This window comes from Jannaschia faecimaris (genome assembly GCF_900107415.1).
Lineage (GTDB): Bacteria > Pseudomonadota > Alphaproteobacteria > Rhodobacterales > Rhodobacteraceae > Jannaschia > Jannaschia faecimaris.
Window position 1 is genome coordinate 1 of sequence record NZ_FNPX01000017.1, and the last position, 55491, is coordinate 55491.

At 63.0% G+C, this 55491-nt stretch carries 58 protein-coding genes, 1 tRNA gene and 2 pseudogenes (1 of these 61 only partly in view); 40 read left to right on the forward strand and 21 right to left on the reverse strand.

The window, feature by feature from the left end:
* Nucleotides 1-90: 90 nt before the first annotated feature.
* Nucleotides 91-666, reverse strand: a complete 576-nt coding sequence (locus BLV27_RS15155; protein WP_170831474.1) for a YceI family protein — start codon at nt 664-666, stop codon at nt 91-93.
* A 349-nt stretch (nt 667-1015) separates the two neighbouring features.
* Between BLV27_RS15155 and BLV27_RS19825 the strand changes: the two are divergent.
* The 6 genes and pseudogenes from BLV27_RS19825 to BLV27_RS15180 form a co-directional block, all read left to right on the forward strand.
* Nucleotides 1016-1222: pseudogene (locus BLV27_RS19825) on the forward strand (PRC-barrel domain-containing protein); the annotation flags it as partial.
* A gap of 297 nt (nt 1223-1519) precedes the next feature.
* On the forward strand, nt 1520-1873 hold the full coding sequence (gene rpsF, locus BLV27_RS19425) for a 30S ribosomal protein S6 (RefSeq protein ID WP_170831476.1): 354 nt from the start codon (nt 1520-1522) through the stop codon (nt 1871-1873).
* A gap of 12 nt (nt 1874-1885) precedes the next feature.
* On the forward strand, nt 1886-2113 hold the full coding sequence (gene rpsR / locus BLV27_RS15165; protein WP_092647353.1) for a 30S ribosomal protein S18: 228 nt from the start codon (nt 1886-1888) through the stop codon (nt 2111-2113).
* Between the two features lie 12 nt (nt 2114-2125).
* Nucleotides 2126-2761 carry a 50S ribosomal protein L9 gene (rplI, locus tag BLV27_RS15170; protein WP_092647354.1) on the forward strand — a complete coding sequence of 212 codons (636 nt, stop codon included), beginning with the start codon at nt 2126-2128 and terminating at the stop codon, nt 2759-2761.
* Nucleotides 2762-3119: 358 nt separating this feature from the next.
* Complete coding sequence (locus tag BLV27_RS15175) at nt 3120-5084, forward strand: bifunctional 2',3'-cyclic-nucleotide 2'-phosphodiesterase/3'-nucleotidase (protein ID WP_092647355.1); 1965 nt, start codon at nt 3120-3122, stop codon at nt 5082-5084.
* A gap of 184 nt (nt 5085-5268) precedes the next feature.
* The gene (locus tag BLV27_RS15180; protein ID WP_092647356.1) at nt 5269-6450 is read left to right on the forward strand and encodes a PQQ-dependent sugar dehydrogenase; all 1182 of its coding nucleotides are present in this window, start codon (nt 5269-5271) and stop codon (nt 6448-6450) included.
* A gap of 88 nt (nt 6451-6538) precedes the next feature.
* Here the strand turns inward: BLV27_RS15180 and tig are convergent, their stop codons facing one another.
* The 4 genes from tig to BLV27_RS15200 form a co-directional block, all read right to left on the reverse strand.
* A complete protein-coding gene (tig, locus tag BLV27_RS15185) occupies nt 6539-7867 on the reverse strand; it encodes a trigger factor (RefSeq protein WP_092647357.1) in 1329 nt (442 codons plus the stop codon).
* Between the two features lie 174 nt (nt 7868-8041).
* Nucleotides 8042-8539, reverse strand: a complete 498-nt coding sequence (locus tag BLV27_RS15190; RefSeq protein WP_092647358.1) for a MarR family winged helix-turn-helix transcriptional regulator — start codon at nt 8537-8539, stop codon at nt 8042-8044.
* A 91-nt stretch (nt 8540-8630) separates the two neighbouring features.
* Nucleotides 8631-8903 carry an FAD assembly factor SdhE gene (locus tag BLV27_RS15195; protein WP_092647359.1) on the reverse strand — a complete coding sequence of 91 codons (273 nt, stop codon included), beginning with the start codon at nt 8901-8903 and terminating at the stop codon, nt 8631-8633.
* On the reverse strand, nt 8900-9280 hold the full coding sequence (locus BLV27_RS15200) for a helix-turn-helix domain-containing protein (RefSeq protein WP_092647360.1): 381 nt from the start codon (nt 9278-9280) through the stop codon (nt 8900-8902). Before BLV27_RS15200 ends, BLV27_RS15195 begins: the two co-directional genes overlap by 4 nt.
* Nucleotides 9281-9356: 76 nt before the next feature.
* On the opposite strand from BLV27_RS15200, the gene BLV27_RS15205 reads away from it, so the two are divergent.
* The 8 genes from BLV27_RS15205 to BLV27_RS15240 all read left to right on the forward strand — a co-directional run bounded on the left by BLV27_RS15205 (nt 9357) and on the right by BLV27_RS15240 (nt 16038).
* Entirely contained in the window at nt 9357-10559 is a 1203-nt protein-coding gene (locus BLV27_RS15205; RefSeq protein WP_092647361.1) for a pyridoxal phosphate-dependent aminotransferase, read from the forward strand.
* Nucleotides 10556-10960 carry a hypothetical protein gene (locus BLV27_RS15210; protein ID WP_092647362.1) on the forward strand — a complete coding sequence of 135 codons (405 nt, stop codon included), beginning with the start codon at nt 10556-10558 and terminating at the stop codon, nt 10958-10960. The genes BLV27_RS15205 and BLV27_RS15210 overlap by 4 nt, the downstream gene beginning before the upstream one ends.
* 156 nt (nt 10961-11116) lie before the next feature.
* Nucleotides 11117-11905 (forward strand): hypothetical protein, encoded by a 789-nt coding sequence (locus BLV27_RS15215; RefSeq protein ID WP_092647363.1) that lies wholly within the window; start codon nt 11117-11119, stop codon nt 11903-11905.
* Between the two features lie 79 nt (nt 11906-11984).
* Nucleotides 11985-12767 (forward strand): outer membrane protein, encoded by a 783-nt coding sequence (locus BLV27_RS15220; RefSeq protein WP_092647364.1) that lies wholly within the window; start codon nt 11985-11987, stop codon nt 12765-12767.
* Nucleotides 12768-13113: 346 nt separating this feature from the next.
* Nucleotides 13114-13650 carry a hypothetical protein gene (locus BLV27_RS15225; protein ID WP_092647421.1) on the forward strand — a complete coding sequence of 179 codons (537 nt, stop codon included), beginning with the start codon at nt 13114-13116 and terminating at the stop codon, nt 13648-13650.
* A gap of 48 nt (nt 13651-13698) precedes the next feature.
* Nucleotides 13699-14034, forward strand: coding sequence for an antibiotic biosynthesis monooxygenase family protein (locus tag BLV27_RS15230; RefSeq protein ID WP_092647365.1), 336 nt, complete (start codon nt 13699-13701; stop codon nt 14032-14034).
* A 41-nt stretch (nt 14035-14075) separates the two neighbouring features.
* Nucleotides 14076-14858, forward strand: coding sequence for an exodeoxyribonuclease III (xth, locus tag BLV27_RS15235; RefSeq protein WP_092647366.1), 783 nt, complete (start codon nt 14076-14078; stop codon nt 14856-14858).
* 136 nt (nt 14859-14994) lie between these two features.
* Nucleotides 14995-16038, forward strand: a complete 1044-nt coding sequence (locus tag BLV27_RS15240) for an aldo/keto reductase (RefSeq protein ID WP_092647367.1) — start codon at nt 14995-14997, stop codon at nt 16036-16038.
* Between the two features lie 176 nt (nt 16039-16214).
* Here BLV27_RS15240 and BLV27_RS15245 read toward each other — a convergent pair whose 3' ends face one another.
* From BLV27_RS15245 to BLV27_RS15260, 4 genes are all read right to left on the reverse strand, one after another.
* Nucleotides 16215-16670 carry a DUF1499 domain-containing protein gene (locus BLV27_RS15245; RefSeq protein WP_092647368.1) on the reverse strand — a complete coding sequence of 152 codons (456 nt, stop codon included), beginning with the start codon at nt 16668-16670 and terminating at the stop codon, nt 16215-16217.
* Between the two features lie 45 nt (nt 16671-16715).
* Complete coding sequence (locus tag BLV27_RS15250) at nt 16716-17909, reverse strand: glycerate kinase type-2 family protein (protein WP_092647369.1); 1194 nt, start codon at nt 17907-17909, stop codon at nt 16716-16718.
* 646 nt (nt 17910-18555) lie between these two features.
* The gene (locus tag BLV27_RS15255; RefSeq protein ID WP_211605523.1) at nt 18556-19197 is read right to left on the reverse strand and encodes a hypothetical protein; all 642 of its coding nucleotides are present in this window, start codon (nt 19195-19197) and stop codon (nt 18556-18558) included.
* A gap of 128 nt (nt 19198-19325) precedes the next feature.
* Nucleotides 19326-20018: a winged helix-turn-helix transcriptional regulator gene (locus BLV27_RS15260; protein ID WP_092647370.1), complete on the reverse strand. Its 693-nt coding sequence runs from the start codon at nt 20016-20018 to the stop codon at nt 19326-19328.
* A gap of 160 nt (nt 20019-20178) precedes the next feature.
* Here BLV27_RS15260 and BLV27_RS15265 point away from each other — a divergent pair, with 160 nt between their 5' ends.
* Nucleotides 20179-21618 (forward strand): FAD-binding oxidoreductase, encoded by a 1440-nt coding sequence (locus BLV27_RS15265; RefSeq protein WP_244504696.1) that lies wholly within the window; start codon nt 20179-20181, stop codon nt 21616-21618.
* 191 nt (nt 21619-21809) lie between these two features.
* Here BLV27_RS15265 and BLV27_RS15270 read toward each other — a convergent pair whose 3' ends face one another.
* Nucleotides 21810-22055 carry a hypothetical protein gene (locus BLV27_RS15270; protein WP_092647371.1) on the reverse strand — a complete coding sequence of 82 codons (246 nt, stop codon included), beginning with the start codon at nt 22053-22055 and terminating at the stop codon, nt 21810-21812.
* A 45-nt stretch (nt 22056-22100) separates the two neighbouring features.
* On the reverse strand, nt 22101-22445 hold the full coding sequence (locus BLV27_RS15275; RefSeq protein WP_092647372.1) for a hypothetical protein: 345 nt from the start codon (nt 22443-22445) through the stop codon (nt 22101-22103).
* 412 nt (nt 22446-22857) lie between these two features.
* Between BLV27_RS15275 and BLV27_RS15280 the strand changes: the two genes are divergently transcribed.
* Nucleotides 22858-23136: a hypothetical protein gene (locus BLV27_RS15280; protein WP_092647373.1), complete on the forward strand. Its 279-nt coding sequence runs from the start codon at nt 22858-22860 to the stop codon at nt 23134-23136.
* A gap of 364 nt (nt 23137-23500) precedes the next feature.
* Here BLV27_RS15280 and BLV27_RS15290 read toward each other — a convergent pair.
* Nucleotides 23501-23585, reverse strand: a tRNA-Leu gene (locus BLV27_RS15290).
* A 132-nt stretch (nt 23586-23717) separates the two neighbouring features.
* Here BLV27_RS15290 and BLV27_RS15295 point away from each other — a divergent pair.
* Nucleotides 23718-24227 carry a Hint domain-containing protein gene (locus BLV27_RS15295; RefSeq protein WP_092647375.1) on the forward strand — a complete coding sequence of 170 codons (510 nt, stop codon included), beginning with the start codon at nt 23718-23720 and terminating at the stop codon, nt 24225-24227.
* Nucleotides 24228-24454: 227 nt separating this feature from the next.
* Nucleotides 24455-24952, forward strand: a complete 498-nt coding sequence (locus BLV27_RS15300; protein WP_092647376.1) for a Hint domain-containing protein — start codon at nt 24455-24457, stop codon at nt 24950-24952.
* Here the strand turns inward: BLV27_RS15300 and BLV27_RS15305 are convergent.
* A complete protein-coding gene (locus tag BLV27_RS15305) occupies nt 24949-26544 on the reverse strand; it encodes an NAD(P)H-hydrate dehydratase (protein ID WP_092647377.1) in 1596 nt (531 codons plus the stop codon). The genes BLV27_RS15300 and BLV27_RS15305 overlap by 4 nt on opposite strands.
* A gap of 156 nt (nt 26545-26700) precedes the next feature.
* Here BLV27_RS15305 and BLV27_RS15310 point away from each other — a divergent pair, with 156 nt between their 5' ends.
* From BLV27_RS15310 to pcaG, 5 genes are all read left to right on the forward strand, one after another.
* Nucleotides 26701-27039: a P-II family nitrogen regulator gene (locus BLV27_RS15310; protein WP_092647378.1), complete on the forward strand. Its 339-nt coding sequence runs from the start codon at nt 26701-26703 to the stop codon at nt 27037-27039.
* Between the two features lie 40 nt (nt 27040-27079).
* Nucleotides 27080-28483, forward strand: coding sequence for a type I glutamate--ammonia ligase (gene glnA / locus BLV27_RS15315; RefSeq protein ID WP_092647379.1), 1404 nt, complete (start codon nt 27080-27082; stop codon nt 28481-28483).
* A 188-nt stretch (nt 28484-28671) separates the two neighbouring features.
* A complete protein-coding gene (gene pcaC / locus BLV27_RS15320) occupies nt 28672-29049 on the forward strand; it encodes a 4-carboxymuconolactone decarboxylase (RefSeq protein WP_092647424.1) in 378 nt (125 codons plus the stop codon).
* On the forward strand, nt 29046-29765 hold the full coding sequence (gene pcaH, locus BLV27_RS15325) for a protocatechuate 3,4-dioxygenase subunit beta (RefSeq protein ID WP_092647380.1): 720 nt from the start codon (nt 29046-29048) through the stop codon (nt 29763-29765). Before pcaC ends, pcaH begins: the two co-directional genes overlap by 4 nt.
* Entirely contained in the window at nt 29762-30310 is a 549-nt protein-coding gene (gene pcaG, locus BLV27_RS15330) for a protocatechuate 3,4-dioxygenase subunit alpha (protein ID WP_092647381.1), read from the forward strand. Before pcaH ends, pcaG begins: the two co-directional genes overlap by 4 nt.
* Nucleotides 30311-30377: 67 nt before the next feature.
* On the opposite strand, the gene BLV27_RS15335 is transcribed toward pcaG, so the two are convergent.
* On the reverse strand, nt 30378-32831 hold the full coding sequence (locus BLV27_RS15335; protein WP_092647382.1) for a GcvT family protein: 2454 nt from the start codon (nt 32829-32831) through the stop codon (nt 30378-30380).
* Nucleotides 32828-35257 carry a GcvT family protein gene (locus BLV27_RS15340; protein WP_092647383.1) on the reverse strand — a complete coding sequence of 810 codons (2430 nt, stop codon included), beginning with the start codon at nt 35255-35257 and terminating at the stop codon, nt 32828-32830. Before BLV27_RS15340 ends, BLV27_RS15335 begins: the two co-directional genes overlap by 4 nt.
* A gap of 325 nt (nt 35258-35582) precedes the next feature.
* Between BLV27_RS15340 and aroQ the strand changes: the two genes are divergently transcribed.
* The 3 genes from aroQ (at nt 35583) to mnmH (ending at nt 37734) form a co-directional block, all read left to right on the forward strand.
* Complete coding sequence (gene aroQ, locus BLV27_RS15345) at nt 35583-36017, forward strand: type II 3-dehydroquinate dehydratase (RefSeq protein ID WP_092647384.1); 435 nt, start codon at nt 35583-35585, stop codon at nt 36015-36017.
* A complete protein-coding gene (locus BLV27_RS15350) occupies nt 36010-36627 on the forward strand; it encodes a nucleoside/nucleotide kinase family protein (protein ID WP_092647385.1) in 618 nt (205 codons plus the stop codon). Before aroQ ends, BLV27_RS15350 begins: the two co-directional genes overlap by 8 nt.
* Before the next feature lie 63 nt (nt 36628-36690).
* On the forward strand, nt 36691-37734 hold the full coding sequence (gene mnmH, locus BLV27_RS15355) for a tRNA 2-selenouridine(34) synthase MnmH (protein ID WP_092647425.1): 1044 nt from the start codon (nt 36691-36693) through the stop codon (nt 37732-37734).
* Here mnmH and selD read toward each other — a convergent pair.
* Together selD and BLV27_RS15365 are read right to left on the reverse strand one after the other, a co-directional pair.
* Nucleotides 37731-39893, reverse strand: coding sequence for a selenide, water dikinase SelD (gene selD / locus BLV27_RS15360; protein ID WP_092647386.1), 2163 nt, complete (start codon nt 39891-39893; stop codon nt 37731-37733). The genes mnmH and selD overlap by 4 nt on opposite strands.
* Nucleotides 39894-39988: 95 nt before the next feature.
* Nucleotides 39989-40996, reverse strand: a complete 1008-nt coding sequence (locus BLV27_RS15365; RefSeq protein WP_092647387.1) for a LacI family DNA-binding transcriptional regulator — start codon at nt 40994-40996, stop codon at nt 39989-39991.
* 163 nt (nt 40997-41159) lie between these two features.
* On the opposite strand from BLV27_RS15365, the gene BLV27_RS15370 reads away from it, so the two are divergent.
* From BLV27_RS15370 to BLV27_RS15395, 6 genes are all read left to right on the forward strand, one after another.
* Nucleotides 41160-42653: a sugar ABC transporter ATP-binding protein gene (locus BLV27_RS15370; protein WP_092647388.1), complete on the forward strand. Its 1494-nt coding sequence runs from the start codon at nt 41160-41162 to the stop codon at nt 42651-42653.
* Between the two features lie 15 nt (nt 42654-42668).
* The gene (locus BLV27_RS15375) at nt 42669-43691 is read left to right on the forward strand and encodes an ABC transporter permease (protein ID WP_092647389.1); all 1023 of its coding nucleotides are present in this window, start codon (nt 42669-42671) and stop codon (nt 43689-43691) included.
* A 25-nt stretch (nt 43692-43716) separates the two neighbouring features.
* Nucleotides 43717-44763, forward strand: coding sequence for a substrate-binding domain-containing protein (locus BLV27_RS15380; protein ID WP_092647390.1), 1047 nt, complete (start codon nt 43717-43719; stop codon nt 44761-44763).
* Between the two features lie 81 nt (nt 44764-44844).
* Nucleotides 44845-45633, forward strand: a complete 789-nt coding sequence (locus BLV27_RS15385; protein WP_244504697.1) for an ATP-binding cassette domain-containing protein — start codon at nt 44845-44847, stop codon at nt 45631-45633.
* Nucleotides 45630-46757 (forward strand): ABC transporter permease, encoded by a 1128-nt coding sequence (locus tag BLV27_RS15390; protein ID WP_244504698.1) that lies wholly within the window; start codon nt 45630-45632, stop codon nt 46755-46757. Before BLV27_RS15385 ends, BLV27_RS15390 begins: the two co-directional genes overlap by 4 nt.
* Before the next feature lie 47 nt (nt 46758-46804).
* Complete coding sequence (locus tag BLV27_RS15395) at nt 46805-47938, forward strand: substrate-binding domain-containing protein (RefSeq protein WP_092647392.1); 1134 nt, start codon at nt 46805-46807, stop codon at nt 47936-47938.
* 56 nt (nt 47939-47994) lie between these two features.
* On the opposite strand, the gene BLV27_RS15400 is transcribed toward BLV27_RS15395, so the two are convergent.
* From BLV27_RS15400 to BLV27_RS20240, 3 genes and pseudogenes are all read right to left on the reverse strand, one after another.
* Entirely contained in the window at nt 47995-48954 is a 960-nt protein-coding gene (locus tag BLV27_RS15400) for a LacI family DNA-binding transcriptional regulator (protein WP_244504699.1), read from the reverse strand.
* A gap of 93 nt (nt 48955-49047) precedes the next feature.
* The gene (locus BLV27_RS20235) at nt 49048-49476 is read right to left on the reverse strand and encodes a substrate-binding domain-containing protein (RefSeq protein WP_425283665.1); all 429 of its coding nucleotides are present in this window, start codon (nt 49474-49476) and stop codon (nt 49048-49050) included.
* Nucleotides 49477-49921: 445 nt separating this feature from the next.
* Nucleotides 49922-50077: pseudogene (locus BLV27_RS20240) on the reverse strand (LacI family DNA-binding transcriptional regulator); the annotation flags it as partial.
* A gap of 125 nt (nt 50078-50202) precedes the next feature.
* Here BLV27_RS20240 and BLV27_RS15410 point away from each other — a divergent pair.
* The 8 genes from BLV27_RS15410 to BLV27_RS15440 all read left to right on the forward strand — a co-directional run bounded on the left by BLV27_RS15410 (nt 50203) and on the right by BLV27_RS15440 (nt 55170).
* Complete coding sequence (locus BLV27_RS15410; protein WP_211605524.1) at nt 50203-51042, forward strand: ABC transporter ATP-binding protein; 840 nt, start codon at nt 50203-50205, stop codon at nt 51040-51042.
* Nucleotides 51039-51284, forward strand: coding sequence for a TOBE domain-containing protein (locus BLV27_RS19585; protein ID WP_092647395.1), 246 nt, complete (start codon nt 51039-51041; stop codon nt 51282-51284). Before BLV27_RS15410 ends, BLV27_RS19585 begins: the two co-directional genes overlap by 4 nt.
* A gap of 30 nt (nt 51285-51314) precedes the next feature.
* Nucleotides 51315-51689, forward strand: coding sequence for a hypothetical protein (locus BLV27_RS19830; protein WP_244504700.1), 375 nt, complete (start codon nt 51315-51317; stop codon nt 51687-51689).
* 3 nt (nt 51690-51692) lie between these two features.
* Complete coding sequence (locus BLV27_RS15420) at nt 51693-52556, forward strand: extracellular solute-binding protein (RefSeq protein WP_280140312.1); 864 nt, start codon at nt 51693-51695, stop codon at nt 52554-52556.
* Between the two features lie 129 nt (nt 52557-52685).
* Nucleotides 52686-53600 (forward strand): carbohydrate ABC transporter permease, encoded by a 915-nt coding sequence (locus tag BLV27_RS15425; protein ID WP_092647396.1) that lies wholly within the window; start codon nt 52686-52688, stop codon nt 53598-53600.
* A 486-nt stretch (nt 53601-54086) separates the two neighbouring features.
* Nucleotides 54087-54473: a carbohydrate ABC transporter permease gene (locus tag BLV27_RS19835; protein WP_244504701.1), complete on the forward strand. Its 387-nt coding sequence runs from the start codon at nt 54087-54089 to the stop codon at nt 54471-54473.
* 87 nt (nt 54474-54560) lie between these two features.
* Entirely contained in the window at nt 54561-54767 is a 207-nt protein-coding gene (locus BLV27_RS15435) for a cytochrome b family protein (protein WP_092647397.1), read from the forward strand.
* Between the two features lie 109 nt (nt 54768-54876).
* Nucleotides 54877-55170: a cytochrome b family protein gene (locus tag BLV27_RS15440; RefSeq protein ID WP_139176681.1), complete on the forward strand. Its 294-nt coding sequence runs from the start codon at nt 54877-54879 to the stop codon at nt 55168-55170.
* Between the two features lie 56 nt (nt 55171-55226).
* Here the strand turns inward: BLV27_RS15440 and BLV27_RS15445 are convergent, their stop codons facing one another.
* On the reverse strand, nt 55227-55491 hold the 3' portion of the coding sequence (locus BLV27_RS15445) for a hypothetical protein (protein WP_092647399.1). It continues 77 nt past the right edge of the window; only the last 265 of its 342 coding nucleotides appear in the window; its start codon lies off the right edge, out of view; the stop codon is at nt 55227-55229.

Genomic DNA, 55491 nt, shown 5'->3' on the forward strand with positions numbered 1-55491 from the left:
AAAGGGCACCCCGCCTAACCCGGGCTGCCCTTCCTCTTGCCAATAATATCCCACGGGGGCCCGGGGGTGTGAAACCACCGGTACCACGCGTCAGGCGTCGGCCTTGCCTGCCTCGATGGAGATCATCACTTCGACCTCGTCCGAGACGAAGGGCGCGAAGGCGCCGGCGTCGAAGTCGGAGCGAAGCAGCGTCGTCGTCGCGTCGAAGCCGATCCATGGCTTCTGAGCCTGCGGATGGTCGCCGGTCTGGTTCAGCTTGGCGTCCAGCACGACTTCCTTGGTCACGCCACCCAGCGTCAGATCGCCAGTGATCTCGGCGGTATCGTCGCCGGTGACCTCGATGCCGGTCGACACGAAGCGCACGATATCGTTCGAGGCGACATCCAAGAAATCGGCTGAGGAAAAGTGCTCGTCCCGCGCTTCCCACCCGGTGAACATCGACGTGGCGGGGATGGAGACCTCGACCGATGAATTTGCCGGGTTTTCGGCATCGAACTGGATCTCGCCTTCCCAGCCGGAGAACATCCCGTAGGTCGTCGAGAAGCCAAGGTGAGTGTAGGTGAAGACGGTTTGCGCGTGGCTGGAGTCGACGACGTAGACCTCGGGCTCGGCAAAGGCCGGAGCGGCGACAAGGAGGGCGGCGGTAGCAAGGGTCGTGCGGATCATGAAGAACTCCGTTTGAGGTATTACAGGGTTATAAGGCAGTAATCGCCAAAAGCCGGAGCGTGCGAAATTGGGTGCACTTCAACAAGTCCTGTGCGGGCACGCACTTGGCCCTTGGCAATCTCCCGCTACGCAAGCAGCTGGTCCTGCATCGATCACGGAACTTTAAGCGGTGCACGTCGCCGTTTGAATCAGAACCCGTAAGCGACTGAAAGTAAATTCAATGCTTCGGATCCTGAGCGCGGCGTCCTCTTCCATGGCGCTGGCAGGCACGGCCTCCGCCGAGTCCCACACCGCCGCGACCGGCACCGAGATGTCCGACACGACGCTGGGGATGGACGGCAACAACATGATGTATTCCGACGCAGCCATTGTCGACGGCACCGTAAGCATCGGCGAAGTCGAAGACGTGATCCTAGACAAAAGCGGCAAGATGATCGGCATCGTGGCCGAAGTCGGCGGCTTCCTCGACATCGGCGACAGGCACGTGTTGCCGCCTGTCAGCGACGGTCGCATCGTGCTCGTCGACGACAAGACCCACGCCTTCGTCACCCGCCTGACGGAAGAGCAGCTGGAAGAGCTGTCGTCGTCAACTTGGCCTGGCACAGTTAATATCGGTCGATCGGCAAAATATGATCCCTGCGGCCCCATTTTCGTGCCGGGTCAGACGCGATACGCGGGACTTCGGCGTGTTGGACCCGACTTGGGGTCTCGCCGTACGGCACCCCTTGCGCCCCTGCCCCACATCGCTATACCCCGCCCATCCCGCCACGCTTTTAAACCGCGTGGTCTCTCGTGTCCGGGGGGCGGGAACAGCCCGGGCTATGAAACGCGCGACGACAAAACAGGAGTTAGCATGCCGCTCTACGAGCATGTCATGATTTCGCGGCAGGATCTGTCCACCGCGCAGGCCGAAGGCCTTGTGGAACACTTCAGCACCGTCCTCGCGGACAACGGCGGCACCGTCGTCGAGAGCGAGTATTGGGGCGTGAAGACCATGGCCTACAAAATCAACAAGAACCGCAAGGGCCACTACGCCTTCCTGCGCACCGACGCCCCTTCGGACGCCGTGCAGGAAATGGAGCGTCTGTGCCGCCTGCATGACGACGTCATGCGCGTGCTGACCGTAAAGGTCGACGCCCACGAGGAAGGCCCCTCGGTTCAAATGCAGAAACGCGAAGAGCGGCCCGAACGCCGCGAGCGCCGGTAAGGAGAGAGACACATGGCTACCAAACCATTCTTCCGCCGCCGCAAGTCCGATCCTTTCGAGGGCCCCAACGCCCCAAAGATCGACTACAAGGACACTCGTCTGCTGCAGCGCTACGTATCTGAGCGTGGCAAAATCGTCCCGTCCCGTATCACGGCCGTTTCAGCCAAGAACCAGCGCCGCCTTGCCAAGGCGATCAAGCGTGCACGGTTCCTGGCTTTGCTGCCCTATGCCGTCAAATAAGGAGACTTCGACATGCAAGTGATCCTTCTGGAACGCGTGGCCAAGCTGGGCCAGATGGGCGACGTCGTCGACGTAAAGCCCGGCTTCGCACGCAACTTCCTGCTGCCGCAGGGCAAGGCGCTGTCCGCGTCCGAGCAGAACGTGAAGGCCTTCGAAGGCCGTAAGACGCAGCTTGAAGCGCAGAACCTCGAAACCCGCAAGGAAGCCGAGGCCGCTGGCGAAAAGCTGAACGGCGAGCAATTCGTCATCATCCGCTCCGCTTCCGATTCGGGCGCGCTCTACGGCTCCGTCACCACTCGTGACGCATCCGACGTGGCGACCGAGAATGGCTTCACGGTCAACCGCTCGCAGGTCATCCTGCAGGCACCGATCAAGGAGTTGGGCATCCACAAGGTGACGGTTCGCCTGCACCCGGAAGTGGAAGTCGAGATCGAGATGAACGTCGCCCGTTCGCCCGAAGAGGCCGAGCTTCAAGCCGCCGGCAAGTCGATCCAGGAATTGGCCGCGGAGGAAGAAGCCGCCGCCGAGTTCGAGATCTCCGAGCTGTTTGACGACATCGGTTCCGCCGCTGACGACTTCGGTGACGACGAAGACGAAGGCCCTGTGAAGACGCCCGAAGGCCGCGACGACGAGGAGCAGCCTGCCTGATCGGCCGGACGCACCAATAGAAGACCAGGGCCGCTCTTTCCGGGGCGGCCTTTTTTCGTGGGCGACTGACGAACCGGTCAAGCTGGCGCGGATCAATGCGGCACTGACGAGGTTCGCCTGGGCCCTTGCTCTGGCTCAGGCGAACCGGCGCGAAAATGGCTGGAGTCAGCCAGTCGATTGACCACGCGCGGTGATAATCCATCTCGGACAGGCGGAAACCGTCCCCGCCGCTCCAGCTCGCGCCCTCGCGCAATTCACCGGCATGGAACGGACCAATCCACAGACAAGCGAGATGGGGCTTCACATTGGTATGGTTTGGCGCGTTAGACTGGACGTTCAACAAACCCGGAGATTGACCATGACCCTCACCCGCCGCCGCTTTCTGACAACGACCGCCGCCGCCGGAGCGGGCCTGGTTATGGTCCATCCCTTCGCCGCCCGCGCACAGGCGGGTCAGGCGCATCTGCGCATTGCCGAAACGACGGACCTGCATGTCCACGTCTGGCCCTATGACTACTACGGCGACCGGGAGGTCGACGCAGTTGGCCTTGCGCGGACGGCCAGCCTAGTCGAACAGGTCCGCGCCGAAGCGGGCAATAGCCTTGTGCTCGACAATGGCGACTTCCTGCAGGGCAACCCGATGGGCGATTTCATGGCCTACGAGCGCGGCTTGAAGGAAGGCGATCTGCACCCGGTCATCGCCGCGATGAACACTGTGGGCTTCGATGCTGCAACACTTGGCAATCACGAGTTCAACTACGGCCTCGACTTCCTGATGAAGGCATTGGCCGGTGCCAGCTTCCCTCTGGTGCTGGCCAACATCGCGAAAGAAACTGCCGCCTCACCCACCGCCGACAAAACGCTGCTGCCGCCCTATGCCCTGATCCGACGGGAGTTGGTGGACGGTGCCGGAGACACGCACCCGATCGTCATCGGCATCATCGGCTTCACCCCGCCGCAGATCATGCAATGGGACCGCCGCCACTTGGAAGGCAACGTGCAGGCGCGCGATATCCTCGCCACGGCAGAGGCCTTCGTTCCCGAAATGAAGGAAGCCGGAGCTGACATCATCATCGCCCTGTCCCATTCCGGCATCGGTGCGGCGGAACCCTCTGAGATGATGGAAAACGCCTCGGTCCCGCTGGCCGCAATTCCCGGCATCGACGTGGTGCTGACCGGTCACCACCATCGTGAGTTCCCCGGCTCTGCCTACGAGGGGATCGACGGGGTGGATGCGGTCGCCGGTACGATTCATGGCAAGCCCGCCGTGATGCCCGGCTTCTGGGGCAGCCACATGGGCCTGATCGACCTGTTGTTGGAGCGCGAGGGCGGCGAATGGCGGATCGCGGCGTCCACCTCTGAATTGCGCCCCATTGCCGTGCGCCAGGAAGATCGCAGCTGGACCCCCCAGATCGAAAGCAGCGCGGCCGTTCTTGACGCGACGCGCGCCGATCACGAGGCAACACTGGAATACGTGCGCCGCGCCGTCGGCAAGACCGACGCACCGCTGCATTCGTACTTTGCGCTGGTGGCTGATGATCCGTCGGTCCAGATCGTATCGATTGCGCAAAAGTGGTATGTCGAACAATTGCTTGCGGGCTCAGAGTACGCTGGCCTTCCGATCCTGTCGGCGGCGGCCCCGTTCAAAGCGGGCGGTCGCGGCGGCCCGGAGTACTATACTGACGTGCCCGCAGGCGATGTGGCGATCCGCAACGTGGCGGACCTGTACCTCTATCCGAACACCGTCCGCGCGGTGAAGGTGACAGGCCAGCAGGTCAAGGACTGGCTGGAGCGATCGGCCGGCATGTTCAACCAGGTGGAAGCGGGCGCGACGGATGCGCCGCTGCTCAACCCCGATTTCCCAAGCTACAATTTCGACGTGATCGACGGCGTAAGCTACCAGATCGACCTGAGTCAGCCCGCGCGTTTCGATCGTGACGGCGCAGCGGTGAACCCCGAGGCGAGCCGCATCGTGAACCTGACCTATCAGGGCGAACCGCTGGACATGGCGGCGGAATTCATCATCGCCACGAACAACTACCGCGCATCTGGCGGCGGGTCCTTCCCTGGCGCAGACGGATCGACCATCATTCTGGAGGCACCGGACACGAACCGCGACGTCATCGTCCGCTACATCGTGGAACAGGGCACAATCAGCCCCTCGGCCGACGGCAACTGGTCCTTCGCGCCCATGGAAAACACAAGCGCCCTGTTCGAGACCGGCCCGGCGGGGGCCGGATATGCAGACGGCGTACCGGGGGTCGCGTTGGAAGAAGTCGGAACCAACGACGCCGGGTTCGCACAATACCGCATCAAGCTCTGACCTGAGGGACGCGAGGGGCCAGCCCCTCGCGCTCCCCGGAGTATTTCAGAAGCAGAGATTGGGGCGGGCATCCAGCGCCAAGACTTGGTATTTCGTCATGTCTGCCGCTCCTGCGCCCCTTGAATGTGACACGAGCCCATCGCGCCCTATCCTCCTTCCCACTGCAAACGACGGAGAGAAACACATGCGCGCCGTACCCCTGATCCTGACCCTTCTGCCCGCAGCCGCCTGCGGACAGGGTTTTACATACGGTGAGCGGAACACCAGCTTTCCGCCCGCCTTTCCCGAACAGTTCCGCGCGCCCCTGACCGACAGCGAAGTGGCCTTGGAGACGAGCGTTTTCGCCGAAGGTCTGGACCACCCCTGGGGAATCGCCACCCTGCCCGGCAACGCGGGATGGCTGGTAACCGAACGCGCGGGGCGTCTGCGCCACCTGTCCCGCAACGGCACCCTTTCGGCCCCGATAGCAGGCGTGCCGGAGGTTCTACCGCAAGGCCAAGGCGGCCTGCTGGATGTAGCGCTGTCTCCGGACTTCAGCGAGACTGGATTAATCCTCTTCACATATGCCAAGCCGGTCGAGGGCGGCAGCGCCACGGCGGCGGCCAGTGCCATCCTATCCGACGACATGACCGACCTGTCAGACGTGATCGACATTTTTGTTCAGGACCCGCCCTCGCCCACGGCCAAACATTACGGCAGCCGTATTCTGCAACTGGCTGACGGCACGTGGGCCATCACCTCGGGCGAGCATTCGTCGGATGCGGAACGCCCCTACGCACAGGATCTCGACAAGACCTATGGCAAGGTCATTCGCGTGAACATTGACGGGTCGGTGCCGGAAGACAATCCATTCACGGATCAAGCGGGGGCCGTCGATACCATCTGGTCGTACGGCCATCGCAACATCCAGGGCGCGTCGGTTGATGCCGATGGTGTGTTGTGGACGATTGAGCACGGGCCTGCAGGCGGCGACGAGTTGAACCGCCCACAGGCCGGTTTGAACTACGGCTGGCCGGTAATCTCCTATGGTAAGCGCTACCGCGGCGGGGCCATCGGCTCTGGCGAGGCGGTACGGTCGGGCATGGAGCAGCCGGTCTATTTCTGGGATCCGGTCATCGCTCCGGGCGGCATGGCCTTCCATTCCGGCGAAATGTTCAGCGACTGGAACGGCGACGCGCTGATCGCTTCGTTGCGTCCTGGAGGCGTGGTGCGCCTGTCGCTGGAAGGCGGGGTTGTCACCCAAGAGGAGCGGCTGCTGATGGAGTTGGGTCGCGTGCGCGACGTCGAAATCCTCAACGACGGCAGCTTTGTCGTACTGACCGACCGAGCTGATGGGCAGGTCATCCACGTGACATCAAGCGAATGAACGTCGGTCCCTGACATATTGAAATAAAAAGGCCGCCCGGCAAGGGCGGCCCTTTGATATCGGAACTGCGGGGCGGACCCCGCCGCGGTCACGCTTCTTCAAGCTTCTCGACTTCGGCCTGCAGGTCTTCTTTGCTCACGGCCTTTTCAGTCACCTTGGCGCGATCCAAAATAAGGTCGATGACCTTGTCTTCGAATAACGGAGCGCGCAGCTGCTGCTGGGCCTGCTGGTTCTGCTGGATGAACTGGAAGAATTCCCGCTCCTGACCCGGATACTGACGGGCCTGTGTCATGATAGCTTGCGTCATTTCGGCGTCGGACACTTCGACCTTCTCCTTCTGACCCAGTTCGGCCAGCAGAAGACCAAGACGGACGCGACGGGCGGCCAGCTTGTTGTGCTCCTCTGTCGGCTCGACCTTTTCGTGGTCGTGGCCCTGAACTTCGGGGTTTTCCTCGTGCCACAACTGGTGCGCAATCTGCTGAGCCTCGGCCTCGACCAGGCTGGGCGGCAGATCGAACGTCACCAGACCGTCAAGCTGATCCAGCAACTGACGCTTGACCAACTGCCGGGCGGCCCCGTCGTATTCGGAAACGAGGCGCTCCTTGATTTGACCGGTCAGGGCGTTCAGATCCTCGGCCCCGAACTGCTTGGCCATTTCGTCATCGATCTTGGCTTCGCCGGGCTTCTTAACTTCCTTGATCTTGCACTCGAACACGGCGGCTTTGCCGGCCAGATGCTCGGCCTGGTAATCATCGGGGAAGGAAACTTCGACGTCCTTCTCCTCCTTGGCCTTCACACCGATCAGTTGGTCTTCAAAGCCGGGGATGAAGGAGTTGGAGCCGAGAACCAGCGGATAGTCTTCGGCCGCACCGCCGTCGAAGGGCTCGCCGTCGACCTTGCCGAGGAAATCAAATACGACCTGATCACCGTTCGCGGCCTTGCCCTTTTTGGTCTCGAAGACCTGAGCGTTCTTGGCCAGGCCTTGCAGCGCCTCTTGGATGTCAGCCTCGGCAGGCTCGACAGTCATCTTTTCGATAGTCACGCCCGAGAAGTCTACCTCGGGGACGCTGGGCAGGGCTTCATAAGTGACTGCAACGACGACATCGTCGCCTTCCTTCCAACCTTCCTGGTTCTGCATTTCGATGGCGGGCTGCATCGCCGGGCGATCACCTGTTTCCTCGAAATGCGCGTTCAGGGCGCCATCCACACTTTCCTGCATCGACTCGCCCAGCAGGCGCTGACCAAACTGCTTCTTGAGTAAGGCCATGGGTACCTTGCCCTTCCGGAAGCCCTTCATCTCGACTTCGGGCTGCGCCTCTACAAGCTTTTCGTTGACCTTTGCGTCAAGGTCGGCGGCGGGGACCGTGATGGTATAGCCGCGCTTGAGGCCTTCGTTCAGGGTCTCGGTCACCTGCATGGGTTCATCCTTTGTGTCCGACCGGGCCTGTAACCGCCCGGCATATGCAAACGCCCCGCCACGAATGGCGGGGGGGAAATCGAGCACGTCTCTATGTGCCGGACGAATGGGGTGCAAGCCGATTCCGGCGCGGACATGGCCAAGCGCCGGGTCGCGCATCGAACAATGTAATGATCAGTAGATGTAGCGGATCTGGTCGGTCCAGTAGCGTTCGACCCGACGCAGCGTGCCCACGATCTCGACCAGGCCAGCATCCGACAGCACGCCGGTATGACGAATGCCGTCCGCATGGCGCAAGAAGAGCGCCTCGACCGCGTCACGCACCTCCCGTCCCTTGACGGTCAGGCGCACGCGGACCGCGCGGCGGTCAATCTCGCACCGCTGGTGGTGCATGTAGCCCATCTCGACCAGTTTCTTGAGATTATAACTGACGTTTGACCCTTGGTAATATCCGCGGGATTTCAACTCTCCGGCGGTGACCTCGTTATCGGAGACATTGAACAGCAGCAGGCCCTGCACCGCGTTGATCTCGAGGATGCCGACGCGTTCGAATTCATCCTTGATGACGTCGAGCAGCAAGCGGTGCAATCGCTCGACAAGCGTGAGCGCATCAAGGTAGCCGGACATGAAATCCGGTTGTTGGCGAGGTTTGAAATTTTCAAGGCGGCTCATGCTGTCAGACATCCCGTGGCAGTCAGTGTCGCCTGGGTTGTGGCCCTGAAAATATTTACATTTCGTTAAAATGCCTAAAAATAAAAATGCTTTAGCCGCGAATGCCTGCGGCCCTTTCTCCAAGTATCTGGATCAGCGGCCCGAAGCGCGGCGGGGCCTCCTGCTGGCCGGTCACCCAAGAATAGAGATCGTGGTCGTTTTCTCCCAGCATCGCCTCGAAAAGCGACAGCTCTCCATCGCTCATTTCGGACAGCTTTTCATCGGCATAGCCGCCAAGGATCAGGTCCATTTCCTTGATCCCGCGTCGCCAGGCCCTGATCTTGAGGCGCTTTCGACGGGCATCCACCTCGGAGAGACCGTTCATTTCACTCCCTCCAATTCGATGCGCAATCGTCCTTCCAGCCGCTTCAATCGGTCAGCGATCCGCGCGGCATCCCGGCGCAAGCGCTCCACTTCGGCCAAAAGAGTGCGATCGGCGGACTCGGCGGACGACAGCGCGGGCCCTTCGCCCGCACCGGTCATCAGCCAGACCAGGGACACATTTGTCAGCCCGGCCAGCATCGACACCCGGTTGGCCCGCGGTTCAGCGCGGTCCTCCTCCCAGGCGCGGATCGTCTTGGGCTTCACACCCAACCGCCGGGCCAGTTCCTCGACGTCCAGGCCAGCGATTTCGCGCGCCCCTGTCAAGCGGTCGCCGAAGGTGGTGGTCGCTGGGTCGAACCATTCCGCATCTGTGGGCATTGCAAGCGCTCCTTGATCGTGGGTCACTGGCAACCTAGGAAGTTGCAGAGCCAATTCAAACCCGGAGACCGACCTAATGGCGTTCCTGTCCGACACTCTTGCCCGAGTAAAGCCCTCTCCGACCATCGCAGTCACGACCAAGGCACAGGAGTTGAAGGCCGCCGGGCGTGACATTATCGGCCTCGGGGCTGGGGAGCCGGATTTCGACACGCCCGAGAACATCAAGGACGCCGGGATTCGCGCGATCACCGACGGCAAGACGAAATACACGGCGGTCGATGGCATCCCCGAGTTGAAGAAGGCCATCTGCGCCAAGTTCAAGCGCGACAACGGGCTGGAATACACCCCTGCGCAGGTCACCGTCGGATCGGGCGGCAAGCAGGTCTTGTACAACGCTTTCATGGCGACGCTTAACCCGGGCGACGAAGTGGTCATTCCCGCGCCCTATTGGGTTAGCTATCCGGACATGATCCTGTTGGCCGGAGGGGAGCCGGTGATCGCCGAAGCGACCATCGAGACGAACTTCAAGCTGACGCCCGACTCGCTTGAGGCCGCGATCACGCCCAAGACGAAGTGGCTCATCTTCAATTCGCCCTCGAATCCGACGGGGGCTGCCTATTCAGCCGAGGAATTGAAGGGTCTGACCGATGTCCTGATGCGTCATCCGCACGTCTGGATCCTGACCGATGACATGTATGAGCATCTGGTGTTCGACAATTTCGTGTTCGCCACCCCTGCGCAGGTCGAGCCGGAGCTGTACGACCGGACGCTGACGATGAACGGGGTCAGCAAGGCCTACTCCATGACCGGTTGGCGCATCGGCTATGCCGCGGGCCCCGTCGCGTTGATCAAGGCGATGGCCAAGGTGCAGTCGCAGTCAACGTCGAACCCCTGCTCCATCTCTCAATGGGCGGCGGTCGAGGCGCTGGAGGGAACGCAGGAGTTCATCCGCCCCAACCAGTCGCTGTTCAAAGGGCGCCGCGATCTGGTTGTTGCAGGCCTGAATGCCTGCCCCGGCATCAATTGCGCCGTCCCCGAGGGCGCTTTCTATGTCTACCCGTCAATCGCCGACTGCATCGGCAAGACTTCGGCAGGCGGGGTGGAGATCGTGGACGACGAGGCCTTCGCGTCCGCGTTGCTGGAGGAAGAGGGCGTTGCCGTGGTCTTTGGTGCAGCTTTCGGGCTGTCGCCCCATTTCCGAGTGTCCTATGCAACGTCCAACGAGGCGTTGACCGAAGCGTGTGCGCGGATCAAACGCTTTTGCGAGGGGTTGGGGTGACCAACGGCGGCCTGCCCCCCTACTACTTCCGCGTTAAGGAGAACGGTGCGCTGGTGTTCCGCGTGAATGCGGAGAACCGACAGCGGCGGCTGGACCTCGATCAGATCGCGACGATCAATATCAACAACGGACAGGTGAAGCCGCAGGGCGACACGGTGCTGACCCCCGAGGACGAAGTCGCGATTGCGGACTGGATGGAGGCGCGCAGCGCAGAGCTGGAGGCGCGCGACGTCGACGACATCCTACGCGCGGTGGACCATATGAACCTGACTGCCCACTGGGTGCAGTCGCGCGCGACGGATAAGCAACTGGACGCCGTGACGGACAAGCTTCTGCTGGCGATGCATGACTTGCGCACGGTGTTGGTAAAAAAGCGCGCAGACAAGCTTCTAGGCGACTGAGCCAAAGAGAAACAGTCGCCCTTGGACGCCGGAATTCGGCGTTGCCCTCATCGAATTGATTTCGTCCCGGCTCGATTGACTTTCGTCAAAGCGAATACGTTCAAAGTGAGATCAAAACTTCGAGAACTCAGTTTCCAGAAGCAGGATTTCATTAATATGTTTAAGAATCTCAGCGCACCGTTGGTCCGCCAGATGACATCCGGACTGGCCGTCTGTACCGTTCTCGCAGGGGGGATCGCCGCAATCGACAATACACTGCTAGTCGGCACCGCATGGGCACAAGACGACGATCACGAAGAGGGCGATCACGAGGAAGGAGCCGGAGGTCAAGGTCAGGGCGGCCAGGGTCAGGGTGGCCAGGGCGCGCAGTCCGGCCAAGGGAACCAAGGTGGCTCGGGTGCCGGTCAGGGCGGTCCCAGCGGTGATTCCGACGGCGTCGGCCCGCAATCCGGCGGCCCCGCGGATACCGGCGATGGCGGTGGCAAACCTAGCTGGGCCCAAGAGGGTATTCCGGAAGTCGAACTCGGCCGCCTGAGCGTGGCACGCTCGCCAGACCAGGTACTCGACCGGTCGCTGGCCGAGGCGCTCGCAAACCTCACCCCCGAGATGGTGGATTTCTACAACCTCGACCTGGGCACCATGATCAATGAGTTGTCGCTCAACTGGGACAACATCACGATCTACGACTCGCCGCTGCAGAACCTGGCACTGATGGAGGACATCCTGGAGGACGGACAGACGTCATTGCCCGGTGTGACCAACAGCGACGGCACGCTGCTGGCGGTGTTCTTGGGCGTCGCGTCGGACAAGACGGTGCCAATCACCACCGATACGGTCATCGCGGTCACCACGATCCTTGGTCACCCGCTGACCGACGCATCGGCTGAATCTCTGGCCGTCGCGGCAGAGGCCGTACGTATCGCCGTTCTGGCCGGTCACGGCTGACCGACACATCGAAAACCACGCTGGGCCGAGCCTTATCGCCCCGCCCAGCGTGACTCCGTAGAAAGATCAAGGATCTCCCATGCAAAAGACGAAAGCGCTCTGTTTCCTGACCGCCGGTCTTGCCGTGGTCACAGCAATCGGGGCGGCATCGCCTCTCATGGCGCAGAACGCCCCCGGGGCGGCATTCCAGCCCTATGTCAAGTTCGAGCTAGGCAGCGCGACCCGCGCCAGCGACGAAGGATACTGGCAGCCGCCGGGTGCGGCAGACCCGGACATCTACTTCGACCTCTCCGATGAGACGGACGGTTTCTTCGCCGCCTCCTATGGTCTCGACTGGCAGAACGGATTTCGCGGCGATCTGTCCGTCATTGGCTTCGCCAAAGCAAATGTGACGGCACCCTGGTCACGGACCGTCCCGGTCACCGCCGGTCCCCATGCCGACATCCAGACCAGCGTGCGATCGACGGGCCTCATGCTGACCGGCTACTATTCGCCACTGGAGCATCGAGGGCAGGACGTGGCCGTTCAACCGTTCCTTTCCGCCGGGATTGGCATCGCCCGCAACACGATGAGCGATTGGACCAGGACCAATGCGGCAGCCGGCACGCCTGTTCGCACCTTCAACGGGGACACGTCAACTGATTTTGCATGGTCCCTAGGGGCTGGCGTCGCCTTCGAGATCGCGCGCGGCGGCGACAAAAGACCGGTTTTCGTGGAGACCGCCTATCGGTATTTCGACCTCGGGAGTGTTTCGGGGTCAGCTGTCCCCTTGCCCGGCGGTCCTGCGTCGCAGCCGCGCACACCGTTCCGCTTTGACGCCCGGCAGCACGTCTTCTCGGTCGGCCTCCGCATTCCGATGTAGGTCGCTCCAGCCCTACGCGACACCTGCGCCCCCTGCTTCGGCTGAACACCACTGGGGGGCCGCCCGGGCGGTACGGTGGGTTTTTGTCGCGATCCTCCATTTGCCGCAATCTGTATTCGTCCAAACCTTAGCGCCCAAGGCCGTGGTTCCCCGGAACCCCGCAGCGTCACAGAGCAGCGCTGCGATCCCCGTGACAACAAAAACCCAAAAGACTGCGTCGGTGCATCCACGACCCGACAATCAGCCCCGGACAGCGACATTGTATGAAATGGGATCAAGGCCCGTTTTGGCGGAGAACGCTCGCTATGGTATAATATTTCGCGGCGCTCAGATGGGGACAATTGAAATGTGGGACTTGGAACACTTCGTGGCGGACTGTCGGAACGCAATCTCAAAAGGAGAAGGAGCGGGCGGTATCGGCGAGGTGATGGCGCGGGCGATGTCCAACCCCGCCGCCGTGACCCACGCCTTGGGCGTTCCCGAAAAACCTGGCCTCACCCCCATTTTCAAATCGTCCGACCTGACGATACTGAATCTGGTCTGGAAACCATCGATGACAGTTCAGCCCCACGATCATCACATGTGGGCGGTGATCGGGATTTATGGCGGACGTGAGGACAACATCTTCTGGCGCAGGATCAAAGACGATCCGGACGGGCGCGTAGAGGCCGCCGGAGCGCGCAACCTCGGCACCGGCGATTGGTCCACGCTCGGGCCGGACGTGATCCACTCGGTCACCAATCCGATCCCGAAACTTACCGGCGCACTGCATGTTTACGGCGGTGACTTCTTTGAAGCCGAGCGCAGCGAGTGGGATCCCGAAAACCTGCACGAAGGTATGTTAGATATCGACCGGGTGAAGGCGATGTTCCACGAAAGCTAGCCTCTCCCGGGGGCTGCCGGTCGCTCGCACACGTGAAAGGAAAGCCGCATGATCATCCGCATTTTCCAAGTCTTGGTCAGGCCGGGAAAGGAAAGCGCGTTCAGCGATTTCTTCCACCGGACGGCGATCCCGCTGATGCGGGGTACCGACGGCATCATCTCGGTCCTGCCGGGTGCTGCGCGACCCGAAAGCCCGCGCGAATTCAGCTTCGTCATGGTCTGGAAGGATATTGACGCACTGAAGCGGTTTGCGGGCGAGGATTATCAGAACCCGCACATCGATCCGGCCGAAGCCGAACTGGTCCAGTCCCGGTCTATCAAGCATTACGATCTGGTTCAGAACACGACCCACGGCAAAGGATTCGAGTCGACCGAAAGTCTTTGACAGGCCGTGACAACTGACCGGCCCTGCCCTAAGCCGATGCCATGAAAATCGCCACATATAACGTCAACGGCATCAAGGCCCGTTACGAGACCGTCGCCACCTGGCTGCGGGAGGACGCGCCCGATGTCGCCGTCCTGCAGGAGATCAAGTCCATCGACGAGGCTTTCCCCCGCGAATTGGTCGAAGACACCGGGTATGATCTGCACACCCACGGGCAGAAGGGGTTCAACGGCGTGGCCCTCCTGTCGAAGACCCCTTTGGAGGACGTGACGCGCGGCCTGCCCGATGACGACGAGGACGAGCAGGCCCGGTATATCGAGGGCACGGTCATCGGTGAAACAGGTGCAGTGCGTATCTGCGGGCTATACCTGCCCAACGGGAACCCGGCTCCGGGGCCGAAGTACGATTACAAGCTCGCGTGGATGGCACGACTTGAGGCACGGGCTAAGGCGCTGCTGGCCGAAGAAACGCCGTTCCTTATGACCGGTGATTTCAACGTCATTCCAGACGACCGCGATGCAACGCGCCCAGAGGCCTGGGCAAATGACGCGCTGGCCCTGCCGCAGACGCGCGCGGCGTTCCGGCGGATCGTAAACCTCGGCCTGACCGAGGCATTCCGCGCCCGGACGCAGGGTGCCGGGCATTACTCGTTCTGGGATTACCAGGCCGGGGCCTGGAATCGGAACGACGGCATCCGCATCGACCACTTCCTGTTGTCGCCCGCCGTGGCCGACCGGATGCGGGACTGCACCATCCAGACCGAGATGCGCGGGCGCGAAAAACCCAGCGACCACGTACCGGTCTGGCTTGATCTCGATCTTTAGAGGTCAGGGCCTCCAGCGAGGGAATTTATCAACGGAAAAACCGAGCCCTTCCCCGAGCAGCCAAGGGCGTGCATGGGCTGGACCTTTTGGCAAGGGCCGCGCATCTACGGGCAAATCGTTCTGAAGGATATAGAAGATGCGCACAGTTCCCCTCGGCCGCAACGATACGATCTCGGAAATCATGCTGGGCACCATGACCTTCGGCACGCAGACCGCCGAGGCCGATGCGCATACGCAGATGGATATGGCCGCGGACGCCGGTGTGACCTGGCTGGATACGGCCGAGATGTATCCGGTCAATCCGATCAAGGCGGAGACGGTCGGGCTGACCGAGGAGATCGTGGGAAACTGGGTCGCCAAGGGAAACGCGGGCCGATTGCGCATTGCAACCAAGCATTCGGGCGAAGGGGCGCATGCCCGTGACGGCGCACCCATCACGGGCGAAAGCATTCCGCAGGCGATCGAAGGCTCATTGAAGCGGCTGAAGTCCGAGACGATCGACCTTTACCAGTTTCATTGGCCCAACCGCGGGAGCTTCCAGTTCCGCAAGTACTGGACCTACCGCCCCGAAGGTGAGCGTGACGCGATCCTCCAGAACATGGCCGATTGCATGGGCGCGCTGGAGCAGGAGGTCGCGCGCGGCACGATCGGGGCATTCGGCCTGTCGAACGAGAGCACCTGGGGCATGGACCAGTGGATGATGCTGGCCAGTGACGAGGATGGCGGCGACGGCCCCGCCCGGCCCGCAGCCATCCAGAACGAATACTCCGTGCTGTTCCGCATGGCCGACACCGACCTGTCTGAAATGATGACCTACGAGAACATCACCATGCTGGCCTTCTCCCCTTTGGCGACCGGCCTGATCACGGGGAAGTACCAAGGCGGAAACATCCCCGAAGGCTCGCGCCGGTCCCTTAACGAAGGGCTTGGCGGGCGTTGGTCCGACCGGGTGGAGGGCACGGTGGATGCCTATCTCAAGCTGGCGGCGGCGCATGGGATCGACCCGGTGCACATGGCGCTGGCGTGGTTGCAGTCGCGGCCCTTCGCTTGCTCCGCCCTCCTGGGCGCGACGACGACCGCGCAGTTGGAGCACGGGCTGAAGGCACAGGACATGGTACTGTCGGACGAATTGCTCAGCGCCATTGACGACCTGAACAAGGCGCATCCGCTGCCCTACTGAGGTCGGACAGCTCCAAAACAGCCAGGGACGCGCCACCTGCATGGCGGTCCTCCGGCTTGGATTGAAGTGAACCCGCTGAAGCCTCAGCCGCGTCTGCGCGGTGGGCTAATGAAGGCAATGCGACGTAAGTGCGCCAGCACGCCGTGGCATCGGAACACGAACCAACGGCAAGCCGCTCAGTTCAGGTTCAGCCTTTCCAGCCAGCGTTCGACCCGCGCCTCGTTCACACCCAGGTCGGACTGGCCAAAGCGCGAGCGGCTGTAGATCGACAGGGTCGTCCCCTCGCCCGCCTGCGTGGCCGACACCGAAATCGCGTCAGGATAGCCCATGAGTTTGGATCGCTGGACATAGGTCACCCGTCCCTCGGCCGCAGATCCGGCAAGACGAGTGACGCCACGCTCTGCCGTGGCGACGGCATCAAGCCGGTCCAGAACAGCCTCGACCGTCTCGGGCACGGTGATCGCGGGGCGGTCACCCCCCTCGGCCACGAGGTAGTCGTTGGGCTTGCCGGTGCGCGCCGCAGTGGCGGCATCCACGTGCCAGACCCCCGGGTCCATCGGGGCGAAGCGGATATATCCAAGCCCGGCCACGACAGCGCCGGCGGCAACGATAAGAAGGGTGCGTTTGATCATGTTGTTGAGATAGCACCGGGAGCGCGGGTGTCATCCCCCAAGGGATCACCCAACACGCAGAATCTGCAGGTCGGCCACGTTGGTCCCCGTGCCCCCCGTAATCAGCAGGTCACCCGCCGCCGCAAGCGCGGGATAGCTGTCGTTCTCGGCCAGCATTGCCGATACATCCAACCCCGCCGCAGCGATACGCCCAAGCGTGCCGTGGTCAACGATCGCGCCCGCCGCGTCGGTCGGCCCATCACGCCCGTCAGTGCCCCCCGAAAGGAACGCCCAGGGCCGGTCGATATCTTGCAGCGCAAGCGCCACGCGCAGGGCCAGTTCCTGATTGCGCCCCCCGCGCCCTTGCCCACGCAGGACCACGGTCGTCTCGCCGCCCCAAAGGGTGGTGCCCGCCCCACTCCGCGCACGACGGGCGATGCGGGATGCGGCCTCGGCGACGTCCCCTTCCAGCGGCACGGGGTCGAGCGTCGCACCGGGGGCTGCCGCCAGCATCGCTTCGGCGGACAACCGGTTGGAGCCGACAAGCCGGGTCGGCACCGGCGGCACCGGTCCGGGTTTGGCAGTTTTCAGTGCAGCGCGGCAGCTTTCGGGAACACGGTCCCATAGCCCCGTATCGTGTAAAAGGTCGCGCGCCTCCGCCGGACCACCCAGCGGCGGCACTGTGGGTCCAGACGCGATCGCGCCCAGATCGTCGCCCACCACGTCAGACAGGATCAGCGCCTCCATTGTTGCGGGCGCGCAAGCGCGCGCGAGGCCCCCGCCCTTAAGTCGGCTCAGGTTTTGGCGCACGAGATTCATCGCCTTGATATCCAGCCCCGCGCTCAGCAGCAGGCGCGAGACTTCGGCCTTGTCCTCCAATGTCACCTCCGCGACAGGGGCCACGGCCAGTGCGGATCCCCCCCCGGAGATGAGCGCCAGGCAATGCTGCCCCGCCGTCAGGGCACCCGCGGCCCTGAGCACCGCATCCCCGGCTGCCGCGCTGCCGGCATCGGGCACGGGATGACCGCCCAGCATCACACGCGCGCCAGACAAGTCGACAGCGTTCTCGGGGTTGGTTACAATCAGGCAGTCCGTGCCGGGGAAACGGGCGAGCGCCGCGCGAGCCATTGAAACCGCAGCCTTCCCGATCGAGAGGATCAGGTCGGGCTGCCCGGGACCGCCGAGTGCCGCCGTAACCGCCGCGCCCGGATCAGCCCGCGCCACGCCTGCCTTGAATATTGCAATCATCTCGTCCCGCATCGCCCACCCTCCGAATTCAGCCTCGCCATCGGTGCCCGTGAGGATGCCAAGGTCAAGCCGATAGACCCGCCCCGCAATCTTCGCTTTCGGATCCCCATTGATCAGATCGGGGAAATGTCCGCCCGGATCTTGGGCGAGTGCTCGGAATCCCTTCCTCGTGCCGATCTCAACGTTGCCCGTGCCCTTAGCTCTTGGGTTCGCGATCCTCAGACTGCCGGAGCAATGGATCTTGCGAACTCCGAGGTATCGCAGCCGCTGCCAAGGTCGGCATTCCAACTGGCCTGCTGAGCAGAATAAGCATGACGACCGGCCTGGATCCGTTGAGGTTGGGGAAATGCCGGTCTACAGCCTGATCGCGGGGTTGCGCCGGGGCACCAGCAGCCCCCCATCTGGGCAATGAGAATTGCGACCAAGAAAGCGTTTGGCTGACCAGGTGAAAGCGTCCGGGGTTGGACCGTTGCAGCCCCGATATTGGAAGGAGGGAGCCGATCCTCGCGGCAATCCTGAACCCAACAAGGGTTCAGGCATCGGAGTGCATGGGCCTGCCGGGCGGCGGGTCATTATCTGGGTGGCCCTTCGGCTGCCCAGAGCCCCGACCGGGCCCATGGACCGGGAGCCGAGGGATGCTCCCGGTTCCGGTTTCACGTCATTGCGTCAAGACCGCACGCTGTTCCGGACGCGCTTCGACAGGCACCATGAGGTGCACGTAGGGCGTGCCGGTCCACATCACGTAGGGGCCATCGGTCTGTATCACTGTTGGTAACCCTTCGAATGCACTGGGATCAGGCGTGATGATCATGATGTGCGGCCCCTCGACGACCCATTCGTTCTCGGCAGTCGGTTCGCTGGCTGCGGGATCGATGTTGCTGGCTCCGCCATCAGGTTCGTCACCTGCAAGCATGTAGGCAACGGCCACACGTTCAGCAGTGAAGGGCGTGCCGCCCATCCACGCAGCCATCCAGCGTCGCCACTCGGCATCCATGCACATCGGTCCGGCGATTCCTGACGGCGCAGGAAAGCACGTATAGTCGCTCGTTCCTTCCCGCAGGATATTCCCTTCCAAATCAGACACGGTCGCGGTTTCAAGAATACCCGCAGGAGCGGCGCGCAGGGCGTCGGCGATGAGTGCCTCGGCATCTGGCGCAGATTGGGCGAATGCGGATGTGACCAGACCGGCGCAGGCGACGGCTATCCCCGCCGCAGCAGGAATGCCGTAAAGCATCCTCGGCACGCGGTTGGCCGACCGGGAGGTATGGGCGTGGCGAAGTGACATCATGTGCGAAAGCATATCGAATCTCCTTCAAGCAGTTGCTCGCCTGTCCGTCTTGGTATGGCGAGGCTTACTTGAGGGTGCCGCGACAAACCGCTGCACGATAGTACAGAAACTGGACTGCAAACCGCGTTCGGGGTTTGAAGTCAGTGCACCAGTTTCGCCTGCGCCGCGAACGGACTGAGCCCCAGCCAGCTTTGCATCGCGCGGGCGATGTTGGGATCGCCATCAAGCTCGATCCGGTCGCGCGCGTCCGAAACGCTGGTAAGCCCCATCCAGATGGCAGTCATCGTGCGCAGGTCGGTCGTCACGAAAAGGTCGACATCGTAACCCGGATCGGTCGAACACAGATCGACCCCGACCGCGGGGTCCACGACCAGCCACCAATCGCGGCGGCCTTCGGTCAGTTCGGGATACCTGAAGTTGACCACGGTCCGGCGTGCGGGCATGGGCGACGGGTCAAGATTACGGCGCATGTCCCACATAAGAAGCGATGGATCGAGGTTCTTCAACGTCGCTTGGGTTTCGATCCACTTTTGCCCCCAAAGCCCGAATGCCTCGACCACGGATTTCAGATCTCGTCCCGCTTCTGTCAGGCGATAGTCATGCACGCCCGGATCCTCGGGTGCGGGCGTACGGGTTATGACCCCGGCGGCCTCGAGCTCCTTCAAACGCTGTGACAATAGGCTTGGCGACATGCGCGGCACGCCTCGGCGCAGGTCGTTAAACCGGGTAGAGCCGGCCACCATTTCGCGCACCAGAACCATGGTCCAGCGCGTGCATAGCATTTCTGCCGCCATCGCGACCGGACAGAATTGTCCGTAACTCCCTCGTGTCATTGCCCCAACCCTTCGCAACAATCTAACCATCAGATGGCCACAGCCTAGCACGAACGGCCCCGAACCGGCAGCAAAAGAGCCGGTACAGTTTCATGACTAGCCAGAATGCGAGCAAGGGCGCAGCCTTGAACGTAAGGAAACCCTTATCGGAGCGCGCGTCATGACCCTGACCATGAAGACATTTAACGGAACAGCCATCGACATCCCGAATGGCAAACTGACGAGCCTCCAGTCGTCACTTCGCGGCAAGTTGATCAACAAAGCCGACGCAGGTTATGACGATGCCCGGTCGCTTTGGAACGGCATGATCGATCGACGCCCCGGCCTGATCATATCCGCGCAGGACACGAACGACATCCGGCTTGCGGTGAACTTTGCGCGTGAGAACGGCCTGTTGCTGGCCGTAAAAAGTGGTGGGCACCAGATCGCGGGACATGCCGTGGCTGACGGTGCTCTTCTGCTGAACCTGTCTGAGATGCGGGGTGTCCATGTGGATGCCGATAAGGCGACCGCAAAGGTTGAACCGGGCTGCCTGCTGTCCGACGTGGATCAGGAAACCCAGCGTTATGGTCTTGCCGTGCCGCTGGGCATCAATTCAACGACCGGCGTCGCCGGCCTGACGCTTGGTGGCGGTTTTGGCTGGATCACCGGCAAGCACGGTCTGACCATCGACAACCTGTTGTCGGCCGAGGTTATCTGCGCCGATGGCGAGGTGCGCGTTGCAAGCGCCACGCAGCACGCCGACCTGTTCTGGGCCATCCGCGGGGGCGGCGGCAATTTTGGTGTCGTCTCATCTTTTGAATTTGCGCTGCATCCGATCGGACCCGAAGTCTTGTCCGGCCTTATCGTGCATCCGCTGGCCGACGCACGTGGTCTGTTGCAAAGCTATCGTGACATCTGCGCGCGCGCCCCTGACGAGCTTACAATATGGGCGGTCATGCGACAGGCCCCCCCGCTGCCGTTCATTCCCGAAGACTGGCACGGCAAGGAGGTCCTGATCTTTGCTGCTTGCTATGCTGGCGACATGAAAGACGGCGAGAAGGCGCTGGAGGAGTTGCGTGATCTCGGCAATCCGCTCGCCGACGTGATCGGCCCGCACCCCTATGCGGGGTGGCAACAAGCATTCGATCCCCTTTTGACGCCCGGTGCGCGCAATTACTGGAAAAGCAATGATTTTCTGAAACTCACGGATGGGGTCATCGACAGCACTCTTGCCGCGGTTGTTGACCTTCCCGACCCACAATCCGAGATATTCATCGCCCACCTGGGCGGCGCGATGGCAAGGGTTGACCCCGCGGCGACTCCGTTCCCGCAGCGCAAGCGGCATTTCGTCATGAACGTCCATACGCGGTGGTCGGAACCGGCAAAGGATCAGACCTGCATCGCCTGGGCCCGGGCCCTTTTCGACCGCACGGCACCCGATGCGGCGGGCAGTGTCTATGTCAACTTCATGCCGTCCGACGACGACGGCCGGATGCAGGAAGCCTATGGCCCCAACATTGAGAAGCTGCGCAGGATCAAGGCCGAGTATGACCCGAAGAACCTGTTCCGCCTGAACCACAACATCAATGTGGAGGCATCTGAGAAGTTGGCGACGTGACGCCCTGTGCCGTTCGTCGGATGCACGCCCGGCGGCGGTGCCGACTAAACGCCGATGATCAAGGTTAAACGCTTTCGCTCAACATTCTCATATGGCCATTTGGGGTGAAGACTTAATGACCAAGCATGCCACCAGATATGCCGACATGCTCCGCGTCATAGCCACAATCCCGCCGCACCGCTGGCCGCCATCTACGTGAACAGGGGTGCGGGCGGAAAGGTCAACGGCGAAATCCTCGCGCGCAAAGCCATCGCCGTGCGTAGTACTGCAATTACCGCGCAATGTGCGGTGGTGAAGGCGATACGTACGATCCCCGTGCCAAAGACCGCTGACCAAAGAAACGCCAGTGCGACGAAGACAGGGAAGACACTGGCGGCGCTCCACGCGAAGGCGACCATTGTGCGCGGCCCGTCGGGCAAACCAGGGTCCGTCAGCACCGCCGCGCTTTCTTTTGTCCCCCGACAAAGACGTGGGCTACGGCCTTAACGGCCACCGAGGATCGTACTGCATATTTGCGCGCGCCCCTGGCTCGGGCTGGGTGGATAGATGCATTGCATATTGATTAACGCCTTCATCGCCGTCCCCTCGGCGCGGGTCTTGCCGATCTGGCGGTTCCAAACGTTGGTGAAGACAGCCCCGTAGGACCCAAGATCGACGCGTGTCGCGTAGAACGGCTGCGCGTAGGCCACGGGCGACAATCCGAGAAGATCGTGCACCGCGTTCCGACTTGCGGCGACACCCATCAGGATCGCGTGCTGGAAAGGTATGCGTATGGGATGATCGGGCTCGGTGAGGCCACGCGCCAGATCACCCGAGGCATAGATCAACGGGTGCCTTTCGCCACGCAGAAACGCATCGACGTGCAGACGGCCCGCCGCATCAAGGACGCTGTGAAAGAAGAGGCTCTCGGCCCCGTCTTGAAAATCACTGTTCGGGCGGCGAGATGCTGACCGTCGCTCAGCGCGATCGCATCTGTCTTTAAACGCGTCGGCGCGACACAGGGCATGAAGGTCCCGACGGCCTCCGCCAACGCGGCAGCGATGTGCTTGGCAAGGGTGTCCCTAGTGACGCACCGGGTACCGTTCCACGATCACTCAGTCCAAGTCAGATGCCATCGCCCAACCGCTTCCGAAACTTGGTGACAATTTCCAGCCCGGTGAAGCTTGCCCCCCACACAACGACAGTACCCACAGCGGCACCAACATCGTGTCGTCGGTGCCTTCACAAAGTCGCGGACAAATGCACATCTGGTCCGTGTCCGAGACGGGCGTGATCCCGGAAACGTTGCTCCCGGGCAGGAACCGTTCGACCGCAGCCGACATCGCCACCCACACGCCGGCAAATCCGCCCTCCACCGGTTTCCGGCAACCCGACAAGATCGGGCAATCGCTGGACGGCCCGGTCTTTCACCGCAACCAGGGGCTGTATTCACCAACGGAATTCGGTGCAGAGATCGTGCTGGCCGCAGGGCGGATGGAGCAGGAAACCGCGCGGATCACCCGGCGCGACTGGACGTGATCAACCGCTGAGCGGAACCGTCTCGATCACTGCGACCAAGGCCTTTGCACCGTTCTTTTTGGCCGTCATCTGGCTGGCATCGGGGCTGCGCATTCATGTCCTGTCCGGAGAACAGGTACTGAGCCTTGCAGCCCGCGATTCCGATCTTGCCATCCGTCGCGCACAACTTTGGCGAGCTCTGGATCGTCTGCCACAAGACCTTAGCCATGGTGCAGAATATCGCTCAGGGGCATCCCAGAAGCGACAGGGCCGCGCAGCGCAGGAGCGCCGAAAGTGACAAGGAACAAACCACGCCCAAACGATGAAAGTGCTAACTAAGTGACAAACCGCCGGGGCCAGTTTTCGCCGACCCCGGCTAAGTCATTGGTGCGGGTGAAGGGACTCGAACCCCCACGCCTTGCGGCGCCAGAACCTAAATCTGGTGCGTCTACCAGTTCCGCCACACCCGCTCTCCGCAGGACGTAGCATCCCACCCTGAGACTGAAAAGGGTCTAAAAGAGTCCCGGTTTCTGCCCAGATCGTGCCCCAATTGGCCGTCACTAAGGGATATCGCCCGGAAACCAATAGTCAGGATCACTGCCATGACCGTCCAGCTTCGCCAGAATGCCGAAACGTTGACTGCGCATGCCGCAGCTTGCGTGAACCTGCGTCCTGTCAGGGGCGGCATCGCACGTGGAACCGTGGTCTTGACCGGCAAAGGTGAAGTCGCCGTTGAAAACCTCAAAGTCGGTGACCGTGTCATTACGCGCGAACGTGGTATTGCCGTTATAAAGGCGATCAACAGCATGGCCTCGCCTGCCTGCATGATCCGCGCTGACAGCCTGGGCCTTGGTCGCCCCGAGCGGGATACGACCGTCGCCTACGACCAGCATGTCATGCTGCGAGACTGGCGCGCCGAGACGCTTTTTGATTGCGACGTTGCGCTGGTCCCGGCCCGACGTCTTGCCGACGGAAAGCAGATCGCCGCACTTGGCGATACGGACTTCTTCCGCCTCGACTTCGGCAAGCCGCTGACTATCTACGCCAACGGCCTGGAGGCTCCCACGGGTCGCACCGAAGCTGGCGTTGTCGAAATAACCGACGAAGACTGACTCCCAAACGTGTAAACCGGCTCTGCTGATCCGGACGCTTGATATCGCTTGAAGAACCTGAATGCGGACGCGTTTGGGTTTTTTTTATGTCAAAATTGCGTTCATTAACGATTTCGCAACACTTTTGACTGCAAAAATCAAGTTCCGGATCAGAAACCTGATGCGCGCCTGCAGGCGGCTGACCTATCGTTTTGGGATAATTAGCGTCCAAACGCGCGAGCAGACTTATGACATTGATGCCCCCCTCAGCCTCGCCGCTTGGCGCACCGGTGCTGCCCGACAGCAGCTTACGACACGCCATTCCCGCCGGTAGCCGCGTGCTGATGTCCCAAGGCGAAGCACCGATTGAAACGTTGGTCCCCGGCGACCGCATCATCACCCGTGACCACGGCATGACCGCCATCCGCGACCTGATCCGTCTTGACGTGGAACCCGGCACAATGATGATCCGGATCCCGCTGAATGCCTTGGGAATCGGCAAGCCTGATCGCGACGTGATGCTGCTGCCAGACCAACCGGTCGTGCTGCGCAATTGGCGGGCGCGGACGATTTTTCGCGCGAAGGAGGCGCGCGTCGCCGCGCAGCGCCTGATCGACGGCAGCGTCATACGCCCCGTTCCCTTCGCGGGTGGCCCAGTGTGGTGCATTGTGCTCGACCGGCCGTCGGCAATCTACGTTGACGGGTTGGAGTTGGTATCGGGCGCGAAGGACGCCATGATCGCCTAGCGTTCCAACGCAGCCAACACCCGGGGTAGTATCTCCGGCAGGTCCTCAGCAATCAAGCCCGGTCCAAACGCACGTGCGGCTTCAACATGCAGCCAAGCGGCTGAACTTGCGGCGCCCAAAGGTGCCAGGCCTCGCGCCAGCAGCCCTGTAATAAGCCCTGCCAGAACGTCGCCCGAACCCGCCGTTGCGAGCCACGGGACCGCGCGGTCATAAAAGGCGGCATTGATCAGCGCCCTACCCCGCTCGTCCGCGATGACGGTATCTGGCCCCTTGAACAGCACCGTGCAGCCCGCGCGTCGCGCGGCATCGCGGGTCGCCTCCACCTTGGAATAGGCCGGGCCGGTCTTTGCGGGAGCCGCGAGGCGACCCGCAATATCCGGGAACAACCTGCCGAATTCGCCGCCATGGGGGGTGAGAACGCAGTTTTCATGCAACTTCGCGAATGGGTCGTCGCGCGCCGCCAAAACGCTTAGCGCATCCGCGTCCAGCACGATCTTCCGTTTCGTCGCCATCGCCACGTCGAGGAGTTCCGCCGTCCGCTCCGACACGCCCATTCCGGGCCCGAGGCAAAGTGCGTTCACCCGCTCATCGCACAATATTGCCGTCAGCGCCGCCGCATCATCGCACCGACGCAACATGACGGCCGTCAGTTGCGTGGCACATTCCATCATCGCCCCGCCCGGTGCCGCGCATGTCACCAGCCCTGAGCCAACCCGCAGCGCTGCCCGTGCAGAAAGACGCGCGGCCCCGGTCCGCCCCATTCCTCCTGTGAGGATCAGCGCGTGACCGTGCTCATACTTGTGTCCGGTGCGCTTGCCGAGCAACGCGCGTCCGGGCCGCGCAATCCGCACAAGATCAGTTGCGGGCGACTCCCCCAGACCGATATCAACCACCCGGACCTTGCCGCAGTGACGCGGCCCGTCAGCAAGAAGATGACCCGTCTTGAGGCCGTGGAAGGAGAGCGTCAGGTCCGCCGCTGCACTCAGCGCACGCCCACCGTTCGCAGTTGTCCCGTCCGCCGCCCCAATCACGCGCCCACTGTCCGAACAAAGGCCCGAAGGCAGGTCAATTGCCGCGACGGGCGGGAAATGCGGCAGCCTCTGCGACAGGGGCAGACCACGGCCCCCATCCACGCAATCGCAGAGATCCCGCAGCGTCTTGCCAATGGCCGAGAGTGGCCTGCCAAGGCCCGTCCCAAACAGGGCGTCAACGACCAACGTGGCACCGTTGGGCATCGGCAGGCCACCTTCAGGCAACGGCACAACCGGCCCTGTTTCCATCCACCGCTCGTAATTCATCCGCGCGTCCGGCGGCAGTTTCGCGGCGTCCCCGTATAGAAACACCTCCGCATCCCAACCCTTGCCAACCAGAACCCGCGCCAAGACGAAACCGTCACCGCCGTTGTTGCCCGGCCCGCAGAGCACCAAGGCGCGCCCCGGTGCCGCCGCCAACTCGGGCCATTCTTGCAGGATCGCATCCACCGCGCCCTGACCCGCGCGCTCCATCAGTTCCAACCCCGTCGCCTGACCCGAAGCGATGCAGGCTTGCTCCAAGACTCGCATCTGGGCAGCAGTGAGGAGCTGATTGTTCATGTGTTTTCCTGTCGACTATTTTTTAATCTCTTGGGTCATAAATTAGGCATGACCCCGAATTCAGGCGGGGTTGTCGCACCCGATACAGCCTATGCAATTGTCCGCCCCCGTCCAGACTGCGAAGCCCACCCGGATACCGTCGGGAGGACCACTCGAATGAAAAAGATCGAAGCCATCATCAAGCCGTTCAAATTGGACGAGGTCAAAGAGATGCTTCAGGAGATCGGGATCCAAGGACTCTCGGTGACCGAGGTCAAGGGTTTTGGGCGCCAGAAGGGCCACACCGAGCTCTACCGAGGTGCGGAATACGTCGTCGACTTCCTGCCGAAAGTGAAAATCGAGGTCGTACTTGCCGACGATTTGGTCGAGCCTGCCGTCGAGGCCATCATCTCCGCCGCAAGGACCGACAAGATCGGAGACGGCAAGATCTTCGTGTCCTCGATCGAACAAGCCATTCGCATCCGCACCGGCGAGACCGGCGACGACGCGATCTGAACCACCAAATACACGTTTTTACCAAGGGAAAGGGATCTTCATGGCAAATGCCCTGATCAAGCTCATCGAGGACGAAGACATCGAGTATGTCGACATCCGCTTTACCGACCCACGTGGCAAGCTGCAGCACGTGACCGTTGTCGCGGACCTGGTCGACGAGGACTTCATTGAGGAAGGCTTTATGTTCGACGGCTCGTCGATCGCTGGCTGGAAGTCGATCGAAGCCTCCGACATGAAGCTGATGCTGGACGTCGACAGCGCCTACATCGACCCGTTCTATGCCGAAAAAACCGTCTGTGTGCATTGCTCGGTCGTCGAGCCCGACACGAACGAGCCCTACGACCGTGACCCGCGCGGCACCGCCGAAAAGGCCGAGGCCTATCTGATTTCGTCGGGAATCGGCGATAAGTTCTTCTGCGGACCGGAAGCCGAATTCTTCCTGTTCGACGACGTCCGTTTCTCGAACTCCATGAACAAGGTCGGCTTCGAAGTCGACGCGGCCGACGCCGCATGGAACACGGGCACCGAATATGAAATGGGCAATATGGGCCACCGTCCCGGCGTCAAGGGCGGTTACTTCCCCGTGAACCCGACCGATGCCGCCCAGGATCTGCGCTCCGAGATGCTCTCGACCATGAAGCGCATCGGCATGAAGGTCGACAAACACCACCACGAGGTGGCGTCGTGCCAGCACGAGCTGGGTCTCATCTTCGGCACGCTGACCAAGCAGGCCGATGAGTTGCAGAAGTACAAGTACGTTATTCACAACGTGGCCCATGCCTATGGCAAGTCGGCCACCTTCATGCCCAAGCCCATCGCGGGCGATAACGGCACCGGCATGCACGTGAACATGTCGATCTGGAAAGACGGCAAGCCGCTCTTCGCCGGGGACCAATATGCGGACCTGTCAAATGAAGCGCTGTACTTTATCGGCGGCATCCTGAAGCACGCGAAGGCCCTGAACGCCTTCACGAACCCCTCGACCAATTCATACAAGCGCCTGATCCCGGGCTTCGAAGCGCCTGTTCTGCGCGCCTACTCGGCCCGTAACCGTTCGGGCTGCGTCCGCATCCCGTGGACCGAGTCGCCCAAGGCCAAGCGCGTCGAGGCCCGCTTCCCCGATCCGTCGGCCAACCCCTATCTGTGCTTTGCGGCGCTGATGATGGCGGGCTTGGACGGGATCAAGAACAAGATCCACCCCGGTGAGCCGTCGGACAAGGACCTGTACGACCTGCCCCCCGAGGAGTTGGCGACCATCCCGACCGTTTGCGGCTCCCTCCGGGAAGCGCTGGACGAGCTGGAAAAGGATCACGACTTCCTGCTGGCCGGCGATGTGTTCACCAAGGACCAGATCGAGGGTTACGCCGCGATCAAGTGGGAAGAGGTTTACGCCTACGAGCACACACCCCACCCGATCGAGTACCAGATGTACTACTCCTGCTGACCGACAGGGGGCGGCATCCGCCCCTCCCCGCATTGGCTAACGTCGCTCAGGTCAAAACTGCAAGGGCGGCCCTCAGGGGCCGCCTTTCGCGTTCCGGAGGCAGTTGCTCTGCCGCCATGACAAACCTCCCGAATGCGGGTCCCGCGATTTTCCTTGCCCCCATCCCGCCCCGCGGCTTTCATACGTGCATGACCGACAGATACCAGACAGGCATGACCGTCCGCCGCAAGATCTTGGGCGCTGCGCATGTGGATGCCGCCGAGGCGGCACGTACACCGCTTGATGACCCGTTCCAGACGCTGATCACCGAAGGGGCATGGGGTACGGTCTGGGCATCGGACGCGATCACCCGGCGCGAACGCTCTATGCTGACACTCGCGCTGCTGGCAGCGACTGGTAACTTCGACGAGATCCCGATGCACGTCCGCGCCACGGCCCGTACCGGGGCGAGTCCGACCGACATGGCCGAGGCGATGCAGCACGTCGCGATCTATGCCGGTGTGCCGCGCGCAAACCGGGCGCTGAAACTGATAAAGGCCACCTTGGCCGAGATGGAGGGCGAGTGACCGGCCCTTTCACCGGCAACCTCGCGCCGCGCGCTGCGGGCCTCCATCCGCCCGCCCTGTCGCCTGCCTATCGCAGCACCCGGTTGCGCAGCCCGGCACAGGCACCGATCGGCTTTCCGTCAACCGCGACCGAAGAAGCCGGCCCAACCTTCGGCCACGACCTGATCGGGGCCTTGGACGCGGACCTGACGCGCAACTTCGGCCCAGGCGGTGCCATCGGTGAGCAGATCCTAGTCTTGGGCCATTTGCGCGACGAGGAGTGTCGCCCCGTTCCGGCTGCCCTGATCGAAGTCTGGCAGGCCAACGCCGGCGGGCGGTATCGGCACAAGAACGACGGATACCTCGCCCCGCTGGACCCCGGATTCGGTGGGTGCGGCCGTTGCATGACGGACGCGCAGGGGGCCTTTATGTTTCGTACCGTACGCCCCGGTGCCTATCCTTGGCCCAACGGCGGCAATGACTGGCGGCCTGCTCATATTCACTTTTCGGTCTTCGGGCGCGCCTTTGGTCAGCGTCTGATCACCCAGATGTATTTCGAAGGCGATCCCCATATCGCGCTTTGCCCCATCGTGCAGTCTATCCCTGACAAAAGCGCGATCGACCGCCTGACCGCACGTCTGGACATGGGCGCGACGGTGCCCTTCGATGCGCGCGCCTACCGCTTCGACATCACGTTGCGCGGTCTGAACGCAACGCCGTTCGAGGGGCCCCCATGACCCGCGAAAGCGCCAGCCAGACGGCAGGCCCCTATCTGCACATCGGCTTGCTGCCAAATGCATCCGGCCTGCCGATGTATGATCGCGATCTGGGAACCGCCATGGTGACCGACGTGACGCAGGGCGAACGGCTGACCCTGACCGGGTACGTTCTTGATGGCGATGGCGCACCTGCGCCCGACGCCATGGTCGAGCTGTGGCAAGCGGATGCGGCGGGCAACATGCCGTCCCGTGACCCGGCCTTCACCGGATGGGGCCGGTCCGGATGCGACGCGACCGGGCAGTTTCGTTTCCAGACGATCCGCCCCGGTGCACAGGCTGGCCAAGCCCCCCACCTGACGCTTTGGATCGTAGCGCGCGGCATCGGACTGGGCTTGCACACGCGGGTCTATTTCGACGGCGAGCCGCTGAACGACTGCGACCCGATCCTGTCCGGCGTTCCCGCCGCACGACGCGACACGCTGATTGCCCGCCGAAATGGGCCGGATTGGAACATGAACGTCGTCCTGCAAGGCCATGATGAAACAGTGTTTCTCGATATATAGACGTCAAGCAAGCACTACGCAAAGACCCGAACACTTCGTTTCACGACAAACCTCGGGGCGGACACGCTCACATCCTCAGGCGTGTTCCGTTGGGATCGTACATTGGCTTGAAGGACACCTCCGCCCCGATGCGCCGCCCCGCGACTTCGATCTCGTACTTGGAGGCCAGACTGTCGTTTATGCTCTCCCCATCGCATGGCACGTATCCAAGCCCAATAGCCCCGCCAAGTGTATGGCCATAGGCCCCTGATGTAATCTGTCCGACAATATGACCGTCCCTCACGATTGGCTCGTTATGATATAACATCACGTTCGGATCGCTCAGCCTGAATTGTAGCATCCGGCGGGTCAGCCCCTCTTCCCGCTTGCGCAGAACAGCGTCTTTGCCGATGAAATCCGATGACTTCCCGGTTTTGACCGCAAAACCCAATCCCGCCTCAACCACGTGGTCTTCGGGGGTGATGTCGTAGCCCATATGGCGAAAGGCCCGCTCAATTCGGCAACTGTCCATGGCGTGCAGGCCGACGGGACGGGCAACCGTCCCGGCCTCTGTCAGTGTCTCCAGAACATGCGCGGCCATGTCAGCGGGGATGTATATCTCCCACCCCAACTCACCCACGTAGGAGACACGGTGCGCGCGGGCGATTCCCATCCCGATGTCGATCTCCTGCGCGTCACCGAAGGGGAAAGCCTCGTTCGATAAGTCGGCGGGGCTGATCGCGCCCAGCACCTCGCGCGATCGCGGCCCCATCACGGCCAGCACCGCCTCACCCGCCGTCACATCGGTCAGGAAAACCGGGTCCGCCGGGTCAACGTACCTGCGCAACCGGGCCATGTCCTTCACCCGCGTCGCCGCCGGCGTTACCATCAGATAACTGTCCTCCGTCAGGCGCGTGACGGTCACATCCGCCTCGACCCCGCCGCGGGAATTTAGCATCTGGGTATAGACGATCCGGCCCGGCTCCACCGACATATCACCGCCGCAGACGCGGTTCAGAAAGGCCTCGGCGTGCCACCCGTCGATCTTGATCTTGCCGAAGGAAGACATGTCGTAGAAACCGCAGCCTTCGCGGATATGCGCATGTTCGCGGGCGGCGTTCGCAAACCAGTTCTGCTTTCCCCATGCGTAGTCGTACTCGCGCGCCTGACCGGGCTCGGCGAACCAATTGGCCCGCTCCCAGCCCGCCAATTCGCCGAAGACCGCGCCCAATTCATTCAGGTGTGCATGAAACGGCGAGCGCCGGATTCCACGCGCCGTTTCCTTCTGCCGAAAAGGCCAGTGGTCGGCATAGAGCAGGCCCAGGCTTTCCGTCGCACGCATGCGCAGGTACCGGCGGTTGCGCTGAAACGTCTGGTTCCGGGCAATGTCCACGTCAACAAGGTCGAACGGCATCTCTCTGTCTTCCATCCACTGTGCCAGCGCCATGCCCGCGCCCCCGGCGGACTGGATCCCGATGGAGTTGAAACCGGCCGCAACCCAGAGGTTCGGCACTTCGGGCGACGGCCCCAAGTGATAGGCGTCGTCGGGCGTAAAGCTTTCGGGGCCGTTGAAGAACGTGTGAATCCCCGCATTTTCCAGCATCGGCACCCGCGCGACCGCTTTTTCAAGTATTGGCTCGAAATGGTCGAAATCCGGCGGTAGCTCGTCAAATTCAAAGCTGCTTGGGATGCCGTCCATACCCCACGGCTTGGCAACCGGCTCAAAGGCCCCAAGCAGAATCTTGCCCGCATCCTCCTTGAAATACGCGCACTCGTCGGGCACCCGCAGGACCGGCAGGCGAGCCAGGCCGGGGATGTTTTCGGTCACGATATAGAAGTGTTCGCACGCGTGGAGCGGCACGCTCACACCTGCCATTTGCCCGACCTCATGGCCCCACATGCCGCCGCAGTTGACAACATGATCACAGACGATGGTGCCCTGCTCGCCCCCGGCCTCCCACCCGACGGATCGCACTGTGCGATGGTCGGCCTGCATCCCGGTGACCCGCACGTCTTCCAAAATGCGCACGCCGTTTTGTCGCGCCCCTTTGGCCAGAGCGAGCGCGATGTTCGACGGGTCGCCCTGTCCATCGCCGGGAAGCCATACGCCCCCCGTCACACCGTGGAGGTTGATATGGGGATACTTCCCGCCCACCCCATCGGGGGTCAGCTCCGACACCTCTACGCCGAAGGCCCGCGCCATCGAAGCCGTGCGCCGCAGCTCCTCCAGCCGCGCTTCGGTCAAGGCCACGGTCACGGAGCCGCATTGGCGCAACCCGGTCGCCACGCCGGTCTCTGCCTCCAGCCGGGCATAAAGGTCAGCCGAATATTTGGCGAGCCGCGTGGCGGATTGTGACGCGCGCAATTGCGCGATCAACCCCGCGGCGTGCCAAGTCGTCCCGGAGGTGAGCTTCTTGCGCTCCAGCAGGACGATGTCACGCCAGCCCAGCTTGGCCAGGTGATAGGCAACCGAACAACCGATCACTCCGCCGCCGACAATTACAACGCGTGCCCTTTCAGGGACTTGAGGGGCGATATTCATGCGCGCATCCGTTTGTTTTGCGGGTCGTAGAGCACGCCTTCGGCGTGGACGGTCGCGCGGATAATGTGACCGAAGGCCTCGACCTCCAGCGCCGTGGCAGTGCGCGTTTCCGCGCGCTTCAACATGGCCAGCGCGATGGGTTTGCCCGTGCGATGCCCGAACGCGGCGGAGGTGACTTCGCCGATTATCCTGCCGTCCGCACGCACGGGCGACATGGGCAATGGGTCATAGCCGATATCATCAAGGATCAGCATATGCAGGCAGCGATCCGGATCTTCTCCAAGGTTCTCCTTGCGGATGAAGCGGTCGGCCCCGACTTCCCGCAGAGTATAGCCGGGCGACAGGTCCGATCCCCAGGCGCGATACCCCTTTTCGAGGCGCATGGAGTTAAGCGCAAACATCCCAAAGGGTCGCGCGTCCGCGTCAGCAAGCGCGGCATAGATCGCCGGCATGTCGTCCCGCGCCCCGTGGATTTCCCAACCGAGTTCACCCGCGAAACTGACCCGCTTCAGGCGTACAGGGCAGTCGCAGACGGCGGTTTCCTGCACCGACAGCCAAGGCGCGCGCAGGTCATCAGCCGTCAGCGGCGTCAGGGTCTCTCGCGCCGTCGGGCCGGTGACCAGCAGGCAGGACATGTCGTCCGTCCGGTCCGTCAGGGTCAGCGCATCCGGCAGCATGTGGTACAACAGATCGCGATCATGGTCGCGCGCGACGGCGGCGGTGATCAGTGTAATGCGATCTGTATCCCATCGGCTGACGGACATCTCTGTGGCGAATTTCCCCGTCGGCCCCGCGAAATAGCACAGCGTCATTCGCCCGACCTTGGGCAGGTGCCCTGCGATCAGCCGCCCAAGCCATTCGCCCGCGCCCGGCCCTTCCAGGTCGAACCGGGCGAAACCGGACAGATCCAGAACACCGGTGCCGGTCTGCACCGCCGCCACTTCCTCGGCCACGCGCGCCTGCCACGGGCCGTCGCGCCGCCATGTCTGCGTCGCCTCGAACGATGTATCGTCACCGGCCCTGGCAAACCAGTTCGCCCGCTCCCAGCCGCCAAAGGGGGCCATTTGCGCGCCCTGCGCCTTCAACGCCGCATGGTTGGGCGATGTCAGCATGTCCGCACCGGCGGGCCAGCGCATATGCGGAAAATGCATCGCATATTCGTGGCCGTAGACTTCTTCGGCCTTGGCCTTGCAGTACATGGGGTCCGAGGCCCACGCCCCAAAGCGACGCGGGTCCACGTCGAAGCAATCCCAGTCGGGCGCGCCTTTGACGATCCAATCGGCCAGCACCTTGCCCGCGCCGCCGGCCTGCGCAATGCCGAAGGTAAAGACATTGGCATCATAGGCATTCCTGACACCCGGCATCGGTCCGATCAGCGGCAGGCCGTCGGGGGTATATGGGATGGGGCCGTTGATGACGCTGCTAACCCCTGCGGTGGCCAATAGGGGAACCCGCTGCACCGCGTCGGCGATGTAGTCCTCGATCCGATCCAGATCCTCCTGCCAGAGTTGGAACGAGAAATCGTCGGGCATTTCGCCGCCGTTGTCCGGGCCTGTCCAGACGGCCTTGCAGGGGTTTTCATAAGGCCCAAGGTTCAGGCCCGTCTTTTCCTGTCGCAGGTAATAGCTGACGTCAGGGTCGCGGATCATCGGCAGCTTGCGACCGTGTTCCCTGGTCCATGCCTCGATTTCGGGGATCGGCTCGGTCAGAAGGAACTGGTGCGACATGACCGTCATGGGCAACGGGGGGCGGCCATACGGCGCAAACCATTTGGCGACCCGCGCGGCATAATACCCGGCCGCATTTACCACCTTTTCGCAGGCCACGTCGTCCATTTCGGTGTGCACGATCCAGCCGTCACCGTCCCGCGTGACACCCGTGGCCGGGCAGTGACGAACAATTCTGGCCCCCAGATCGCGGGCTCCTTTGGCCAGCGCCTGCGTCAGCTGCGCGGGGTCGATGTCGCCATCCTCCGGGTCCCAGAGACCGCCCTCCAAGTCATGCACCTCACCTATGGGATAGCGGGCCTTCATCTCGGCGGTGTCACACATCGTCATCTTCAGACCTTGGATTTCACCCATGGCACGAACGTGGCCGAACTCTTCCATCCGCGTCGGGCCGTGGGCCAGGCGCAGCGCGCCGGTCACATGGTAGTTCATCGGATAGTCAACCGCTTCGGCCAGACCGCGGTACAGCGCCATGGAGTAGCGCTGGATGTTCATAATCGTCCAAGACGCGGCAAAGTTCGGGCAATTGCCCGCCGCGTGCCAGGTCGATCCGGCGGTCAGCTCGCTCCGCTCCAGCAGAAGGCAATCCGACCAGCCCAGTCTCGCAAGATGATAGAGTGAGGAAACGCCAACCACCCCCCCACCGATGATGACGACTTTGGCCTGTTCGGGCAGGCGACCCTTGTCACTTGTGTTCATGCGGATGCTCGCAGCGGAGGCGCGTAGCGCGGTGCGGAGGCGGGGTGCGCGGACGCGCGCCCCGAACGGACGTCAGGCCGCGGTCCGGTCCGGCGGCGCGTCCATGACATCCATCATCGTCACGGCGACGGCCACGCCCTGAAGCGCCCCGTGGGGGAAGATGAAATGCGGAGTGAGTCGCGGCACGATCATGCAACAGCCTTGTCCACTGACCGCGTTTCGGTCAAGCCCTGCGACATTCCCGCCATATCAGCGCGCCCGCCGCACGGCGCGCGTTGGAACGGCATCGCATCTGCGCTAGGAGCACTCCAGACCGGAGATGCACATGACCAAGACCCTGATCCTGAATGGCCCGAACCTGAACCTTCTGGGCCAGCGTCAGCCCGAAATCTACGGAGCCGAGACGCTGGCGGACGTGGAAGCGGCCTGCGCCGCGCTGGCCACCGACCTGGGGCTGGGCGCAGTCGCCTGCCTGCAATCAAACCACGAGGGCCAACTCGTCGACTGGATTCAGGAGGCTCGTGGCACCCGCGACGCCATCGTCATCAATCCCGGAGCCTATTCCCACACCTCTGTCGCGATCCTCGATGCGCTGAACGCGTTCGACGGCCTCGTGGTGGAGGTCCACATCTCCAATATCCACAGGCGCGAGGCGTTCCGCCATCACTCCTACGTATCAGGCCGCGCGGACGCGGTGATCGCGGGACTGGGGACCGAGGGCTACATGGCCGCACTGCGTTACCTGGCGCGTCATGCCTGAGGCGTTGACACTCAAGGCCCTCGTCGCCCGGTTGTCCGATCTGCCAGCGGGGCGTCGTCTGGTCGCGGTATCGGGGCCGCCCGCTTCGGGCAAGTCCACCATTACCGAAGACCTGGCTACGGCGCTGACGTCGAAGGGTCGGACGGCGCAGGTCGTTCCGATGGATGGCTTCCACCTCGATAACGCCACGCTGGACAAGATGGGCTTGCGCGCGCGCAAGGGTGCGCCCGAGACCTTCGATGCCGCCGGATTGCTGGACTTGGTCAAGGCCGTCCGCGCGGGCGGGGCCGTGCCTTTCCCGACCTTCGATCGGAGCCTTGATGCAACCGTGCCGAACGGCGGCACCTTTGACGCCGACATCGCGGTCTTCGAGGGTAATTACCTGCTTCTGGACGAAGAGCCTTGGCGCGCGCTTCATCCCCATTGGGATGCGAGCATCGCGCTTGATGTGCCCGAAGACGTACTGCGCGCCCGCCTCATCGATCGTTGGGTCACCCACGGGATGACCACCGAGGACGGTCTGGCGCGGGCCGAAGCCAACGATCTGCCCAACGCCCGACGGGTGCTGCGCGGATCGATCGCCCCAGACTACGTGATCGTTAACCACTGACAGACGCGCAAACCTCTCCCGGACCAGTTGACGTTTCGCGCCGCGCGCCGCACCTGTCCGCGTATGAGCTTCACCCTGACCGCCCTGCCCCGCGCCGCCGGCCTCGATTTCGATGACATCATCGACGTGCGCTCCCCGTCCGAATTCGCCGAGGATCACATCCCCGGCGCGATCAACCTGCCCGCCCTGTCAGACGAGGAGCGGGCGCAGGTCGGCACGATCTATGTTCAGCAGGATCGGTTTCTGGCCCGCAAGATCGGCGCGGCAATGGTGTCGCGCAACGTCGCCGCACACCTGGATGGGCCGCTGACCGACCGGGACGGGTCATGGCGGCCGCTGGTCTATTGCTGGCGCGGCGGGCAGAGGTCGGGGTCGGTTGCGACCATATTCGAACAGATCGGCTGGCGCGTTGCAAAGCTGGAGGGTGGCTACAAGGCTTATCGCAGATTGGTCGCGGACCGTCTCTACGACCAGCCTCTGAAATTGCGCGTGATCCTGATCGACGGGGGCACCGGCACCGGCAAGACGCAGCTTCTGGATCACCTTGCCGCCAAGGGCGCACAGGTGATCGACTTGGAGGGGCTGGCGAACCATCGCGGGTCGAACTTCGGTGGATGGCCGGACGGCCAACCCGCCCAGAAGATGTTCGAGAGCAGGCTGGCCCGCGCCCTGGCCAACATCGACCCGGCCCGCCCGGTGTTTGTCGAATCCGAAAGCAACGCCATCGGGCGAGTCCTGTTGCCGCCCTCCCTCTGGGCGGCCATGGGCACGGCGGAAGTCATCGGGCTGCGGGCCCCAATCCCGGCACGTGCGCGGTTCTTGACGACGACGTATCCTGACCTGACCGCAGATGCCGATCTGCTGCGCGACCGCATCGAAAAGCTACGCAATTATCAGCCCGGTCAGCGCATCACCGATTGGCACGTGCTGGCCGAAACGGGCGATTATACCGCGTTGGCCGAAGGCCTGATCGAGCACCATTATGACCCACGCTATCGCCGCCCGGACGGGTCGAACCGCATCGACATCGGCGTGGTCGAAATGACATCGGTCGATGACGCGGCGCTGGACCGTGCCGCGGACAAGGTAATCGCGCTGGCCGGTTAGACGCAGGCGATTGCGGGCATGCCGGCTGTGAATGTGCCGATCCGTGCGGCCTCGTGCCCCGCATCCCGCAGACGCGCCAGCAGCGCCTTCGCCTGATCCGCCGGCACCGCCGCCAGCATACCACCCGCCGTCTGCGGGTCGTGCAGGAGTGCCAACTTCGCCCCTGACCCGCCGGTCACCGGCGCGCCGCGCACATTCGCCGCGTGCAGCGAGGAGAAATGGCCCGCGTCAGACAATTCCACCGCTCCGTCATAGACCGGGACCGCGTCCAGTGTGACCTCGGCCGCCACGCCGCTGGCCCGGCAGATCGCCATCAGGTGCCCGGCAAGGCCGAAGCCCGTGACGTCGGTCATCGCATGCGCCCCGGACAGGATCGCGGCGGCGTCCCCCTGTGGAGCGGCCATCCGTTCCAGCATCGCCAATACGTCCCCCCCTCGCGCCGCCCCGGCCATTTCGGCGGCCAATACGACGCCGGTGCCGATCGGCCGGGTCAGCAGGAGAGCATCGCCCGGCTTCGCACCGTCATGCCCGATCGGCGCATCACACAGGCCGGTGACGGTAAAGCCAATCACTGCCTCGGCCCCCATGGTCGAATGGCCGCCAACCAAATCTGCCCCGGCGGCGGTGAACACGTCCGACGCGGCGCGCAGCACCTCCTCCAGCGTGCGCGCCTGCAGGGTTTCCGAAAGACGCGGCAGGGTGATCTGCGCCAGCGCGGCCTGCGGCTTTGCCCCCATCGACCACACGTCGCCCAACGCATGCACGGCGGCGATCCGCGTCATCAGCGCCGGATCGTTGGTAAAGGCGCGCAAATGGTCGGTGGTAATGACCTGTCGTTCGTCCCCATGGGCCAGCACGGCGGCATCGTCACCCGGCCGTGACAGAACGTCGGCACGCACCGATGGGGCAACGGCGGTCAGCGCCTGAGCCAAGGCATCGCCCGCAATTTTGGAGCCGCACCCGGCGCAAAGCATCTTGGCCGCGTCGCCCCCCATGGCCCGCACGTTGGGAACCGCAGGCGCGGACATCACCGGCAGCTTTTTCAGCTTGTCCATGAAGGTCCGGTCGATATGGTCCTTCCACCGCCACAGCAGCGACCCCGAGAAAGTCAGCCCGCCCTTCTCTGCCAGCGCCGATTTCCCGCCCATCGATATCAGCTTGAGATAGGTCGACTGCGGAACGAAGGACTTCATCCGCCCACCCGAAAGCGCCGCCCGCAGGTTGTCGTGCAGGATTGGGGCCTGCCGCACGGCAAAAACGCCCGCCTTGGGGCGCGGCGCGTGGGTCAGATGCGCGCAGTCGCCCGCGGCGAACAGATCGCCCCGCCCTTCCACGGCGAGGGTCCGCCCGACGCAGATAAACCCATCCTCCAGTGGCAGGCCGGTCCCGGCAATCCAGCCATGGGGCCGCGCCCCGGCGGCGGCGGTCACAAAGGCCGCCGGGATGGTCGCGCCCCCATCCAGAGCGACGTGATCTTCGGCGATCCGGTCAACGCGCGCGCCGGTGCAAGGCGAAACGCCCAGCCCCTTCATCGCCGCCAACAGCACCCTGCGCGCCTTGTCTCCTGTGCCAGTCAGATGCTCCGCCGCCTCGATCACGGTCACTTGCGGGACCTTGCCAGCCGACTTCATCGCGTGAGCCATGGCCAGCGACAGTTCCACCCCGGCGACACCGCCGCCGATGACGGCGACCTGCGGCGGCTTCGTTCCGGCCGTCACCTCGGCCAGGAAGGCGCGCCAGCGCGCCGCGAACCGACCCAGCGGTTTGGCCCCGGTGCCATGGTCGGTAAAGCCCTTAATCTCGGGCATTTCCGCCGTGATGCCCACATCAATCGAAGCCACGTCATACTCCAACGCCCCCCACCCGGCGATAGAGATGCGCCGGGCGTCGGCGTCGATGTGGTCCACCGCCCCGTCAATCAGCCGGGCGTTCGCGAACCGCGCCAATCGCACCAGATCGATATCCAGATCGTCCCGCGAATAATGCCCTGCGACATGACCCGGCAACATGCCCGTGTAGGGCGCGGTCGGCCCCGGATTGATCACGGTCAGCCGCGCGCCGGGCAACGGATTCATCCCCCAGCGACGCATCACCAGCGCATGTGCATGACCGCCGCCGATCAGCACGAGGTCACGGGTCAGGGGAAGATCGGTTTGCATGGGCGGCGTCCTCGGATGTCTTTGCCAAGGGCATGACCGTTCCACGAGGGGCCGTCAAACCAGTGCCGGTCGCGTTCGCGTGTTCCGGCCTGCGGTCAGACCGTGGCACCCGGCACAAGCGGCGTGGGGATAAGCTGGATATCTTGCACCGCGTCACCCTTCAGGCGCATGACCATCGCTTCGGCCGCCATCTTGCCAAGCCGCGCCGCCGGGATCTCGGTCGTGGTCAGGCGCCGCGGCAGGATCGACGCCGCTTCCATCGCGCCCCAGCCCGCGATTCCGATATTTTCGGGGACTCGAATGCCCTTGGTCGCCAAATACGCCATGCCGCCGATCGCCATCTCATCGTCGTGAAAATAAAGCCCGTCCAGGTCGCGACGACGGGTCAGGATCGTCTCGGTTCCGACATAGCCCGCGTAGAAGCTCGGCCTGTCATGCAACACTTCGATGCCGGCAAAGTCGAGGCCTGCGTCTAGAAGCGCCGCCCGGAAACCCCGCTGCCGCGCCCGTCCCATGGTGTCGACCCCGGCCATCGCGCCCACATAGCCGATCCGCCGCCGCCCCCTGGAGACCATGAATCGCCCCATGTCATACCCGCTGTCATGATGAGAGAAACCCACCGCCATATCCACCGGGGTCGTAGTCAGGTCCCAGATCTCGATGACTGGCACCGCCAGATCGCGCAGCAATTCAAGCGTGCGTATCGTGTGCCGCGTCCCCGCCAGCAGAACGCCCGCCGGTCGCCAAGACGCCAGCGATTGCAACCATTGCTCCTCCTCTACGGGGGTCTGGTCGTGACTGCCGATCATGGTCTGGTATCCCAGACGCGCGAAATTCGCGTTCAACGCCTCGATCACCTGACCGAAAAGCGACGAGGTGAACCTTGGCACACAAACACCGACAAGAGTGCTCGCCCCACCCTTGCCAAATGCGGCAGCAAGCCGGTCCGGCAGGTAGTTCAGGCGCGACGCCTCGGCCATGACCTTGTCGCGGGTATCTTCCGAAAACCCGGTCCCCCCGCGCAGCACTCGACTGACGGTCATCTTCGATACACCTGCCCCGCGGGCGATGTCTTCCAGGTTGGGCTTTGTCTTTCGGACCATCCGAAGGCGCTTCCTTTTTATTCTCCGTCGCTACCAGACAGAGCCAGAGTTATCGATAACAAAATTGCTTGACAGAACGGGCAGCAGACCGAATGGTAAAGCAACGTTACCGGTAAACCAAGGCGGGGAGGCCAAGGATCGGGCACGTATCGGGAGGACGACCATGCAGCCAAGCGACGGCCTTTTCTTCGACAGCATCGTCAAGACGTTCGGAGGCACACATGCCCTGTCCGGTGTCTCGCTGAAGGTCGAACGCGGCGAGATCGTCGCTCTTCTGGGTGAGAACGGCGCTGGAAAATCAACTCTGATCAAGGCTTTGGGCGGCATCCATTCCCCCGATAGCGGCGACGTTTTGGTTGATGGTGTACCTTATCGCCACGTCGCCGGTAAAATAAGTCAGAAACAGGCCGTCGCCTTCATCCACCAGGATCTGGGTTTGATCGAATGGATGTCCGTGGCCGAGAACATCGCGCTGGCCATAGGATACGTGAAGCGACGCGGGCGCATCGACTGGCGTGCGACCGAGGCCCGCGCACGGGACGCGCTGGCGCATGTCGAGGCCGATTTCGAGCCGACCACCCGCGTTGCCAATCTCAGCCGGACCGAGAAATCCCTCGTGGCCATTGCCCGGGCCCTGGCCGTGGAATGCGATTTCCTGGTCTTGGACGAACCCACCGCGTCCTTGCCCGCGGACGAGGTGGAGCGCCTGTTCCGCGCCCTTCGCCCGCTGCGCGACAAGGGCGTGGGAATGATCTATGTCAGTCACCGGTTGGACGAGATCTTCCAGATTGCCGACCGCGTCGCCGTTCTGCGCGATGGCAAGATGGTCGGAATGCGCGACATCGCCCACACCAACGCCGAAGACCTGGTCAGTCTGATCGTCGGGCGCAAGGCGCGCGACATCGCGCTGCCCGATGCACAGGACGGGACCGAGGTTCTGACCGTCGCGAACCTGTCGACCCGTGCCGTGTCGGACGTCAGCTTCAAGGTAAGACGCGGGGAACTCGTGGGCCTGGTCGGCCTGCGCGGTGCCGGTCACGAGGATGTGGGTCGGGCGCTGTTTGGCCTGGCGGCGCACACCGGCGAGGTTCTGCTGGATGGATCGCCCCCCGACCTGACCAACGCACGGACCGCGATGAAATCGGGCATCGGATTCGTCGCGCGGGACCGGGTCGTCGAAAGCATCGCCCCAGCCCTGACGATCCGCGAGAACGCCTTCATCAACCCCGAAGCGACGGGCCGCAAACTGCTGAGTTTCCTGCGGCCTGCGGTCGAAGATGACATGAGCGTCAAGCTGGGCCGCCGTGTTGGCCTGTCGCCCAACGACCCGACCCTTGCAATCGAGGCTTTGTCGGGCGGCAACCAGCAGAAGATCGTCGTCGGACGCTGGCTTGACACCGGCCGGCGGTTCCTGATCGCCGAGGATCCGACCGCGGGCGTCGATGTCGGGGCCAAGGCGGAAATCTACCATCTGCTCTACGAGGTGCTGGCGTCCGGCATGGGCGTCCTCGTGGTCTCTACGGATTTCGAGGAGGTCGCCAACATCTGCCACCGCGCCATCGTGTTCAGCCGAGGCCGCATCGTCGACGAATTGTCGGGCGTCAGCCTGTCCACACAATCCCTGATCCAGGCCGCCTCGGCCAGTGATGCAGCCTGAGCCGGAGCGAACCGCATGAATTCCGTTGAATCCGACGCCCTGGAGCCGACCCGCGATGAACTGGCTGGCCTGAGCCTCGCATCCAAGGTGATCCGTCTGACCCCGGTCTATGGACTGGTGATCCTGATGGTCGGCCTCATCATCCTGTTCTCGATCATGCTGCCCAATACGTTCCCGACGGTTCTGAACCTGCGGGCGATCATTTCGGACAAGGCGATCATCGCGCTTCTTGCGCTGGCGGCGATGATTCCGATGGTGGCCGGGCGTATCGACCTGACGGTCGGCTATGGCATCGTGCTGTGGCACATCCTCGCCATCTCGCTTCAGACCCTTTACGGCCTCCCGTGGCCTCTGGCCTGCGTGGTGGTTCTGGCACTGGGTGCGCTGACGGGCATTTTCAACGGCTTCCTCGTCGAAGTCGCCAAGATCGACGCCTTCATTGCCACGCTGGGCACGGGCACCGTACTTTATGCGCTGGCGCTTTGGCACACAGGCGGGCGGCAGATGGTGGGCGTGCTGCCGCAGGGGTTCTATGACCTCAACGGCACCTTCGTCTTCGGCCTGCCGATCACCGGGTTCTATGTGCTGGCGATCACGGTAACACTCTGGCTCGTGCTGGAATATACGCCCGTCGGGCGATATCTCTATGCCATCGGGGCAAACCCGAAGGCGGCCGAGCTCAACGGTATCCCCACGCGGAAATTCGTTGTGGGGGCTTTCGTCGTATCGGGCACGCTGACGGCGCTGGCGGGCGTACTGCTGGCGTCCAAGCTGCGTATCGGACAGGCCAGCGTCGGTCTGGAATTCCTGCTGCCAGCGCTGGTGGGCGCGTTTCTCGGATCCACGACGATCAAGCCGGGGCGCGTCAACGTCTGGGGCACAATCGTCGGGGTCGTCATCCTGGCCGTGGGTATTTCCGGCATTCAGCAATTTGGCGGATCCTTCTGGGTAGAGCCGATGTTCAACGGCCTGACCCTGCTGATCGCTATCGGTATCGCGGGCTATGCCCAGCGCAAAAAGGGCGCGGCCCACAAGTAGCGTTCATTTCAACGGGAGAGAGATCATGGAAAAGAGAACACTTCTGAAGACCCTGCTGACCACCACGATCGTCGCCGGACTCGGCCTGCCGGCAATCGCGCAGGAGGCCTTTGATGGGCCTACGACGGGGCCTGCGGCAGCAGCGGACAAGACCATCGTCGTATTGGCGGGGGATCTGAAAAACGGCGGCATCCTGGGGGTCACAAGCGGCATCGAAGAAGCTGTGGAGGTCATCGGCTGGGACGTGCGCGTCCTCGACGGTGCCGGGTCGGTCCAAGGGCGCACGGGTGCCATCGGCCAGGCTCTGGCCCTGCAACCCGACGGTATCGTCATCAACGGCTTCGACGCGGTCGAACAGCAGGCGGCACTGGAAGCCGTGGTCGCCGCCGGTGTCCCGATGGTTGCCTGGCACTCGGGTCCCAAGATCGGTTGCGACGCGCCCGGCGGCATCTTCGCCAACGTCTCGACCGATGCGATGGCCGTCTCCGAAGTGGCGGCCGAATGGGCCATGAACGACGGCGGTGACACTGTTGGCGTGGTGATCTTCACCGACAGCACCTATCAGATCGCCATCGACAAGGCCGACCGCATTCAGGAAACGATCGAGGCCATGGGAGGTGCCGTCCTGGAATACGTCGACACGCCGATCGCCGACACCTCAAGCAGGATGGCCCCCCTGACCACCAGCCTTCTGCAGAAATACGGCGACAGCTGGACCCATGCGCTGGCCATCAACGACCTGTATTTCGATTTCATGGGCCCGGCCCTCGCCGCCGCAGGCATTCCGGGCGATGGCGCGCCCAAGGCCGGCTCGGCCGGGGATGGATCGGAAGCCGCTTTCCAGCGTATTCGCGGGCAGCAGTATCAGGCCATCACCGTGGCCGAGCCGTTGAACCTGCAAGGCTGGCAACTGGTGGATGAACTCAACCGCGCCATCCAGGGTGAAACCTGCTCCGGCTATGTCACCACGCCCGCGCTGGTGACCACCGAAGGATTGCAGAAGATGGGCGACAGCAACGCCTTCGACCCCGACGTGCCCTACCGCGAGGCCTACACGGCGATCTGGAACTGACACCTCACTGACCGGGGCGGTGCCTGCGCCGCCCCCTTCCAGACCCAAAATGCAAACGATTCCAATAACGAAGGACGCGCGATGAAAGCTCAAGACATGGACGCCGCACCGATCATCGAAATGCGCGGTATCACCAAGCGTTTCGGCGGGGTGACCGCCCTGAACGGCGTCGATCTGCGCGCCTATGCGGGCGAAGTGCTGGCAATCGTCGGCGATAACGGCGCTGGTAAATCCACACTGATCAAGGTGTTGACCGGGGTGTATCAATCCACCGCCGGAGAGATCTTCTTCGAAGGCCGCCCCTTGACGATGAGCAGCCATGCCGACGCCATCAAGAACGGCATCGACGCTGTCTACCAGAACCTTGCCATCGCGGACCATCTGACCCCTGCCGAGAACCTGTTTCTGGGGTCGGAGCTGACACGAAAGGTGCTGGGCATCACCTTCCTGGATAACAAGGCGATGAAGATGCAGGCGACGGCCGTGCTCAAGGACCGGCTGGGTGTCCAGCTCAAGAACATGGACGTCGCCACCGAAAGCCTTTCGGGCGGCCAACGTCAGGCCGTCGCCATCGCCCGCGCCGTGCGCCATGAGGACTTGAAGGTCCTGGTCATGGACGAGCCCACGGCCGCGCTAGGGCCTCAGGAAACAGCGCGGACCCTCAAGCTCATCCAGACGCTCAAAGCCCAAGGGTTGGCCGTCATCCTGATCTCCCATGCGCTCGACGACGTGTTCGACGTCTCCGACCGCATCCACGTCATGCGGCGTGGCGAATGTGTTGGCGTCGTCCGCACGGCCGCCACCACATCCGAGGAGGTTCTTGGCCTGCTGACAGGGGCCACGAAAATGGCCAAGGAGGCCATGCTGTGACCGATACGACCACACAAAACGCCGCCGCCCCGACCAGCCTGACCGCCCGGATCGAGCCGTATATCGGCATCCTCGGCCCAATGGTCATGATCGCGATGATCGCGCTTTTCATGGGCGCGGTCGAACCGGCCCGGTATTTCCGCACGTCCAACATCAACCAGATCCTGCTCGATGCGGCGCTCTATATGCCGATGGCGATGGCGATGACCTTCGTCATCACCCAGCGCGGCATCGATCTGAGCATCGGATCAGTCGCCGCCCTCTCGGCCATCATCATGGCATTCCTGATCAAGCAGTACGATTTTCACGTCCTGGTCGCCCTGCCGATCTGCATCCTGCTCGGAGCGGGCATGGGCCTGATCAACGGGCTCGTCATCACCAAGTTCCGGGTGCCCGACCTGATCGGCACGCTGGCGATGGACCTGGTATACCGCGGCTTCGCGCTGGTGCTTGCCAAGGGTCTCGTGCTGGCCCGCTTTCCCGATCTGATTACCGACATCGGGCGGGGTCAGACCTTCAACATCCTGCCGACTCCGGTGGTCATCGGCGTGCTGACGCTGCTCGGCGGATATGTTCTGCTGCGCACCACGCATTTCGGACGCTACTCCATCGCCATCGGCTCCAACCCCGAAGCGACGGCGATGACGGGGATAAGCGTCGACCGCCACCGCGTCTATGCCTATGTCCTCATGGGCGCGATGGCCGCGCTGGCGGGCGTGATGCTGACGGGCAAGCTCAACGCGGTGCAGGCCACCTCGGCCCCCTACTTCAACCTGCACGTCATCGCTGCCGTGGTCGTGGGTGGGACATCGCTTTTCGGCGGTCGCGCATCAATGATCGGCTCGCTGGCGGGGGTGCTGCTTCTGTCGATGATGATCAACGCCCTGGTCACCCTGCGGATCGAGTTCTTCTGGCAATCCGTCGCGTCGGGCGTCGTCATCATCACTTCGGTGGCGATCTACACCTGGTTGCAGAAGAAAGACCGCGACGGCGGCGGCGGCCTGCACGCGGCCTTCGCCAGCCCCGACAATCGAAAGCTGGCGGTGATGACCGGCGCGATTGTCGGAGCGTTGCTGATCCTGCTGGCGCTTGGCGGTCTGACCGCCTCGCCGCCGGCTACTTGAATAATAACCGGGGCATCCCGCCCCAATACTCTCTGGGAGGAGACACCATGAAACTTAAGATTCTGCTGATGACGACACTGCTCGCCACGGGCGCTGCCCATGCCGACGGCCACCTGCCGCTCAAGACGATGCCCGACGATGCGGAGCGCGACTACTGGGTCCCCGAACAGGTCAACGCCGACGGCGCGCTTGAGGCCCTGCAGGCGGTCGTCGGTGCCAAGGCCGTCCCATACAAAGGCACGCTGGAGAACCCGCTGCAGATCGCACTGATCTACCCCTCTGCCGATACCTCGGACTTCTGGGCCCGCAACTATCTCGCCATGACCAAACGGCTTGAGGAACTGGGTATCGCCTTCGAGACGACCGAGTTCGCAAGCCGCCAGGTCGAACATTCGCTTCAGGCCACCTATGCGTCGCAAGTCGATCAGGACGCCGACCTTTACGATTTCGTCATCTTCGGCCCGTCGGAGCTTGCCACGCAGGCCGACAACATCGACAAATTGGCCGCCAACCCCGACATCACGACGTTCGTATGGGCCTTCCACACACCGCTCAAATATCTTGAGAACCAGCCCGCCAACTGGTTCGACTTCTCGTCGGCCGCCGGGGCGCTCATCATCTGCGACTACATGCTTGAACGCCTGGGCAACGACGTCACCTACGCCATGAACCGTGGCATTCCGGGCATTACCGACAACCAGCGCTCCGGCGACTGGGCCGCCTGTGTCGAGGAAAAGGGAAACTGGCAACTGGCCTACGAGCACTACGGTGAATACACCCGCGAAGGCGGGTTCGAGGGCACGTCCCTCATGCTTCAGGCCTACCCCGAGGCGGGCGTGATCCATAATGCGAACACCGCGATGGCCATGGGGTCGGTCGAGGCGCAATTGGCCGTCAACAAGGCCGGGGAAGTTTTCTCGACCGGCTGGGGCGGGACGGGTCTGGAACTCGACGCGATCCGACGCGGCGAACTCGACGCGACACCGATGCGAATGGGCGACGACGTCGGGGCCGCGACGGCCGAGGCGATCAAGTTCCACCTGGAAGATCGAAGCGACGAGCTGCCCTTCGTCTTCCTCGGCCGCATCCAGATCGCCCACGACGAGATGTCAACGGAAGAATTGGACGCGCTGCAAACCGAAGCCTTCCGTTTCTCGGGCGTCGGCGCTCTTGAGCGGTAAGCTTTCGCCTGAACCAACCACGGGCCATCCCTGCGGGGGTGGCCTTTCGTCCCGGCTCAGCCGCGCCTGACCGTCGATTGCCCGACCTGCAGAACCGGGGTGATCCGCTCGACGCGTCCCGTCCCGGGGTGCGCCAACAAGTCAAGCACCATCGCCGCCGTCCGGTCGCCGATATCGACAGGTGACGGATCGACCGTGGTCAGCGTCGGCACGCAGATCCCTGCGATGTCATAGGCACCGAAACCAGCGACCGCCATGGCGTCCGGAACCGCGACACCGCGCCGCTGACATTCCGTCAATGCCCCGAAAGCCGACAGATCAGACACGCAGATCACAGCCTCTGCATCTGGCTGGGTATCAAGCAGGTGCGCCATTGCCGCGGCCCCTTCATGCATCGAAATCGGCGGCTGTCCCGCACCGATCAACCGCGTGGCATCCAGGCCCCGCACCTGCATCGCGGCCACGAACCCGCGCCGCCGGTCCGCCCCACGCGTATCGCCATCCACGTCGCCGCCGATAAATGCGATCCGGCTGTGCCCCTGCGCCACCAGATGCGCCACCAGCAAGTCCATGCACGCCGCGTTGGAAAAGCCGACGACATGACCGATGGGGGCCTCGGGCAGGTCCCAGGTCTCGATCACGGGGACGCCCGATTGCGCCAGCAGGCGGCGCGCCCGTTCGGTATGCCGCCCGCCAGTCACCACGATGGCTTCGGGGCGGCGGCGCAGAAACTCCTCGATCAGCTGCTCCTCGCGCAGGGTGTCGTAATTGGTATGCCCCAAAAGCACCTGGTACCCCGCCCGCGACAGACGGGTGGTCATCGCTTCCACCGTGCCCGCGAAGTTCGCATTGTTGAGCGAAGGGATCGTCACCGCCACGAAATGACTGCGCTGGCTGCGCAGGTTGGCTGCCGTGCTGTCGAAAACATAGCCCAACTCTTCGGCCGCCGCATGGATGCGTTGGCGGGTCTGTTCACCGACGGAAGCATCGCTCTTGAAAGCGCGGCTGACCGTCATCACGGACACTCCGGCGGCCTTGGCCACGTCTTTCATCGTTGGCGTGCGTCGCATGGCGGTTCCAGCCCGTGTTAACGATACCATAAGGCCAGATCAGACCTCCGCTTGCAACCGTTTCGGCTGTGCGCGCGTGGTCCCGCCGGGCTGGACCTTGATAGGCAGCGCGGTCGCGCGCGCGACCCCGACGCCGTGCAACCTTGCCAGAAGGGTGCGCGCACCGGTTACACCCATCAGGTGCCGCGGTGTAGACACCGTCGTCAGCGGTACCGGCAGCACCGTGTTGAGGCCCAGGGCATTGAACCCCACGACGCCCATGTCCTCGGGCACGCGCAGGCCAAGTTCCTGCGCGACGGTCAAGCCCCCAAAAGCCATCAGATCGTTGAGAAAGAACACGACGTCGGGGCGGTGATCCTTCAGCAAGGCGCGCGCGCTCCGCGCCCATGCGGAACGCATTTTCCGGGGCGGCACCTGTGCGCACAACTGGGGCCCTGAACACCGTTTCCAAACCGCGCAGCCGTGCATCCGCCCGTGGATCCATCCCCACCCGCGCGCCTACGAACGCTGGCGAACGATAGCCCAGTTCGTGCACATAACGCGCCAAGTCCGCGCCCGCCGGCACATGGTCGAGATCGACGCAGACGTCGATTGGATCAAGCGAGAAATCCCACGTATCCAGCGTCGGCACACCCGCCGCACGCAACGTCGACCGCGAATCTGGATAATGGCCTATCCCCGTCAAGATCAGCGCCGCTGGGCGCACGGACAACAGCCGCGACACCCAGCGCAATTCCACCTCCATGTTGTAGTCGGTCATGTCGATGACGGTGAAATAACCGGCCTTCTGGATTGTGCCGCGCGTGCCTTGCAACACATCCGCGAACACATCGTTAAGCAGGTTCGGCACCGAAATCCCGATCAGGTCGGCGTTGGCCTGCGACAGTGCCCGCGCGTTGGAATTTGGCACGTAATTCAGCCGCCGCGCGATCTGCAGGATCGCTTCGCGCCTGGCCGTCGAAACCCCCTCTACGCCTCGCATCGCGCGGCTGACGGTCATCACAATAACCCAGGCTTCGGCGGCGACGGCATAGATGCCCGACGTGGTGTCACGGGTACGACCGGCCATGGGGCATCCTGATAAGGCGGGGAAGACGGGCTTACGTAAACGTTAACGCTCTTCCATGACAAGCTGGCTTCCTCCACGGCGGGGGCTGTAGTGTTATCGTTATCACCCAGGCAGGGCAGGGCCAGGTGCCCGAGATCATCTTTTACAACATGGAGAAGTCCTACGGGTCGCCCCGCATGCTGGGACCTTTCAACCTGCATCTCGACGACAGCGATTTTACCGTGCTCGTCGGCCCCTCGGGCTGCGGCAAGTCCACGACGCTGCGTATTCTGGCGGGGCTTGAAACGCTTCCGGGCGGGGAGATCACTTTCGACGGCAAACCGATCAGCCACCTCGACCCCAAGGCCCGCGACATCGCCATGGTGTTTCAGGACTACGCCCTCTACCCGCACATGAACATCGCCAAGAACATGTCCTTCGCCCTGCGCCTGCAGAAGGTGAAAAGTACGGAAATCGACGAACGCGTGCAGCGGACCGCCGACCTGCTCAACATCGGCCACTTCCTCGACCGCGAACCGGCGGAGTTGTCGGGCGGCCAACGGCAGCGCGTCGCGATGGGCCGCGCCATGGTGCGCGACGCGGGCACGTTTCTCTTCGATGAACCGCTGTCCAACCTCGATGCCAAGCTGCGAGCCAAGATGCGCACCGAACTAGCCGAGATGCGCAATACCATCGACAAGAACATGGTCTACTTCACGCACGACCAGGTGGAGGCAGTGACGCTGGGCGACCGAACCGTCGTTATGGCGAACGGCGTCATCCAGCAGCAGGATACGCCCGAGGGCCTGCTCAAATCGCCAATAAGCAAATTCGTGGCAGGCTTCATCGGAAGCCCGACGATGAACTTACTCGACGGCGATCTGACCGACGGGGGCAGCACGGTCATGGTGGCGGCGAAGGCTTCGAACTGCCCCTTCCCGGCGCGCTGGCCACCCGCCTGCGCGCCCATAACATCAGGGCCGTGACGTCGGGCCTGCGCCCGTCGTCGGTTTCGCTGGAACAGACGCCCGGCACCCCGATCGATCTGCGCGTGATCGTGGCGGAATACCTCGGCGCTGAATCCGTCCTCGTGACCCGCTGCGGCACCGAAGACGTGCTGGTGGAAGCCAACAGCGCCACCCCCATCGCCTGCGGCACCATGCGGTCCTTTGGCGTCCTGACCGACGAACTGATGGACTTCGACCGTACCTCCGGCCTGCGAATCTAACCACATAAACAGCAACTCAGAGAGAGACATATGCTTAACTTCAGAACCACGCTCACAGGTGCCACGCTGGCCGCGCTTGCCGCGGGAACCGCACTCGCCAATCCCTACGCCCCATACAAAGGGACGACCCTGATCGTAGACTTCCCCGCACAGCCATATTACGACGCGGCGATAAACGTGCTGGACCAGTTCACCGAAGAGACCGGCATCGAGGTCGGGGTCGATCAGCTTCAATACCTGCGCATGCGGGAGCGTCAGACGCTGGAGCTGGCCAAGTATTTCATGAACCCCGCGCCGGCCGACCCGACCTATGACCAGTCGGACCTGATCACCGGCTACGTGCAGAACATCGGTGTCGCAGGCGGCGAAAAGGGCTATCTGCCCGGCGCGCTCGGCTTCGCCTAGGGCATCCCCTTCGGCTCCGAGACATCGGTCCTCGCCTACCGCAAGGACATCTTCGAAAAGCACGGAATCGAGGTGCTCACCAACTACGACGAGCTTCAGGAAATCCCCCGCCAGATCCCCGAGGTGGAGCCGGGCATGGACGGCATGGCGTCGCGCGCGGCCTCCGGCCACCAGGCCAGCCATGCGTTCCTTTTGCACCTCGCCCCGCTGGGCGGGCGCATCTTCGACGAACGGTGGAACCCGATCATCAACAACGAGGCCGGCGTTGCCGCCGCCAACGCACTCAAGACGATCGTGGATTGCGGCCCCGAGGGCGGCGGCACGACTTTTGGCCCCGCCGGAGCGGCCCCCTTCAAGCAGGGTCAGGCCGCGATGTTCATGGACTCGATCGCTTTCGCCGCCGGGTTTGAAGACCCGACCGAGTCGACGGTCGCGGGCAACGTCGGTCACGCCATGCACCCCGAAGGCGTGCGCCGTGGCAGCCAGACCGGCGGGTTCGGCCTCGCCATTCCGGCGAACGCGCCCAGTAAGGAAGCGGCCTTCCTGATGATCCAGTGGCTGACCTGCAAGAAAGGTGACCTGGCAGTGGCCATGGAGGGCGGAAACCCCTCGCGCTTCTCGACCTACCGGAACGCGGAGTTGAACGAGAAGTCCCCCTACTCCGCCACCTTCGGCGAAGCGCTGCAGTTCGCCGATCCCGACTGGTGCCCGATCATCCCCGCCTCGGGGTCAATCAACGCCGACATCGGTACCACGATGAGCCAGGTCCTGACCGAGGGTCTCGACATCCAGGAAGCACTGCACGGCGTGGCCGAGCGCACCCGCGCGACCATGCAACAAGAGGGTTACTACGCCTGGCAGGAGTGACCTGCACCCGGTAACGACGTCCGGTCCCCGATCCGGGGGCTGGGCCCACGGCCTCCACGTCCGACGCAGATCACCCGTAGATCACCCGCGCATCCGACGTGAAATCCGTCCCAGTTCTGGACGCCCGAGATGATCGCCAACGCCAACCGCCTTACACCTTATCTTTTCCTTGCGCCTGCGGTTCTGATCCTTGCCGTCGCGCTGATGTATCCGGTCGGCTACATGATATGGGCCAGCTTCCTCGACTGGAATCCGAGCCAGCGGATCGGCGAGGCGGAGTTCGTCGGCCTTCGCAATTACATCAACCTTTTCAGCGAAGAAGCCTTTCTGGAAAGCATGGGCGTGACCCTGCGCTTTGCCGCCGTCGCCGTCTCTGTCGAGATGGTCCTGGGCGTCAGCTTGGCCCTGTTGCTGGACCGTCAGCTCAAGGGTATGACGATCCTTCGGACGGTGTTCATCCTGCCGATGATGATCGCCCCGATCATGGTCGGGTTGATGTGGCGCGACATGTACCATCCGACCGTCGGCATCCTGAATCGTACATTGAAATCAATCAGCTTGGACCCGGTCCCTTGGCTCTCCGACGGCGGCTGGGCCTTCACGTCTGTGGCTATCGCAGACGTCTGGCAACGGACGCCCTTCATAATCTTCCTGTCCTTAGCCGCGCTCCAGTCGCTTCCCTGCTCGGCCATGGAGGCCGCGCGCATCGACGGCGCTACGGGCTGGCAGATGATCGTCTACATCAAGCTGCCGCTAATGCTTCCAGCGCTGCTCGTGACCGCGCTCCTGCGCCTGATCGACGCCTTCAAGGTGCTGGAGGTCATCCTTGTAATGACCAACGGCGGACCGGGGCTATCAACTGAGATCTTTGCCTTGCGAATCTCCCGAACGGCCAGTGAATTCAAAGAGCTGGGCTACACCGCGGCGATGTCCAACCTCCTCTTGATTTTGCTGATGATCCTGACGCTCGCCATGTTCTTCTATGGCAAGGTCATGGACGCCCGAGCCGCCCGCATCCGCGCCGAATCCGAGGAGGCCCACTGATGGCCAAACCCACCACACTCGCGGCGAACCCCGCGTTCTATGCCTTGCTGGTCGCACTGACCGTGATGTCAGTGGGGCCGATTTTTCTGATGCTGGCGACCTCGTTCAAGCTGAACGTGGACATCATGTCCGACACCTCGGCCCTGCTGTTCTTCCCCACGATCCGAAACTACGAGACCGCGCTCTGCGACATGCTATGGTGCGAGGTCGAGCACGTTCGTCGCTGCGACCCGACCTTCGGGCGCGCATTGGTCAATTCGCTGATCGTGGCGACCGTTTCGACGGCGCTCACGCTCATCATCGGGTGCGTGGCGGCCTATGCGCTTGTGCGGTTCCGCCTCATGGGGCGCGATACGGTGTCCATGACCACGCTGATGATGCGCATGGTCCCGCCCGCGGTCCTGTTGGTGTCGGTGTTTCGGAATCTGGACGTTCCAGTACGGCATCGACGGCACACGCTTTGGCCTCATTCTCAATTACACGGCGATGAACCTGCCCTTCGTAATCTGGATATTGCAGTCGTTCATTGTGCGGGTGCCAATCCAGCTGGAGGAAGCCGCACGGATGGACGGGGCCAATCCGTTCCAGGCGTTCTTCATGGTGGTTCTTCCGCTCATCAAGCCCGGTCTTGCCGCGGCCGCCATTTTCACCTTCTGCGTGGCGGGGAACGAGTTCCTTCTGGGCAACGCGCTGGCCGACCGGAACAGCCGGACGGTGCCGGTGACCAAAGTGAACTCCCTCACCGAATATGATATCGATTGGGGGGCGATCATGGCGACAGGGATGTTGCTGGCGATCCCGCCGGTCATCTTCACCTTCGTCGCCTCGCGCCAGATCATCACCGGCATGACCGTTGGGGCCGTAAAGGGGTGAGATCCGATTTGGGAGTGGCTCCTCCAACCGATTGACAGCAGCCGGGTCCATGACCTGGGGGACGTCATCAAGCTGCATGGACGGATCATGATGCTGTCCTGGGGCGTGATAGCGCCGCTGGCCGTGCTGATCACGCGCTATATGAAAGTGATCCCGGGGCAGGACTACCCGGCCAATCTGGACAGTCAGGTCTGGTGGAACATTCACCGCTTCGGGCAGATCACCGCCGTACTCATCATGTTCGTAGGGGTCGCAATCATCTTGCAGTCCAAGGGCGCGGACTCCACCACCTGAACACTTTGGCTGCACCACTGGATGGGTTGGGCGTTAACCAGTTTCGGAGCGGTACAGGCGGCCTCCGGTTTTCTGGGCGGGACCAAGGGCGGGCCCACCGACCCCGTGGGTGAGCAGGGCGACCACTACGACGACCGTGCGCCGGATCGTGTTCGAAGCAGTACACAAAGGGCTTGGTTACGGAGTGCTCGCCTTGGGCGCAATCACGATACTGACAGGCATGTGGCAAGCGAACGGCCCGATCTGGATGTGCGTCGTGGTTTTGGGATGGTGGGCGTTGCTTTTGCTGATCGCCTGGTTCCTGCAACGGCTTGGACTTGCGATGGACAGCTACCGTGCGATTTGGGGGCCGTGCGCGCCGCGCCCGCGCCGCATCGACGAAGGCCACTCACCCGGAGAGTGACCAGCAAAAAAGGGCACCCTGACAGGGTGCCCGACGCTTGCTCAAATCCGTTCGGCTCAATTGCCTTGGAGTTGATAGTGATGCGCGGTTGTAACGTGATGATGAACGACGCCGGTATAGAAGCGCCCCAGCACCGACTGCGTCGCTTCGCGCCCCTCGATCCGCACCGGCGACTCGAGCGCCACCTGAACCGCGTCCATGTCAGGATACTCCGTGGCGAGGATCACCGGAAACTCGGGCGCGCCTTCGTCGCGGCTGTCGCCGAACGTGACGTGAACGGCGGTTGCGCCCGGCATCCGCTTCCACACGGGCACCAGTTCT

What these genes read in the sequence shown, in the direction of transcription:
- BLV27_RS15350 (WP_092647385.1), top strand. Translation starts at nt 36,010, where the DNA reads ATGCCTGAGGCGTTGACACTCAAGGCCCTCGTCGCCCGGTTGTCCGAT.
- BLV27_RS15400 (WP_244504699.1), bottom strand. Translation starts at nt 48,954, where the DNA reads ATGACGGTCAGCCGCGCTTTCAAGAGCGATGCTTCCGTCGGTGAACAG.
- BLV27_RS15180 (WP_092647356.1), top strand. Translation starts at nt 5,269, where the DNA reads ATGCGCGCCGTACCCCTGATCCTGACCCTTCTGCCCGCAGCCGCCTGC.
- BLV27_RS15385 (WP_244504697.1), top strand. Translation starts at nt 44,845, where the DNA reads ATGAAAGCTCAAGACATGGACGCCGCACCGATCATCGAAATGCGCGGT.
- mnmH (WP_092647425.1), top strand. Translation starts at nt 36,691, where the DNA reads ATGAGCTTCACCCTGACCGCCCTGCCCCGCGCCGCCGGCCTCGATTTC.
- pcaC (WP_092647424.1), top strand. Translation starts at nt 28,672, where the DNA reads ATGACCGACAGATACCAGACAGGCATGACCGTCCGCCGCAAGATCTTG.
- BLV27_RS15295 (WP_092647375.1), top strand. Translation starts at nt 23,718, where the DNA reads ATGACCGTCCAGCTTCGCCAGAATGCCGAAACGTTGACTGCGCATGCC.
- BLV27_RS15335 (WP_092647382.1), bottom strand. Translation starts at nt 32,831, where the DNA reads ATGAATATCGCCCCTCAAGTCCCTGAAAGGGCACGCGTTGTAATTGTC.
- BLV27_RS15365 (WP_092647387.1), bottom strand. Translation starts at nt 40,996, where the DNA reads ATGGTCCGAAAGACAAAGCCCAACCTGGAAGACATCGCCCGCGGGGCA.
- BLV27_RS15395 (WP_092647392.1), top strand. Translation starts at nt 46,805, where the DNA reads ATGAAACTTAAGATTCTGCTGATGACGACACTGCTCGCCACGGGCGCT.
- selD (WP_092647386.1), bottom strand. Translation starts at nt 39,893, where the DNA reads ATGCAAACCGATCTTCCCCTGACCCGTGACCTCGTGCTGATCGGCGGC.
- BLV27_RS15265 (WP_244504696.1), top strand. Translation starts at nt 20,179, where the DNA reads ATGACCCTGACCATGAAGACATTTAACGGAACAGCCATCGACATCCCG.
- BLV27_RS20235 (WP_425283665.1), bottom strand. Translation starts at nt 49,476, where the DNA reads ATGCACGGCTGCGCGGTTTGGAAACGGTGTTCAGGGCCCCAGTTGTGC.
- BLV27_RS15425 (WP_092647396.1), top strand. Translation starts at nt 52,686, where the DNA reads ATGATCGCCAACGCCAACCGCCTTACACCTTATCTTTTCCTTGCGCCT.
- glnA (WP_092647379.1), top strand. Translation starts at nt 27,080, where the DNA reads ATGGCAAATGCCCTGATCAAGCTCATCGAGGACGAAGACATCGAGTAT.
- BLV27_RS15305 (WP_092647377.1), bottom strand. Translation starts at nt 26,544, where the DNA reads ATGAACAATCAGCTCCTCACTGCTGCCCAGATGCGAGTCTTGGAGCAA.
- BLV27_RS15435 (WP_092647397.1), top strand. Translation starts at nt 54,561, where the DNA reads ATGATGCTGTCCTGGGGCGTGATAGCGCCGCTGGCCGTGCTGATCACG.
- BLV27_RS15310 (WP_092647378.1), top strand. Translation starts at nt 26,701, where the DNA reads ATGAAAAAGATCGAAGCCATCATCAAGCCGTTCAAATTGGACGAGGTC.
- BLV27_RS15375 (WP_092647389.1), top strand. Translation starts at nt 42,669, where the DNA reads ATGAATTCCGTTGAATCCGACGCCCTGGAGCCGACCCGCGATGAACTG.
- BLV27_RS15195 (WP_092647359.1), bottom strand. Translation starts at nt 8,903, where the DNA reads ATGAACGGTCTCTCCGAGGTGGATGCCCGTCGAAAGCGCCTCAAGATC.
- BLV27_RS15340 (WP_092647383.1), bottom strand. Translation starts at nt 35,257, where the DNA reads ATGAACACAAGTGACAAGGGTCGCCTGCCCGAACAGGCCAAAGTCGTC.
- BLV27_RS15280 (WP_092647373.1), top strand. Translation starts at nt 22,858, where the DNA reads ATGCACATCTGGTCCGTGTCCGAGACGGGCGTGATCCCGGAAACGTTG.
- BLV27_RS19830 (WP_244504700.1), top strand. Translation starts at nt 51,315, where the DNA reads ATGCTTAACTTCAGAACCACGCTCACAGGTGCCACGCTGGCCGCGCTT.
- BLV27_RS15215 (WP_092647363.1), top strand. Translation starts at nt 11,117, where the DNA reads ATGTTTAAGAATCTCAGCGCACCGTTGGTCCGCCAGATGACATCCGGA.
- BLV27_RS15300 (WP_092647376.1), top strand. Translation starts at nt 24,455, where the DNA reads ATGACATTGATGCCCCCCTCAGCCTCGCCGCTTGGCGCACCGGTGCTG.
- BLV27_RS15205 (WP_092647361.1), top strand. Translation starts at nt 9,357, where the DNA reads ATGGCGTTCCTGTCCGACACTCTTGCCCGAGTAAAGCCCTCTCCGACC.
- BLV27_RS15175 (WP_092647355.1), top strand. Translation starts at nt 3,120, where the DNA reads ATGACCCTCACCCGCCGCCGCTTTCTGACAACGACCGCCGCCGCCGGA.
- BLV27_RS15230 (WP_092647365.1), top strand. Translation starts at nt 13,699, where the DNA reads ATGATCATCCGCATTTTCCAAGTCTTGGTCAGGCCGGGAAAGGAAAGC.
- BLV27_RS15225 (WP_092647421.1), top strand. Translation starts at nt 13,114, where the DNA reads ATGTGGGACTTGGAACACTTCGTGGCGGACTGTCGGAACGCAATCTCA.
- BLV27_RS15260 (WP_092647370.1), bottom strand. Translation starts at nt 20,018, where the DNA reads ATGACACGAGGGAGTTACGGACAATTCTGTCCGGTCGCGATGGCGGCA.
- BLV27_RS15220 (WP_092647364.1), top strand. Translation starts at nt 11,985, where the DNA reads ATGCAAAAGACGAAAGCGCTCTGTTTCCTGACCGCCGGTCTTGCCGTG.
- BLV27_RS15370 (WP_092647388.1), top strand. Translation starts at nt 41,160, where the DNA reads ATGCAGCCAAGCGACGGCCTTTTCTTCGACAGCATCGTCAAGACGTTC.
- BLV27_RS19835 (WP_244504701.1), top strand. Translation starts at nt 54,087, where the DNA reads ATGAACCTGCCCTTCGTAATCTGGATATTGCAGTCGTTCATTGTGCGG.
- BLV27_RS15380 (WP_092647390.1), top strand. Translation starts at nt 43,717, where the DNA reads ATGGAAAAGAGAACACTTCTGAAGACCCTGCTGACCACCACGATCGTC.
- BLV27_RS15200 (WP_092647360.1), bottom strand. Translation starts at nt 9,280, where the DNA reads ATGCCCACAGATGCGGAATGGTTCGACCCAGCGACCACCACCTTCGGC.
- xth (WP_092647366.1), top strand. Translation starts at nt 14,076, where the DNA reads ATGAAAATCGCCACATATAACGTCAACGGCATCAAGGCCCGTTACGAG.
- tig (WP_092647357.1), bottom strand. Translation starts at nt 7,867, where the DNA reads ATGCAGGTGACCGAGACCCTGAACGAAGGCCTCAAGCGCGGCTATACC.
- BLV27_RS15255 (WP_211605523.1), bottom strand. Translation starts at nt 19,197, where the DNA reads ATGCTTTCGCACATGATGTCACTTCGCCACGCCCATACCTCCCGGTCG.
- aroQ (WP_092647384.1), top strand. Translation starts at nt 35,583, where the DNA reads ATGACCAAGACCCTGATCCTGAATGGCCCGAACCTGAACCTTCTGGGC.
- pcaG (WP_092647381.1), top strand. Translation starts at nt 29,762, where the DNA reads ATGACCCGCGAAAGCGCCAGCCAGACGGCAGGCCCCTATCTGCACATC.
- BLV27_RS15245 (WP_092647368.1), bottom strand. Translation starts at nt 16,670, where the DNA reads ATGATCAAACGCACCCTTCTTATCGTTGCCGCCGGCGCTGTCGTGGCC.
- BLV27_RS15240 (WP_092647367.1), top strand. Translation starts at nt 14,995, where the DNA reads ATGCGCACAGTTCCCCTCGGCCGCAACGATACGATCTCGGAAATCATG.
- rplI (WP_092647354.1), top strand. Translation starts at nt 2,126, where the DNA reads ATGCAAGTGATCCTTCTGGAACGCGTGGCCAAGCTGGGCCAGATGGGC.
- BLV27_RS15190 (WP_092647358.1), bottom strand. Translation starts at nt 8,539, where the DNA reads ATGAGCCGCCTTGAAAATTTCAAACCTCGCCAACAACCGGATTTCATG.
- rpsF (WP_170831476.1), top strand. Translation starts at nt 1,520, where the DNA reads ATGCCGCTCTACGAGCATGTCATGATTTCGCGGCAGGATCTGTCCACC.
- BLV27_RS15250 (WP_092647369.1), bottom strand. Translation starts at nt 17,909, where the DNA reads ATGCGGGACGAGATGATTGCAATATTCAAGGCAGGCGTGGCGCGGGCT.
- BLV27_RS15155 (WP_170831474.1), bottom strand. Translation starts at nt 666, where the DNA reads ATGATCCGCACGACCCTTGCTACCGCCGCCCTCCTTGTCGCCGCTCCG.
- rpsR (WP_092647353.1), top strand. Translation starts at nt 1,886, where the DNA reads ATGGCTACCAAACCATTCTTCCGCCGCCGCAAGTCCGATCCTTTCGAG.